The organism is Paenibacillus sp. FSL H7-0716 (assembly GCF_038002705.1).
GTDB classification, from domain to species: Bacteria; Bacillota; Bacilli; order Paenibacillales; family Paenibacillaceae; genus Paenibacillus_AQ; species Paenibacillus_AQ odorifer.
Genome location: NZ_JBBODA010000005.1, coordinates 57,672 through 115,342 on the forward strand (window position 1 = coordinate 57,672; position 57,671 = coordinate 115,342).

General features: G+C 42.7%; 59 protein-coding genes and 3 pseudogenes (2 of these 62 cut by a window edge). 41 read left to right on the plus strand and 21 right to left on the minus strand.

Annotated features, from left to right (window positions below; translation table 11 throughout):
• From MHH60_RS08465 to MHH60_RS08560, 20 genes and pseudogenes are all read left to right on the plus strand, one after another.
• A protein-coding gene (locus MHH60_RS08465) for a non-ribosomal peptide synthetase (protein ID WP_076135987.1) crosses the window boundary here: on the plus strand, window positions 1-2,897 show its 3' portion. The gene continues 445 nt to the left of window position 1, outside the view; the window shows 2,897 of its 3,342 coding nt (coding positions 446-3,342); its start codon lies beyond the left edge, outside the window; the stop codon is at window positions 2,895-2,897.
• Window positions 2,898-2,918: 21 nt separating this feature from the next.
• Complete coding sequence (locus MHH60_RS08470; protein WP_076135990.1) at window positions 2,919-3,176, plus strand: acyl carrier protein; 258 nt, start codon at window positions 2,919-2,921, stop codon at window positions 3,174-3,176.
• Entirely contained in the window at window positions 3,169-3,753 is a 585-nt protein-coding gene (locus tag MHH60_RS08475) for a hypothetical protein (RefSeq protein WP_076135992.1), read from the plus strand. The genes MHH60_RS08470 and MHH60_RS08475 overlap by 8 nt, the downstream gene beginning before the upstream one ends.
• A gap of 156 nt (window positions 3,754-3,909) precedes the next feature.
• On the plus strand, window positions 3,910-4,176 hold the full coding sequence (locus MHH60_RS08480; protein WP_076135994.1) for a hypothetical protein: 267 nt from the start codon (window positions 3,910-3,912) through the stop codon (window positions 4,174-4,176).
• On the plus strand, window positions 4,173-5,345 hold the full coding sequence (locus MHH60_RS08485; protein WP_036685941.1) for an NAD(P)/FAD-dependent oxidoreductase: 1,173 nt from the start codon (window positions 4,173-4,175) through the stop codon (window positions 5,343-5,345). Before MHH60_RS08480 ends, MHH60_RS08485 begins: the two co-directional genes overlap by 4 nt.
• Window positions 5,346-5,366: 21 nt before the next feature.
• A complete protein-coding gene (locus MHH60_RS08490) occupies window positions 5,367-6,110 on the plus strand; it encodes a hypothetical protein (RefSeq protein WP_076135996.1) in 744 nt (247 codons plus the stop codon).
• Window positions 6,111-6,128: 18 nt separating this feature from the next.
• Window positions 6,129-7,553, plus strand: a complete 1,425-nt coding sequence (locus tag MHH60_RS08495) for a B12-binding domain-containing radical SAM protein (protein WP_076135998.1) — start codon at window positions 6,129-6,131, stop codon at window positions 7,551-7,553.
• 56 nt (window positions 7,554-7,609) lie between these two features.
• Window positions 7,610-8,200, plus strand: a pseudogene (locus tag MHH60_RS08500) (4'-phosphopantetheinyl transferase family protein); the annotation flags it as partial.
• Window positions 8,201-8,577: 377 nt separating this feature from the next.
• On the plus strand, window positions 8,578-9,405 hold the full coding sequence (locus MHH60_RS08505) for a hypothetical protein (protein ID WP_076136002.1): 828 nt from the start codon (window positions 8,578-8,580) through the stop codon (window positions 9,403-9,405).
• 348 nt (window positions 9,406-9,753) lie between these two features.
• Window positions 9,754-10,176 (plus strand): Rrf2 family transcriptional regulator, encoded by a 423-nt coding sequence (locus MHH60_RS08510; protein WP_076136004.1) that lies wholly within the window; start codon window positions 9,754-9,756, stop codon window positions 10,174-10,176.
• 174 nt (window positions 10,177-10,350) lie between these two features.
• Window positions 10,351-10,875 carry a hypothetical protein gene (locus tag MHH60_RS08515; RefSeq protein WP_076136006.1) on the plus strand — a complete coding sequence of 175 codons (525 nt, stop codon included), beginning with the start codon at window positions 10,351-10,353 and terminating at the stop codon, window positions 10,873-10,875.
• Between the two features lie 370 nt (window positions 10,876-11,245).
• Entirely contained in the window at window positions 11,246-11,980 is a 735-nt protein-coding gene (locus tag MHH60_RS08520) for a metallophosphoesterase family protein (protein ID WP_076136008.1), read from the plus strand.
• A gap of 83 nt (window positions 11,981-12,063) precedes the next feature.
• Window positions 12,064-12,666 (plus strand): GNAT family N-acetyltransferase, encoded by a 603-nt coding sequence (locus tag MHH60_RS08525; RefSeq protein WP_076136010.1) that lies wholly within the window; start codon window positions 12,064-12,066, stop codon window positions 12,664-12,666.
• Between the two features lie 5 nt (window positions 12,667-12,671).
• On the plus strand, window positions 12,672-13,430 hold the full coding sequence (locus MHH60_RS08530) for a Type 1 glutamine amidotransferase-like domain-containing protein (RefSeq protein ID WP_143766721.1): 759 nt from the start codon (window positions 12,672-12,674) through the stop codon (window positions 13,428-13,430).
• Window positions 13,427-13,978, plus strand: coding sequence for a GNAT family N-acetyltransferase (locus tag MHH60_RS08535; RefSeq protein ID WP_076136012.1), 552 nt, complete (start codon window positions 13,427-13,429; stop codon window positions 13,976-13,978). Before MHH60_RS08530 ends, MHH60_RS08535 begins: the two co-directional genes overlap by 4 nt.
• 45 nt (window positions 13,979-14,023) lie before the next feature.
• Window positions 14,024-14,359, plus strand: coding sequence for a low molecular weight protein tyrosine phosphatase family protein (locus MHH60_RS08540; RefSeq protein WP_218640679.1), 336 nt, complete (start codon window positions 14,024-14,026; stop codon window positions 14,357-14,359).
• On the plus strand, window positions 14,349-14,861 hold the full coding sequence (locus MHH60_RS08545; RefSeq protein ID WP_076136016.1) for a GNAT family N-acetyltransferase: 513 nt from the start codon (window positions 14,349-14,351) through the stop codon (window positions 14,859-14,861). The genes MHH60_RS08540 and MHH60_RS08545 overlap by 11 nt, the downstream gene beginning before the upstream one ends.
• A 154-nt stretch (window positions 14,862-15,015) precedes the next feature.
• Window positions 15,016-15,882: a VOC family protein gene (locus tag MHH60_RS08550; RefSeq protein WP_076136018.1), complete on the plus strand. Its 867-nt coding sequence runs from the start codon at window positions 15,016-15,018 to the stop codon at window positions 15,880-15,882.
• Between the two features lie 67 nt (window positions 15,883-15,949).
• Complete coding sequence (locus tag MHH60_RS08555) at window positions 15,950-16,843, plus strand: beta-1,6-N-acetylglucosaminyltransferase (RefSeq protein WP_143766722.1); 894 nt, start codon at window positions 15,950-15,952, stop codon at window positions 16,841-16,843.
• An 18-nt stretch (window positions 16,844-16,861) separates the two neighbouring features.
• On the plus strand, window positions 16,862-17,497 hold the full coding sequence (locus MHH60_RS08560) for an NAD(P)-dependent oxidoreductase (protein ID WP_076136021.1): 636 nt from the start codon (window positions 16,862-16,864) through the stop codon (window positions 17,495-17,497).
• 77 nt (window positions 17,498-17,574) lie between these two features.
• Here the strand turns inward: MHH60_RS08560 and MHH60_RS08565 are convergent, their stop codons facing one another.
• Window positions 17,575-18,336, minus strand: a complete 762-nt coding sequence (locus MHH60_RS08565; RefSeq protein ID WP_076136023.1) for an MBL fold metallo-hydrolase — start codon at window positions 18,334-18,336, stop codon at window positions 17,575-17,577.
• Window positions 18,337-18,586: 250 nt separating this feature from the next.
• Between MHH60_RS08565 and MHH60_RS08570 the strand changes: the two genes are divergently transcribed.
• The 4 genes from MHH60_RS08570 (at window position 18,587) to MHH60_RS08585 (ending at window position 23,036) form a co-directional block, all read left to right on the plus strand.
• A complete protein-coding gene (locus MHH60_RS08570; protein ID WP_076136025.1) occupies window positions 18,587-20,605 on the plus strand; it encodes a Na+/H+ antiporter in 2,019 nt (672 codons plus the stop codon).
• Window positions 20,606-20,607: 2 nt separating this feature from the next.
• Window positions 20,608-21,159, plus strand: coding sequence for a GNAT family N-acetyltransferase (locus MHH60_RS08575; protein ID WP_256715143.1), 552 nt, complete (start codon window positions 20,608-20,610; stop codon window positions 21,157-21,159).
• Window positions 21,160-21,161: 2 nt separating this feature from the next.
• The gene (locus MHH60_RS08580) at window positions 21,162-21,623 is read left to right on the plus strand and encodes a DIP1984 family protein (RefSeq protein WP_076136027.1); all 462 of its coding nucleotides are present in this window, start codon (window positions 21,162-21,164) and stop codon (window positions 21,621-21,623) included.
• A 528-nt stretch (window positions 21,624-22,151) separates the two neighbouring features.
• Complete coding sequence (locus MHH60_RS08585; RefSeq protein WP_076129966.1) at window positions 22,152-23,036, plus strand: DegV family protein; 885 nt, start codon at window positions 22,152-22,154, stop codon at window positions 23,034-23,036.
• Window positions 23,037-23,143: 107 nt separating this feature from the next.
• On the opposite strand, the gene MHH60_RS08590 is transcribed toward MHH60_RS08585, so the two are convergent.
• From MHH60_RS08590 to MHH60_RS08610, 5 genes are all read right to left on the minus strand, one after another.
• Entirely contained in the window at window positions 23,144-23,572 is a 429-nt protein-coding gene (locus MHH60_RS08590) for a threonine/serine exporter family protein (RefSeq protein ID WP_036685970.1), read from the minus strand.
• A 28-nt stretch (window positions 23,573-23,600) separates the two neighbouring features.
• The gene (locus MHH60_RS08595; RefSeq protein ID WP_076136029.1) at window positions 23,601-24,365 is read right to left on the minus strand and encodes a threonine/serine exporter family protein; all 765 of its coding nucleotides are present in this window, start codon (window positions 24,363-24,365) and stop codon (window positions 23,601-23,603) included.
• Between the two features lie 157 nt (window positions 24,366-24,522).
• Window positions 24,523-25,785, minus strand: coding sequence for a DNA polymerase IV (locus MHH60_RS08600; protein WP_076136031.1), 1,263 nt, complete (start codon window positions 25,783-25,785; stop codon window positions 24,523-24,525).
• 81 nt (window positions 25,786-25,866) lie between these two features.
• Window positions 25,867-26,469, minus strand: coding sequence for a YitT family protein (locus MHH60_RS08605; RefSeq protein ID WP_076136033.1), 603 nt, complete (start codon window positions 26,467-26,469; stop codon window positions 25,867-25,869).
• A gap of 1,425 nt (window positions 26,470-27,894) precedes the next feature.
• Window positions 27,895-28,761: a helix-turn-helix transcriptional regulator gene (locus MHH60_RS08610; RefSeq protein WP_076136035.1), complete on the minus strand. Its 867-nt coding sequence runs from the start codon at window positions 28,759-28,761 to the stop codon at window positions 27,895-27,897.
• A 162-nt stretch (window positions 28,762-28,923) separates the two neighbouring features.
• On the opposite strand from MHH60_RS08610, the gene MHH60_RS08615 reads away from it, so the two are divergent.
• From MHH60_RS08615 to MHH60_RS08630, 4 genes are all read left to right on the plus strand, one after another.
• Window positions 28,924-30,891, plus strand: a complete 1,968-nt coding sequence (locus MHH60_RS08615; protein WP_256715151.1) for a glycoside hydrolase family 127 protein — start codon at window positions 28,924-28,926, stop codon at window positions 30,889-30,891.
• A 207-nt stretch (window positions 30,892-31,098) separates the two neighbouring features.
• On the plus strand, window positions 31,099-31,329 hold the full coding sequence (locus MHH60_RS08620) for an HIT family protein (protein ID WP_076136039.1): 231 nt from the start codon (window positions 31,099-31,101) through the stop codon (window positions 31,327-31,329).
• Between the two features lie 78 nt (window positions 31,330-31,407).
• On the plus strand, window positions 31,408-32,043 hold the full coding sequence (locus MHH60_RS08625) for a pyridoxamine 5'-phosphate oxidase family protein (RefSeq protein WP_076136041.1): 636 nt from the start codon (window positions 31,408-31,410) through the stop codon (window positions 32,041-32,043).
• A gap of 104 nt (window positions 32,044-32,147) precedes the next feature.
• Complete coding sequence (locus MHH60_RS08630) at window positions 32,148-32,456, plus strand: hypothetical protein (protein ID WP_076136043.1); 309 nt, start codon at window positions 32,148-32,150, stop codon at window positions 32,454-32,456.
• 93 nt (window positions 32,457-32,549) lie between these two features.
• On the opposite strand, the gene MHH60_RS08635 is transcribed toward MHH60_RS08630, so the two are convergent.
• Together MHH60_RS08635 and MHH60_RS08640 are read right to left on the minus strand one after the other, a co-directional pair.
• Window positions 32,550-34,985 (minus strand): GH36-type glycosyl hydrolase domain-containing protein, encoded by a 2,436-nt coding sequence (locus tag MHH60_RS08635; RefSeq protein WP_076136045.1) that lies wholly within the window; start codon window positions 34,983-34,985, stop codon window positions 32,550-32,552.
• A gap of 176 nt (window positions 34,986-35,161) precedes the next feature.
• On the minus strand, window positions 35,162-36,217 hold the full coding sequence (locus MHH60_RS08640) for a LacI family DNA-binding transcriptional regulator (RefSeq protein ID WP_076136047.1): 1,056 nt from the start codon (window positions 36,215-36,217) through the stop codon (window positions 35,162-35,164).
• A 287-nt stretch (window positions 36,218-36,504) separates the two neighbouring features.
• Here MHH60_RS08640 and MHH60_RS08645 point away from each other — a divergent pair, with 287 nt between their 5' ends.
• Together MHH60_RS08645 and MHH60_RS08650 are read left to right on the plus strand one after the other, a co-directional pair.
• Window positions 36,505-37,527 (plus strand): ABC transporter substrate-binding protein, encoded by a 1,023-nt coding sequence (locus MHH60_RS08645; protein WP_076136049.1) that lies wholly within the window; start codon window positions 36,505-36,507, stop codon window positions 37,525-37,527.
• A gap of 121 nt (window positions 37,528-37,648) precedes the next feature.
• Complete coding sequence (locus tag MHH60_RS08650) at window positions 37,649-39,244, plus strand: helix-turn-helix domain-containing protein (RefSeq protein ID WP_076136051.1); 1,596 nt, start codon at window positions 37,649-37,651, stop codon at window positions 39,242-39,244.
• A 1-nt stretch (window position 39,245) separates the two neighbouring features.
• Here the strand turns inward: MHH60_RS08650 and MHH60_RS08655 are convergent, their stop codons facing one another.
• The gene (locus tag MHH60_RS08655; RefSeq protein ID WP_076130567.1) at window positions 39,246-39,437 is read right to left on the minus strand and encodes a DUF6199 family natural product biosynthesis protein; all 192 of its coding nucleotides are present in this window, start codon (window positions 39,435-39,437) and stop codon (window positions 39,246-39,248) included.
• 317 nt (window positions 39,438-39,754) lie between these two features.
• On the opposite strand from MHH60_RS08655, the gene MHH60_RS08660 reads away from it, so the two are divergent.
• Window positions 39,755-40,651 (plus strand): SDR family oxidoreductase, encoded by an 897-nt coding sequence (locus MHH60_RS08660; RefSeq protein ID WP_076136053.1) that lies wholly within the window; start codon window positions 39,755-39,757, stop codon window positions 40,649-40,651.
• Window positions 40,652-40,959: 308 nt separating this feature from the next.
• Window positions 40,960-41,229 carry a hypothetical protein gene (locus MHH60_RS08665; RefSeq protein WP_143766723.1) on the plus strand — a complete coding sequence of 90 codons (270 nt, stop codon included), beginning with the start codon at window positions 40,960-40,962 and terminating at the stop codon, window positions 41,227-41,229.
• Here MHH60_RS08665 and MHH60_RS08670 read toward each other — a convergent pair.
• Together MHH60_RS08670 and MHH60_RS08675 are read right to left on the minus strand one after the other, a co-directional pair.
• Complete coding sequence (locus MHH60_RS08670; RefSeq protein ID WP_256715144.1) at window positions 41,219-41,908, minus strand: DUF1796 family putative cysteine peptidase; 690 nt, start codon at window positions 41,906-41,908, stop codon at window positions 41,219-41,221. The genes MHH60_RS08665 and MHH60_RS08670 overlap by 11 nt on opposite strands.
• 121 nt (window positions 41,909-42,029) lie before the next feature.
• Window positions 42,030-42,278, minus strand: coding sequence for a hypothetical protein (locus MHH60_RS08675; protein WP_076136059.1), 249 nt, complete (start codon window positions 42,276-42,278; stop codon window positions 42,030-42,032).
• Between the two features lie 118 nt (window positions 42,279-42,396).
• Between MHH60_RS08675 and MHH60_RS08680 the strand changes: the two genes are divergently transcribed.
• Window positions 42,397-43,038 (plus strand): uridine kinase family protein, encoded by a 642-nt coding sequence (locus tag MHH60_RS08680; RefSeq protein ID WP_076136061.1) that lies wholly within the window; start codon window positions 42,397-42,399, stop codon window positions 43,036-43,038.
• 141 nt (window positions 43,039-43,179) lie between these two features.
• On the opposite strand, the gene MHH60_RS08685 is transcribed toward MHH60_RS08680, so the two are convergent.
• The gene (locus MHH60_RS08685; RefSeq protein WP_081389030.1) at window positions 43,180-45,741 is read right to left on the minus strand and encodes an Ig-like domain-containing protein; all 2,562 of its coding nucleotides are present in this window, start codon (window positions 45,739-45,741) and stop codon (window positions 43,180-43,182) included.
• A 248-nt stretch (window positions 45,742-45,989) separates the two neighbouring features.
• Here MHH60_RS08685 and MHH60_RS08690 point away from each other — a divergent pair, with 248 nt between their 5' ends.
• From MHH60_RS08690 to MHH60_RS08710, 5 genes are all read left to right on the plus strand, one after another.
• Window positions 45,990-46,781 (plus strand): AraC family transcriptional regulator, encoded by a 792-nt coding sequence (locus MHH60_RS08690; RefSeq protein WP_076136063.1) that lies wholly within the window; start codon window positions 45,990-45,992, stop codon window positions 46,779-46,781.
• 5 nt (window positions 46,782-46,786) lie between these two features.
• Window positions 46,787-47,383, plus strand: coding sequence for a DJ-1/PfpI family protein (locus MHH60_RS08695; RefSeq protein ID WP_076136171.1), 597 nt, complete (start codon window positions 46,787-46,789; stop codon window positions 47,381-47,383).
• A gap of 193 nt (window positions 47,384-47,576) precedes the next feature.
• On the plus strand, window positions 47,577-47,774 hold the full coding sequence (locus tag MHH60_RS08700; RefSeq protein ID WP_143766724.1) for a hypothetical protein: 198 nt from the start codon (window positions 47,577-47,579) through the stop codon (window positions 47,772-47,774).
• Window positions 47,752-48,216, plus strand: a complete 465-nt coding sequence (locus MHH60_RS08705; protein WP_076136066.1) for an NUDIX domain-containing protein — start codon at window positions 47,752-47,754, stop codon at window positions 48,214-48,216. Before MHH60_RS08700 ends, MHH60_RS08705 begins: the two co-directional genes overlap by 23 nt.
• A 79-nt stretch (window positions 48,217-48,295) precedes the next feature.
• Complete coding sequence (locus tag MHH60_RS08710; protein ID WP_256715145.1) at window positions 48,296-48,730, plus strand: hypothetical protein; 435 nt, start codon at window positions 48,296-48,298, stop codon at window positions 48,728-48,730.
• Window positions 48,731-48,763: 33 nt separating this feature from the next.
• Here MHH60_RS08710 and MHH60_RS08715 read toward each other — a convergent pair whose 3' ends face one another.
• Together MHH60_RS08715 and MHH60_RS08720 are read right to left on the minus strand one after the other, a co-directional pair.
• Window positions 48,764-49,723, minus strand: coding sequence for a hypothetical protein (locus tag MHH60_RS08715; RefSeq protein ID WP_081389031.1), 960 nt, complete (start codon window positions 49,721-49,723; stop codon window positions 48,764-48,766).
• Between the two features lie 341 nt (window positions 49,724-50,064).
• Complete coding sequence (locus MHH60_RS08720; protein WP_256715146.1) at window positions 50,065-50,196, minus strand: hypothetical protein; 132 nt, start codon at window positions 50,194-50,196, stop codon at window positions 50,065-50,067.
• Window positions 50,197-50,416: 220 nt separating this feature from the next.
• On the opposite strand from MHH60_RS08720, the gene MHH60_RS08725 reads away from it, so the two are divergent.
• Genes MHH60_RS08725 through MHH60_RS08735 form a run of 3 tightly spaced genes read left to right on the plus strand, consistent with a single transcriptional unit; the run spans window position 50,417 to window position 51,253 of the window.
• A complete protein-coding gene (locus MHH60_RS08725; RefSeq protein WP_370511158.1) occupies window positions 50,417-50,614 on the plus strand; it encodes a hypothetical protein in 198 nt (65 codons plus the stop codon).
• Between the two features lie 22 nt (window positions 50,615-50,636).
• Entirely contained in the window at window positions 50,637-50,915 is a 279-nt protein-coding gene (locus MHH60_RS08730; protein WP_147614431.1) for a hypothetical protein, read from the plus strand.
• 11 nt (window positions 50,916-50,926) lie between these two features.
• Window positions 50,927-51,253 (plus strand): YolD-like family protein, encoded by a 327-nt coding sequence (locus MHH60_RS08735; RefSeq protein WP_076136072.1) that lies wholly within the window; start codon window positions 50,927-50,929, stop codon window positions 51,251-51,253.
• Window positions 51,254-51,417: 164 nt separating this feature from the next.
• On the opposite strand, the gene MHH60_RS08740 is transcribed toward MHH60_RS08735, so the two are convergent.
• The 7 genes and pseudogenes from MHH60_RS08740 to MHH60_RS33240 all read right to left on the minus strand — a co-directional run.
• Complete coding sequence (locus tag MHH60_RS08740) at window positions 51,418-52,245, minus strand: hypothetical protein (protein ID WP_076136074.1); 828 nt, start codon at window positions 52,243-52,245, stop codon at window positions 51,418-51,420.
• Window positions 52,246-53,150: 905 nt separating this feature from the next.
• Window positions 53,151-53,681, minus strand: coding sequence for a GNAT family N-acetyltransferase (locus MHH60_RS08745; protein WP_076136077.1), 531 nt, complete (start codon window positions 53,679-53,681; stop codon window positions 53,151-53,153).
• 192 nt (window positions 53,682-53,873) lie between these two features.
• Window positions 53,874-54,125: a DUF3951 domain-containing protein gene (locus MHH60_RS08750; protein WP_076136078.1), complete on the minus strand. Its 252-nt coding sequence runs from the start codon at window positions 54,123-54,125 to the stop codon at window positions 53,874-53,876.
• A 543-nt stretch (window positions 54,126-54,668) separates the two neighbouring features.
• Window positions 54,669-55,754: a hypothetical protein gene (locus tag MHH60_RS08755; RefSeq protein ID WP_081389032.1), complete on the minus strand. Its 1,086-nt coding sequence runs from the start codon at window positions 55,752-55,754 to the stop codon at window positions 54,669-54,671.
• A gap of 561 nt (window positions 55,755-56,315) precedes the next feature.
• Window positions 56,316-56,501, minus strand: a complete 186-nt coding sequence (locus tag MHH60_RS08760) for a hypothetical protein (RefSeq protein WP_076136081.1) — start codon at window positions 56,499-56,501, stop codon at window positions 56,316-56,318.
• 246 nt (window positions 56,502-56,747) lie between these two features.
• Window positions 56,748-57,488 (minus strand): annotated as a pseudogene (locus MHH60_RS33235) (dihydrodipicolinate synthase family protein); the annotation flags it as partial.
• A 133-nt stretch (window positions 57,489-57,621) separates the two neighbouring features.
• Window positions 57,622-57,671 (minus strand): annotated as a pseudogene (locus tag MHH60_RS33240) (ATP-dependent DNA ligase); it runs 750 nt beyond the window's last position.

Sequence of the window (57,671 nt, forward strand, 5' to 3'; positions counted from 1 at the left end):
TGCAGATGAGCCCCACCGAGCATTTACTGATATTTCGTTTCCATCACAGCATTTCAGATGCGTTGTCTCTGGATATTTTTACAAATGAATTCAGTGAGATCTACAACGCTTTGGAAGAAGGCAGGGTGGCACGCTTGCCTGAATTGCCGGTACAGTATTCTGCTTATGCGGTCTGGGAACAAAAATATATTGCAAATGCCGGCAATCCAACACTAATGGATTATTGGAGCAACAAGTTAGCTTCGGCAGATACACGGCTTGATTTAAACCTTGCGGCAATGACTGAAGCTGCTGGGCCAACCGATTCGGAGTGCAATTATGGGGGAGAGTTGTCGCAGGATGCCTATAATGAAATGCTGGATTTTATAAAACGTCACCCCGAATTCACGGTCTATAACGTTATGCTCGCAGCCTACCGGGTCCTGATGTTTAGATATACCGGCCAGTCTAACCTGATTATCGGCTCAACCATGGCTAACCGTAACCGCATTGAAGTAAGGAATCTTTTCGGTTTTTTTGCCAATACTTTGCCACTCACCACCAATGTGCAGACTGAAGACAGCTTCTTTGAAGTATTAATTAAAGAGAAAGAAACAATTAATGAGGGCATTGCCTATCAACAAGTCTCTTTCGACAAGCTCGTCAGTATTATGCATCCAGATCGCAGGCCAGGGGAAAATCCGCTGTTTCAAACGATGTTTACTTATGTGCAGAGCGGCAAAACGGATTTGGAGTTATCCAACCTAACTGTAGAAGCGTTAAAGGCAGATAAAAGCTCTTCGGCCTTTGACCTGACGATTGGGCTTAATGATACCGGAAGCGGAGTGCAATTATTTTACGAATACAACAATGATAAATGGTACGCGGCCTCATTGAGGCAATTCCATTACCACTACATTAACATTCTCCAGCAGCTGCTGCAGCGACCGGAGGCTACGGTTAGCAGCCACATGTTTTTGACCGCGGAAGAAATCAATAAAGTGATCTACGAATGGAATGATACTTGTATGGATTTCGGCTGTCTGGACAGCCGAAGGTTCATAAGCCAGATCAAAAAACAAGCTGCGAAGCATAGTCATCTGCGGGCTGTATTTTTGAGCGAAGAAGACAACATGAGTTATGAGGAGCTTGATCTGGCCTCAGATATGCTTGCTTCGAGGCTGATGCAATTGGGGATCGGGCGTGGCAGCCTTGTTGGGTTGGGCTTGGAGAGATCTGTTGAGCTAGTCACCTCAATTCTGGCGGTAATTAAATGCGGCGGGGCATTTATGCCGCTTGATCCACAGCTGCCCTCCAAACGTCTGGCCCATATGATTTGTGAGTCGTCGTGTGCACTGATCATCACCCAGGAACAATATGCGGCTCTGTTTAAAGCGATGCATAAGGTGGTCCTCGTCGGGATTAGCTCTTATTCAGCTGACTTAAGGTGTGAAATTGTGCACAATGAGCCGGCCGAACCCAGTGATTTAGCCTATGTTATCTATACTTCCGGTTCAACCGGAACCCCGAAGGGCGCGATGAACAGCTATGAGGGATTATACAACCGGCTTCTTTGGATGCAGCAGCAGTTTGGTTTGGATGAGACCGATAAAGTGCTGCAGAAGACACCGCTCACTTTTGATGTGGCAGTATGGGAGCTACTGTGGCCATTACTGCATGGAGCGGAATTGGTATTGGCCCGACCGGATAAACCGCATGATCCTGAATATATTGGGAATGTGATTGTCGAGAGGCATATTACGACGATTCATTTTGTTCCGGCGTTACTGCAGCAGTTTATGGACTCCTTTCCAATAGAAAGCTGTATTTCACTTAAAAATGTCATTTGCAGTGGAGAAGAGCTGAGTACCACGTTACGTAATTCTTTTTTCTCAAAATCCGCTGCGCATTTGTTCAACTTGTACGGGCCCGCTGAGGCGGCCATTGATGTAACCTGCTGGGACTGTGCGGAGAGCCGAGGCCATTCAAGTGTTCCGATCGGCAAACCGATTTCCAATCTCCGAATTTACATTCTGGATAAGTATCTTCTGCCGGTTCCCGTTGGGGTTTACGGAGAAATATGCATTGGTGGAATAGGAGTGGGCCTAGGATACATCGGAAATGAAGAGCTGACCAACCGCAGTTTTGTACCCGATCCTTACTCCAGACATCCTGCTGCTGAACGTCTGTACCGCACAGGAGACATGGGCAAATTCCTCGAAGACGGCACGATTATTTATGGGGGAAGAACAGATCAACAAATCAAGCTCAACGGTGCGCGGATAGAGCTGGGTGAAATCGAGGCCGTATTTCGCCGTTACAACCGGATCAAAGAGATTCTTGTCCATCCGCTCAAGCAGAATAACGGGGGGCAGCTTATGATTGCCTATTATGTGAGCGATAAAGAGATTGCCGCTGCGGAGCTGCGAAACTATGCGAGAGCTTATTTGCCGGCCTATATGATTCCTGGCATCTTTATGAGACTTGAGAGATTTCCGTTAAATCGAAATGGTAAGGTTGATCGCCAGGCGCTTCCGCTGCCTGATGTGAGATTTAAAGAAGCGAGCAGCGCTCTACTTCCTAAAAATGAGTTTCAGGAAGAGATAGAATCTATCTGGCAAGAGTTGTTGAGTTTGGAGGGCCGTGCGATCGACATTGCCGAGAATTTTTTTGATCTGGGCGGCCATTCGTTATTAGCTCTAAAGCTAATTAGTATTGTCAACAAAAGATTCAATACAAACATAACCATTATGGAGTTGTACCTAGGCGAATTTACGATTGCAAGAATGGCGGACATGCTTGCTGAACCGTCCTCTGCTGCAGCCCAGGGACAGCTGACGAAATCAGTGTTATCTCAATTAGGAATGTCGTTGGAAGAAATTTTGCAAGTAGGCGAAGGAACATTAGGCCAGAGATAAATGATGGACGGGGAGGATATGATGGACCAAATACAACAGCGGGTGGAGGTATTGCTGCGCCTATTTGTAAAGTGTGATATTTCCTTGGAGCCCGAAAGTGTGTTCACAGATCTGGAAATGGATTCGCTTACTTACATCAAATTTATTGTTGAAGTTGAGCGGGCGTTGCAATTGGACTTTGATCCTTACCTTTTGGTAGCAGGACATTTTCCTACGGTTGGAGATTTAACGGCATATCTCTGGAATAAAAATGGTGAAGGATGTGCCACAGATGCCTAACCTGCCGATCAAGTACCCTATGGTGAACAGCAGCATGAACAGCTCTCATCTGCTCAGTGTAGTGGAAGTCTGCTCTAGAAAGATGGATTGGCTGCATAACCACTATATTCATTTATATCTTGGAGCGAATATGGATGTGATGGATCTTGAATTTCTGTCACCCGAGCAATCTTTGGGGCATTTCCCCTATCTGAATTTGAAAGAGATCAGGCTTGGTCCTGAACGTGTTGCTGTAAAACAGATCTTGGATTGTCTGGCCGAGAAGGAGTATGTCGAAGTAAGCTTGGATGAATTTTATATAGAAGGTAAGCACTATTTTAATAAGGTTCATTTCGAAAGGAATTTTATGATTTACGGCTATGATGATCTTAGTCATACATTTAGTATTGCTGGCTCGGATTACGATAAAATCTTCGAGTTTCATGAGCTTCCCGCCGATCAGATCATATCATCGCTGCGCGCTCATGCATTCGAACGGCGTTCGATTCGCTCTGTCCGGCTAAATGAAGCTGATAAGATGCATTTTGAGCCAACTACACTGATCGCAAGCCTAGCGGATTATTACTATTCACGCTAGCCAGAAACCATGGTAACCTGCCCGGGAACAGATGGAGGTTCGTGTTGGGGAATTAAGGTGTATGGAGCGCTGCTAGACTATTTAGATAGGTTGGCGCGTAACGAAATTTTCTATTGTGTTCGTCCGTTTCATTTACTCTGGGAGCACAAAAAATGCATGGTTAACAGGCTTGGATATTTATCTCAATGTGGATATAACCTTTCTGATTTCATTATGAAAGGCTATGAGGATATATACGAAACCACTCTTATTCTCAGAAACATTTTGGTGAAATATCATCTTGAGCCTGACCTTAACCTGTTGCGGATCGCTGCACGCACAGTGGAGAGTATCGATGTGCAAGAGCGCGCGCTTCTGTCAGCGCTTTTGAAAGAGTTTAGTACTGTAATCAGCAAAATAGAAGAAAAGGAGAATTCTCGGTGATACCCGATAAATGTGAAGTTGTTATTATTGGATCTGGGGCAGTCGGGGCGTGTACAGCCTACTATTTAGCCAAAAAAGGAATAACCGATGTGGTAGTGCTTGAGAAAAGCGAAAGTTTAGGCGGAGCAACCACATCTATCTGCGCAGGCGGGATGCGAAGTCAGTTTACAACGGAGATAAATATTGAATTGTCCAAATTAAGTTTTCGATTGCTGGAGCAGCTTGATTCGTATAACCTTGTTCAGGATGAAATGGACCAGTGCGGATATATGTTTATTTTCACGGCACAAGATAATCTTTCTGAGTTTTATGATGCGATGCTTTTGCAGCAAAGGTTGGGTGTGCAAACGGAATGGATGGAGCCTAAGCAGATTCAAAAGAAGCTGCCGATGCTGGTTCTAGAGGATGTAACTGGTGCAACTTACAATAAGCAGGATGGATTGATCGATCCCAATAAGATTACAAGCACGTATATTCGGCTCTCCAGAGAGCTGGGTGTCAAATATTATCCTGGAGTCGCTGTAACGGACTTTATTACTGACGGTTCCGCGATACAGCAAGTGGTAACGTCAGAAGGAGCGATAACTTCGCGAGTTGTTGTAAATGCTACTGGCCCCTGGTCCAAATTTGTGGCTGCTAAAGCCGGAATTGAGTTGCCGGTAATCCCCTGCCATCAGCAGTTGTTGGTTACAGATGTGCTCCCATGGCTGCCCGCCGATTTTCCCGTTATTGTGTTCCCCGGGGAAGGTCTGGGCTTACATAAGGAGACAGGCGGTCTGTTAACGGGCTTAAATAAGCCCTTTGTTGCAGGGGGATGCGAAGATCCGGATTATAGCTACTCAGACCCGGAATGGGAATATAAACATCTGGAAGCTGCTCTTCGTCGGCTGCCTCGTCTCCAGGAAGCTACCATCAAATCCTGCTGGGGAGGGTATTATGATGACACGCCGGACTCCCATCCGGTGCTGGGCGCTGATAACAAAATCCAAGGGTTTTACCATGCGTCAGGATTCAGCGGACATGGTTTTATGCACAGCCCGGCCGCCGGACTCCTAATCAGTGAAGAAATAGCCGGGAATTCGGCACAAACATTAGACATATCATCATTGCGGTCCAATCGCTGGCTAACTGCAGCAGGCAGAAAAATTAATGAATACTACAAGATTTAGAAGTATAGGAGGTTTATTGAAATGGAGAACTCTAAGAACCAAATGTTAAAGCTTATAGATAATATGCTAAACGCAAATGTGCTTCAGCGGACGGATCTCAAACGGTTTACCGCAAACCTTGAGCATTCACCGGATGATCCCGAAATGCTGCGTCTGGAGCTTGAATCCTGGTATCGTGGGATGGGGGTAGATCAGATCATTGGCAGAAAATTCCAACTATCGCCTTGTCCTTTTACAAGCGAAGAGATTCGTTCATCGAGAGAAAATGGAGAAATTATTTTGTGCTTTCCCAAGGGAATTACACGGGAACAGATTGGTGAGCTTACAAGAATTTCAAGCTGGGCCTTAAAAGATCCACTTGTGACAGCCGCAACGGAGCAGGAAGATTGCTGGATTCGCACATCGGCTGCGCTGTCGCCTTCATTAATGAAACACACAGGGCTAGAGGTTGCACACTTAGTGGAAGACAGCGGGGATCTTAACTTTAGTTTGGAAAGGTATCTTCTTTTCGTGGCTAGAGTGAGATTCTTGACAGGTAATACCCCGGATTCGGAATACTGGATTTGGCTTCCAAGAGGGAGATACGACCGTTCGGGAATGTTAATTGCCGGTTTTGACCGAAATGGCTGCTTTAATGTGCATGGCTGGATGCCCCAATTCTCTGCCAGTTTTTTGGGTGCCAGATTTGGAACACTTCCCGGTTCCGCTGCCAAAGTCGGTTCTTCCATCGTCTCAGATTCAGACCTCAGTTTCACTAAAATTTAACAATGGAGGCCGAAATCAATGGCAGATCGTCAGAGTAAAAGAGTAGCCTGTGTTATTCCCCCGTTTTACCGGCTTATTGAGTCGAAAAACAATAGGATCAGTCCTGCTATGCATTACGTAGCGGAGATATTGCATCGTAGGGGTCATGCAGTCACGTTAATTAATGGCGATAATGCTCCAGATGATCATGATTATACAGAGCGGTACAGTATGACTATGAACAGCTGGCTTATGCAGGAACGTTGTACTCGGGGGCATGAAAGCTTTGATATGGTAATAAATGAGCTAGAGCGCTTTCAGCCTGATTATGTGTTTATTGGTGTTGGCGATGTTCTGATGCCTACTGTCGAGCTTGGAAGTACTCAGTCCTGTGCATACCTTGCAAAAGAGATAAAGAAGAGATGGGGAGATAAGGTTACCTGTATTGGTTATGGACATTTGCTTAAACATGCTAAGCTGAAGGATATGGCTGATTTGGATACGATCATTGTTGGAGAAGGTGAGGATCTTGCGGTTTCTGTAGTAGAGGAGAATGCAAGGGGAATGCTGCCTGTTAAATGGGCCCACCAATTAAACGATCTTCCGATACTGACAGATTCATATTTAGCGCAGAAAAATAAGCCGGAAGACTGGGACTACATTATGTCTATGCGCGGGTGCCCCAAACGCTGTACATTCTGTTATCAGCCCTCGCTGCGCGGCTGCAATGTCTCCTTTATGTCTCCCGAACGTTTTGTTAGCGAAATCCGCTACCGCATTGAACATATGCATGTATTTGGATTTTATTTCTCAGATATGATCTTTCTGCCGGGCTTAGGCAAACGCACTTCAGAAATGCTTAGATTGCTGATTGAACTAAAAGAGGAGTACCCTGAGTTTCACTGGTGGGCAGAGGCGCGCGTGGACATTTGTGTGAGACAGAATATCCTTGATAAGATGAAGCAGTCGGGGTGCGTGCATTTGAAATTTGGTGTGGAAATGGCCAACCAAAGGATGCTGCAAGTGGTGAATAAAGGAATTAGATTGACGGAAGTCGAGGAAGCTTTCCGCATGGCAGCGGAGGCGGGAATCAAACGTACAGCCTATATTTTGCTGGGATGCCCTGGATTCAATGACCAAGATTATATAGAGATGTTACCTTTTTTTAAAGCCTTAAAGGCTGATAATTATGTGATAAATATCAATGTTCCTTATGTTGGCACACAGCTATATGAACAGGTGAAGGAACAGCTTTTTGATTTTGGAATTTATAAAGATGGTGAAGAAAGCTACATGCATACTTCCTTGGTGATGCAAAAATTCTGGGGAATTTCTGATGATACACGGGATAGTTTTTTTGCACTTCAAGGAGAGAAAGATGATGCAAAAGTAAGGAATTATAAGCGGAAAATTGTAGAGAAAGCTGCTTTTATAGAGAATGACGTGTTGTCCTTTCATGAATAGGATTCGCAAGTACTTATGAGCTGAAGGAGTAGCGATGAGCGATGGAGATTTTCGGGGTGAAGGTGGCTGAGCTAATATCTGAACCTGCGTTAGAAACATTAATGTGGCGCATCCCCCAACAAAAGAGAGAGCGGCTTAAACGCTTTAAAAGAGTGGAAGCGTTGCAGCATTCTCTTATTGCTGAATTGCTGGTTCGTGTAAGCTTAAATAAACGGTTAAAAGTGAACAACCGCGATATCGAGTTTGTTACAAATGTCTACGGAAAACCCTCCCTAAAAAAAAGGGGGGGTACTGTAGAGTTTAATATTTCGCATTCAGGAGAATGGGTGGTTTGCGCATTAGATGAATTGCCGATCGGTATTGACATTGAGCAGATTCAGCAAGCCGATCTTAATATTGCTAAGCGTTTTTTTTCGCAAGATGAATATGTCCAATTGACGGAATGTGAAGAGATGGGCCGGATGAGTCTGTTCTTTGACCTTTGGACACTTAAAGAAAGCTATATCAAAGCGATAGGGAAGGGATTATCTCTTCCATTGAACTCGTTTTCGTTTCGTTTAAACAACGGAATTCAATTGGAGAACCATGACGCAATCGGATTGTATCACTTTAAGCAGTATCATATTGATGAGAAATATAAATTAGCCGTATGTGCGCAAAACCCCTTATTTCCCGGGGAGGTTTCAGTGGTAGACCAATGCCAATTTCACCAGGATTGCATGCAACTATTGGATGCTTTTTAACGATCTAAGCCTAGGTGATATTGAACTTGTTACAGAGAAGCGGCTTATCTACAGATAAGTTGCTTTTTGTCTTGCACGTTTTCGCTTTATCTAGATTTGAAGTTTTCTGCCAAGGTGTTAATATTCCCTCATCGGTTATATGCATAAGCCATTGATGTGATGTAAAATGTCCATGAGTGATTAATGCTGGAGATTTGATCAAATATTGATGGAACAGGAAACTCGCATACGCGATGCAAGGAATCGTTCGAATCTGAAGATAACTATCGGAGGGACCAGAGATGGCTGAGCAAAAGATGATTGAAGTGCCGTTTCAGCAATGGGTAAACGATAAGGAGCTGTGGGTACAGCTTAATGATTTGATGATGCAGGAGAGTAAACTCCCAGGACCACGAGTGAATTTGGAGATCTCAGACCATTTCGCCAAACAATTCGCGCATCCTAATCTAACAGATACAGGCTGGGAGCTGCTCGTCTCGTGGACTAATATTACTGAAGCTGAAGCTGGGGTGAATGATCCCCGTGAGTTTCTGCCGTTTTGTGCGGTTAGGGCGTTCGGTGTTTATTACAGTTACGCTGGAGAAGAACAGCAAGTAGTGATTCAAAACAGCATTAAGACAGCTATGAATGATTCGAGATGGAGGGTGCGTGAAGCGTCTGCTATGGCGCTGCAAAGTATAGGGGAGGATGATTTCACCCTGCTCAGGAAGCTGATTGACATGTGGGAGAAAGGTGCGAACAGGCTTGAACAACGGGCTTTTGTAGCGGCATTAGCGCATCCTCCTCTTTTAAAAAAGAAAGAAAATACGCTATATTGTCTTCAGTTGGCTGCCCGAATCATGGAGAGTATAGATGGTAGGGGAGTGCAACATGAGGATACTGAGCATTTTCGTGTATTATCTAAGGGACTTGAATACAGCTTGAGTGTATTTGTGGCGAATGAGCCTGAAGAAGGCTTTGTTATGCTGGAGAGATTTGCAAAGAGCCGAGATGCCCGAATCCTTAAGATTGTGAAGAGTAATCTTGGCAAATCGCGTCTGAGTAAAAAATATGCTGCCCAGGTGGCTGAGATTCTAAAGGAATTCGATAACATAGGAAAAGATACTTAGGATACGAGTGCCATTTGGCAGTTGTATTTAATCATTTTTTTGTTTTTACTTATATTAGAATTAACAATTAAAGAAACAAAGAGAATTAATATAATCAAAGAAAACCATTCTATGGATTGTTCGAATATTAAACTGTAAGTTATATTAATAAATTCAAAGACAACTGTTATTATTAAAAATATTGCCCAGCGACCTTTTTTTATGAAAATATACCATCCTAATCTATATGGAGAATATTGATAGATTTTAAGTTGTTCATATTCTCAAAAGTTTGACAAATGCTTGAAATGTAACTATTATAGTTGCATCTGAATGATGTTTTGTAGCAAGGCAGAAGGAGAGATTTCTATGAATATTAGCACCCGATTTGCGGTAGCCATTCATATATTAACGTTGATTGACAGCAATAAAGAAGGCAAAAGCACTTCGGAGTGGATAGCTGGTAGCGTAAACACAAACCCTGTAGTTATCCGTCGGCTTACGAGTATGCTGCAAAAAGCAGGACTAGTAAATGCCCGCCCCGGAGTCGCAGGCGCCTCGCTTACGCGTAGCGCATCCGAGATTACGCTGCTGCAGATTTATAAGGCAGTTAATGCGGTGGAAGAGGACTCGTTGTTTTCTGTCCATGAGCATCCTAATCCCGATTGTCCTGTTGGCAAGAATATAGCCAGTGCAATTGTACCTGTGTTCTCGCTCGCCCAAAAAGCAATGGAGAATGTTCTCCAGGAGGTTACATTGGAACAGATTGTGAATGAAATGCCAGGACTATAATTCCTCCATATCCTAGCTTAGGAGAAAGACCAGATCATGTGAAAACGTGATTCTGGTCTTTTTTTGCTTAATTAGGTTTATGGTCAAAGAAGGGAAGTAAGAGGGAATATAGAATCTGTATTTATAAGCTGGATAAAGATAATATACATACTTACATTGAGGGAGAGCTAAAGAATGTTAAAAAAATTACTGCCTATACTACTAATTATGGTAATGATTACCGGATGTAATGAATCAAGGGATACCACTAAATACGAGGATACTAATTTTGGAATCACCTTTAACTATCCGGATCATTGGGTTGTAACTGAGAAGTATGGAGCGCCATTATGGTTGATAGTCTCTACGACTGATTATAAACCTGCTGAGGGACTTAATGGTCCGGGAGTAATGCTCTTTGGATTTAAGCCTAAGGACATGGAGCTTGTCAACAAATGGCTCGAGGATGCCCAAACGAATTACAACAACGGGGCGGAGCTGACAAAAAGTAAAGCTAGTTTAGGCGGATTAGAGTCCATAAAGTATGAAACTGAAGTATTCGAAGAGGAAGGGAGTAAAGGGAAAGCTATCTATTACGTTATTGAGGAACCGGAAATGTCATTTATGGTGCAGTTCCCTTATAGTGTGGATGAAGTACATAAAGAAGATATGAAGAGGATAGAGGATATTTTACAATCCATAAAGTTTACAAAAGATTAAGTGTGACTAGAACGAGGTAGCTGGAATGGTGAAATGTACGGTATAAATGCCGTTGAAATGTGCTGAAGTGACTGGACTCGTGAAATGTACGGTATAAATGCCGATGAAATGTGCTGAAGTGGCTGGAATGGTAGAATGTACGGTATAAATGCCGTTGAAATGTGCTGAAGTGGCTGGAATGGTGGAATGTACGGTATAAATGCCTCAGATTTGGCTGAAATCATCAAAAGTAGCGAAAAGAAAGGCAAAAATGCCCTATAAATGAGCAGCGGCCGCTAAATGAGCAGCAACAGCCAACATTGAGAATGCAGTACAATTAGAATTAGGATAAGTAACTTTTTTAAAGATCAATATATACGGAGGTCCTACAGTGGAGCAAATTGCAATAATCTCAGACATTCATGGAAATATACCGGCCCTTACGGCCGTTTTAGATGACATCCAGCAGCGGGGAATCAGCAGAGTCTTTTGTTTAGGCGATATTGTTGGAAAAGGACCGAACTCAGATCTAGCCGTTGATATCATAAAAAAGAATTGTGAAATCAGTGTTATGGGGAACTGGGATGATTTAATGAATCAGGATGTTGATTTTGAGATGGCCCGGTGGTGCCGCGGGTTGTTAGGTCAAGAGCGCCTAGCTTATTTAAGCACGTTGCCGTTTTCGATTGAGTTTATGATGAGTGGTAAATTTGTACGGTTATTTCATGCTTCGCCACGAAGCCTGTATGAACGCGTTCAACCTTGGGATGATTATGAAAAGCGATTATCTTTGTTTGATTATTCTGATCTCTGCCAGGAGAAGCGACAAGCGGATCTCGTAGGTTACGGGGATATTCATAATGCTTTTATTCAACATCTAGAAGGCAAGACTTTATTTAATGTAGGCAGTGTGGGGAATCCGCTTGATTTAACCCAGGCATCTTATGTGATTATGGAGGGAGAATACATGGGAGTGTCAGCAGCTCCTTTGAATATGCAATTTGTAAGAGTGCCTTATGACATTGAGTTAGCCGTTCAACAGGCCGTTGAGGCAGATATGCCAGCTGCAGAGCCCTATATTCGTGAGCTTAGAACCGCGCAGTACAGGGGAAGTGTCCGGGGATAATAAAGGAAAGGAATAATAAAGGAAACAAAAAAAACAAACTGCAACCCTAATCCAAGCCATCAAAAAGTAATGGAGGGAACAAATTGAAGCTTAGTCACGTATTTGAGCAATTCCCTACTTTGAAATCCGAGCAATTATTACTGAAAAAGATTGAAGTCAGCAACCTTGATGAGGTATTTGGGATTTATAGCAATGATCAAGTGTTTGAGTACTGCGGGATTATTCCAAAACATAATAAAGATACAGTTAAGAATATGATCGGTCATTTCGAACGTGATTTTACCAAAGGGGTAAGAGTGAAATGGGGGATTTTCCTCAAAAATAACCCTTACATATTGCTAGGTATCATTGAAGTTATGGATTTTAATCAAAAGGTGGATATGGTGACAATCGGTTACTTTTTGGCGGAACCTTATTGGGGAAAAGGGATTGCAGCTCAGGCCATTCAGTTAGTGGTGAAATATTTATTTGAGACTGCAGAAGTCAATCGAATTCAAGCTGAGGTTATGCCCTTTAATGAACGATCGAAGCGGGTACTTTTGAAAAATGGTTTTACGAAAGAAGGCACGTTAAGGCAGGCGCATGTATGGTCAGGTAAAGGGCTGGTGGATCTGGAAATCTACAGCATATTGGCACAGGAATATTTTGCAAGCATCGGTAAGCCAAGAGTGAGCAATAGGATGTAATCCTAGTGAAAGAAGGGGAAATCATGGGCACTATTGTAGTTATTGGCGGGGGAGAGTTAATCGAGCTTGAAACGCTGGAAATTGATCGTGAAGTTGTGCAGCTGACTCAAAAGGCTAAGCCGAAGGCGTTATTTATTCCAACAGCCAGTAGTGATGCGCCGGGGTATTGTGATACTTTTAGCAAAGTATATGGCGATATTCTCGGATGTGAAACAAGTCACTTATTGCTCGTGAGCCAAACCTACACTCAGGATGAGATTACAGATTTAATTACAGCTGCTGATTTGATTTATGTTGGTGGAGGCAATACCCGAAAGATGCTGGAGATTTGGAAAAATACAGGGGTAGATACGCTTTTGAAAGAAGCTTATTCCTCTGGAACCGTATTGGCCGGGCTTAGCGCAGGTTCTATCTGTTGGTTCGAATATGGGCATAGTGACTCTGAGGCGTTCGACGACCAGGGGGAATGGCAGTATATCAAGCTTGAAGCCATGGGGATTCTGCCGGGCATTCATTGTCCGCATTATAATGAGGATATTCGGGTTGAAGATTTTACACGCATGGTTAAAGGTGGAGGTCTGCCTGGAATCGCGGTGGATAACAATTGTGCGATCATCTATAAAGATAAGGAATATAAAGTGATGTCGACCAGAGAAGATGCTAAAGCCTACCGTGTGATTGACTCCGAGCAAGGTGTTGTCGTAACGGAAATAGAAGAACATCCAAGCTACAGACCTCTTTATGAACTGTATGGCGCGTTATGATTATTTTTGAAAAGCAAGAGATCAGACTAAGAACACTTGAGCTAAACGATGCCACATTACTTGTAAAATGGCTCTCAGATCCTGTTGTCCTGGAGTTCTATGAAGGTCGTGATCGCCCTCATGATTTGGAGCTGGTGAGGGAGCATTTTTACGACGAGCAAGCCGAAGTCACGCGGTGTATAGTGCAATACAAGGAGCGGGATATAGGTTATCTCCAGTTCTATCTTATAGATGATGAAGAATTAGAAGTGTACGGCTACGTGGGATTCAAAGGTCAAATCTTTGGGATGGACCAGTTTATTGGCGAGCCTGATTTATGGAATCAAGGAATTGGTTCACGGCTCATTAAAGAAACGGTTAAGTATCTTATCGAAATAAAACAAGCGGACAGAATTGTCATGGACCCGCAAGCCTGGAATAAGAGAGCCCTTAGAGTATATGAGAAGATTGGCTTTGTGAAGAAAAGATACCTTGAACAGCACGAGCAACATGAAGGAGAGCTAAGAGATTGTTGGTTGATTGAATACACGAAGCAGGCGAGACAATAAATATCTTTTTAACAATCGGATAAGGAAGGTGCACTTATTAAACTAATGTTTGTCTGCAGCCAGAATCGCTGGCGGAGTCTAACTGCGGAGAAGATCTTTCAAGGAATTGATGGCCATGAAGTGAGATCTGCAGGGACTGAAGATCATGCCAGAATTAAAATTTCTGAAGGGCATTTGGGTTGGGCGGATGTGATTTTTGTGATGGAGAAGAAACATGTTCGAAGAATTCAAGATAAATTTAGAGACTGTGTAATGAGCAAAAAAATAATTTGCCTGAACATAGGTGATGACTATAAGTATATGGATGAAGATTTGATCGGCCTTCTGGAATCCAGTGTATCCGAATATTTTCTGGAATGGAGCAACAAAAATGAGGATTAGAACAGAAACTGTGGCAGACTATAATGGAGTATTTCAAGTGAATGTTAAGGCTTTTGGTGATCGGGAAGATGAAGCGCAGTTGGTCGAAAACATTAGAAGTTCGCAGGGGTTTATCCCAGAGCTCTCGATTGTCGCGGAAAAAGATAATGAGATTGTAGGACATCTACTGTTAAGTAAGGCTGTAGTTCAAGATGGGGGGAAGTTATCTGATGTGATTGCGTTAGCCCCATTAGCTGTTCTGCCGAACGTTCAGAAGCAAGGAATCGGCAAGGCGCTGATCCAAGAAGGGTTAGAAAGATGTAGAACGCTCGGATATGAGCTTGTCTTTTTAATCGGGCATCCCGAATATTACCCGAGATTCGGATTTCAACCCGCAGGGCTGCATGGGCTGGAGTTGAAGCAATTTGAGGTACCGGAGAATGTCTTTATGGTCTGTGAGCTGAAGGAAGGCGTACTGCAGAGGATTAAGGGAGAGTTAAAATACCCGGAAACCTTTTTTTGAATTACTTATAATATTATTTTGTGAATCATGTTTGGCTGTGAACCAGTCGACATGATTTTTTTATTGGTAATTGACAAACATATAGAATGTAACTATACTAAAGATAGTTAATTTGTAACTATAGCAGTTACAGCGCGATTAGGAGGAATTTATAATGACGACTAAAACAATACTTCAACCAGACACTCAGATCGGTCTGGTGCAGATTAGAGTAAGCAATTTGGAGCGTTCGCTCACCTTTTATCAGAATGTTGTGGGGTTAAGCGTTTTGCGGCAGACTGGCCGTGAAGTGGAAATGACCGCTGACGGTCAGAATGTGTTATTGATTTTGCGGGAGATTGAAAATGCGCGGGTGATCCGTCCTAATTCTGTGTCGGGGTTGTATCATTTTGCTATTCTTGTTCCAGACCGTCCTAGCCTTGGATTGGTTGTTCGTAATTTGATCTCTTCGGGGATTGAAGTGGGGCAGGGGGATCATCTGGTCAGTGAAGCGTTGTATATTCAGGATCCTGATAATAATGGGATTGAAATCTATCGAGATCGACCTAAGAGTGAATGGAAATATGATGCGGAAGGGCATGTAATGATGTCTACTGATCCAGTGGATGTAGATGGACTATTGGCAGCTTCTGAAGGTTTATCATGGAACGGGCTGCCAGCGGGAACAGTGATTGGGCATGTTCACTTTCATGTGGGGAACTTAAATAAGGCGAAAGCCTTCTATGTCGATTTGCTTGGTTTTGAACTAACAGCTAATTATGGAAGTGCTGCTATGTTTATCTCTGCTGGTGGCTATCATCACCATATCGGGCTGAATGTTTGGGCCGGACAGGGCGCACCTGCGGCTCCAGCTGATACTGTGGGGATTGATTATTTTACCTTAATTCTTACGAATGAAGAGGAACGCAACGCTGTGGTGGAGCGAGTTCGGCAGGCTGGTTACGCAGTTACAGAAGTGAATGGAAATCCTACATTCCAAGATCCATGGAACATTGGAATCAGACTTGTTTTAGAGAGATAATTATATATCCATTTTCGTCCATTTATTTTATAATATTGGAAATAGATGGGCGGAAGGGTGAAGTTTGTTGGAAGCATTCAAAATGGCGTATATCATTCTTTGTCATAAGAATCCGGAGCAGATCAATATGCTAATCGATAGTTTAACTAACGAGTCCGTAGAGTTTTTCCTGCATGTCGATCAGAAAAGTAATATTGAAGCTGATATTATTCACCGTAACGATATTCATTTTGTGGAAAAGCCTATTGATGTGCAGTGGGGGCATTACAGCCAGATTGAATGCATTTTGAAGTGCTTTTTGCTGATCAAAGAACATGGGGATTTCAATTATATTCACATCCTAAGCGGTCAGGATCTGCCTCTTGCTTCAAATGAAGTGATTCTAGATTTCTTTAAGGTGAATGAAGGTAAGGAATTTGTGAAGTATTTGCAGCTACCTAATGCTGCGGAAACTTGGGGATGTTACGAGCGGGTCTCAGTTTATTATCCTAGATTCCTCATCTCAAGGACCCGGCGTATGACAGCGATCCGAATGAGGTACATTAAACTAATTATGAGCGTTCCGTTTCTGCAAAGAAGATTAAGCGCTCTGCCGAACGGTTTATATAAAGGCTCAAACTGGATGTCTATTACAGGTGGATGTATGGAGTACATCTTGGATTTTACAAAAAGCTCTCCGGAATACGTCAGATTTTTTAGGAACACTTTATGTGGAGACGAAATTTTTTTCCATACGATAATTTTGAATAGTATTTATAAGATGCATGTGCTGAATGAAATCAAGCGGTATACAGATTGGGAAACAGGACCGGATTATCCTAGAACGCTAACGATAGAAGACTATGATCGGATCACTCAACGGGGCACGGAATGCTTTTGGGGGAGAAAATTTGATCTCGATATCGATAGAACCATCGTTCAGGAGCTCCTTGATATAAATATTAAAGCCAAAACATCGTAAACTCAGGAGGACAATTATATGAAAATCGCAGTTGTTGGAGCAAGTGGAAAAGCTGGAAGCCGAATTACGCAGGAAGCGTTGGATAGAGGTCATGAAGTTACAGCGATTGTGCGGGATGCCTCTAAAGTAACAAATAGTAAAGCGAATGTCATTGAAAAGGATGTATTTGCACTTACCGCTGAAGATTTGCAGGGGTTCGACGTGGTTGTGAATGCTTTTGGTGCGCCGTTTGGACAAGAACATCTGCATGTGGATGCCGGGAATGTGCTTATTGAAGCGTTGAAGGCTTCGCCCAATACAAGATTGATTGTAGTTGGGGGTGCAGGAAGTCTTTATGTAGATGAAGCCAAAACGCTTAAAGTAGTGGATACGAATGACTTTCCTGACTTTATTAAGCCAACAGCGACGAATCAAGCCAAGAATCTGGAGATTCTGCAAGGAACAGATGAACTCTCTTGGACCTTTGTTAGTCCATCTGCTAATTTTGCCATCGGTACAAGAACAGGTTCTTATGTAAAAGGTAAGGATAATCTTCTGATGAACTCCAAAGGCGAAAGTTATGTCAGCTACGAAGATTATGCTGTTGCTATTGTCGATGAAATCGAACAGCCGCAGCATATTCGTGAACGGTTTACGGTGGGTTCAGAGTCTTAAGTGATAATGAAGAATAACGATCCTATATGACAAGAGAAGGCAGAGCCGGATTTTAGGCTCTGTCTTCTTTTGTATTATTACAGCTTTCCTTTTCCTTCTGCTAGTTCAGCAATACGTCTGTTTGCATCTCCGCGGTAGCGTCCGCCGTGATAACAAATGACCGTATCGATCTCATACTCAGAGAACTTGTTCAGAGAGGCCAAAGCCAGCTCCATGTCAGGTGTGGCGGAAGGAGCGGGACCCTGTAGCTCGCCATCCTGAACGGTCAAGGCATCGGCGGCAATAAGTGTACGGCTATCATGATGGTAAAGACTGAGATGCCCTGGGCTATGGCCTGGGGTATGGATCACCGTAATTCCACCGGCAAAAGGTAACTTTTCTCCATCCACAAGCGTTTGATCCACTTTTCCTTTAGGAGGGTGGGCTAATACAGAGAGGAAGGCACGCCGCCATTCCTCAGGTACATGAGCTGGGATCATAGCCGCTGCCGCCGCTAAAGCTTCAGGAGTGTGCTTAAGGAGCATTCGCTCTCCTTGAATATAAGGCTGCTCAATTTCATGAGCCAGAACAGTAAGCTCTAGATCATCATCAGCCAATAGGGCAGGGAGGCAACCAATATGGTCTAAATCCTGATGCGTGATAATAAGGGTACGGAGCTTCTCCCAAGGCACATCCGCTTCTTTTAGAGCCTCTTTGAAAGTAGAGAGTAGACCCGGGAATCCGGTATCGACGAGTACGGCGGCATGTTCATCCCAGAGTAGCGTGGGGTAAATCGTGTCTTTTCCACCCATAACCTGCGCTGTAATCTCGAGCATTTCTATTCCTTGAGCAATGTACATTATTATCCCTCCGTGATTGATAATAAGAGCGACGCCGTGAGGCTAATGCATATATTACTCAAAACTGAAAATAAAAACAATAGGTAAATATTTTATTATAACACAAATAAATATTTATGTCAATATATATCTGATGGAATTTTTGTGGAATTTGTAGGCGATTTTATTATTGAGAATCTTTTGCTAGATTTTGCCCTTGCCTAAAGCTTTGCGATATAATAATCAAATAAAAAAAGGGAGTTGATGTGGTTTGGAGACATTTCTAGTTGTACTCGTCCTACTTGGGCTTATCGCAATATCCAACATCATAAACCGATTCATTCCCTTCGTGCCGATACCCTTAATACAAATTGGGTTGGGTGTAGTGGTCGTACTATTGCCTTTGGGAATACATATGTCACTGGAGCCAGAGTTGTTTTTCGTGTTATTTATTGCTCCGCTTTTGTTCAATGACGGAAAGCGAACCCCAAGAAATGAGTTATGGAACCTGCGGGCTCCAATCTTAATGCTGGCACTAGGCTTGGTATTTGCTACAGTGCTTATCGCTGGTTATTCCATTAACTGGATGATTCCAACCATTCCACTCGCAGCTGCTTTTGCGCTGGCAGCGATTTTATCGCCGACAGATGCTGTGGCGGTAAGTGCAATCGCTGGGAGAGTACATCTTCCCAAGAGTATTCATCGTATTCTAGAGGGCGAATCATTGATGAATGATGCCTCTGGCCTTGTTGCGTTTAACTTCGCTATTGCAGCAGCTGTTACAGGCATATTTTCTTTGCCGAAAGCCTCCATTAGCTTTGTGATTATCGCTTTAGGCGGGCTAATTGTCGGAGCAATACTCGCGTTTCTTCTGATTCGGTTCAGCGTATTTATCCGCAGACTGGGGATGGAGGACATCACAGTGCATGTGCTGCTGCAAATCCTGACTCCTTTTATTGTGTATCTGATTAGTGAAGAAATAGGGGTATCCGGCATTTTAGCTGTGGTTGCAGCAGGGATAATTCATGCGGTCGAGAAGGACCGTGCGGTCTCACCACAGTATAAGCTACAGCTGGTATCCGCCAGCACATGGTCTGTGCTGCTCTACATCTTGAATGGCTTGGTCTTCCTTATTCTCGGATTGTCGATTCCAGATGTTATTGAAGTGATCTACCGGGATACAGCGGTGGACAATCTTATGGTGATTGGTTATGTATTAGCGATAACGTTGCTGCTTTTTGTGCTGCGTTTTATATGGGTATATGTATTTTCCCTGGCTGGCGCCGGCCTGCAAAAAATGGAAAAATCGTCTATTAAGTCCATGCTAATCCTGACCATTTCAGGGGTGCGAGGCGCGGTTACTTTAGCCGGTGCCTTTTCGATTCCTTTTGTGTTAGGGGATGGCTCGCCTTTTCCTGAACGTGATTTAATCATCTTTATCGCTGCGGGTGTGATTCTAATGTCGCTGCTGATCGCTAGTATCTTTTTACCAATTCTCGCAGGTAAAGAAGAGCCGGTTGCCGAACCAGGGGATACTGAGGTTGAGCAGGCGGCCAAATCTAAGGTTGTTGCTGCCGGGATAACGCTGCTTCAAAGTATGATGACGGAGGAGAGCAAGGATTCCGCACAGCCAGCTTTGAGTGAATTTAGAGAAAAGGTTTATAGTCTGAACCGCGAGGATCAAGCGAACGATCCGGCATTTGAGGAACTCCGTCGGCTTGGGGTTGAAGCAAGGATAGTGGGCTTGCATGCTGAACGCAAAGAGCTGACCCGATTGCTTACTAACAATGAGATTCCTGCCTCAGTGGCTCAGAAAATGGAAGAATTCTTGGATCATAGTGAAGTTTTCTTAGCCAGAAGTCTCAACTCTCAAATTAGATTATCCCTTACAGAGATTAGAAGGCTATTTGCGGGGATGTTCTCAGGACAAAACGAACGGGAAGCTAGCCAACAAATGCTGCAACAGGCTGAATGTGCAAGAAAAGCTAAGGTTTCTATGTCCCGCGCAGCAATAGCTGCTGTTAATGCAAGTATCAATGAGAACAACCGAAAAGCAGTAGAGAAGGTTGCATGCAGTTATGAGCAACTAATCTCACGCTTCGAGCAGGGTCAAGGCTGGACAAAGGATGGTCTCGTTGATGATCAAAAGCTTGAATTGAAACTGAAAGCTATTCAGGAGCAACGGGATAAGGTGCAGCAAATGTACCAGGATGGAACTATTAACCGCAAGCTAGCCGGTAAATTACGCAAGTTCGTCGATCATTTGGAAACATCCATTTGGGAGGATTAGCTGTGTTGAACAAATTGGGAGGATTAGCTGTGTTGAACAAAGTAATGGGAGAAAGCTTGTTATTCACTGAAATTCGCGAAGAGCATCTGTCGGATGTACTCGATATTTATAACTATTACGTGCTGAACACTACGGTTTCTTTTCATACCGAGCCTTTAAGTTTGGACGAAATGCGGCAATCAGTGATGAATGATGATCCGCGGTTCAAATCATACGTTATATTATCCTGGGACAATGTTATTCAGGGCTATGTTCTGATTGCTAGACATAAGAGTAAGCCGGCTTATGATAGCTCTGGGGAGATCAGTGTGTATTTGAAACCGGCTTGTGTGGGTAAAAGAATAGGACAGCATGCCTTACGCTTTATTGAAAAGAGAGCTGCCGAACTGGATTTCCATGTGTTAGTAGCTACCGTTTGCGCAGAGAATGAACGCAGTCGCCAGCTTTTCTCAAAGAATGGATATGAACAATGTGCCTACTTCAAGGAGATTGGCTGTAAATTTGGTCGAAGACTGGATATCGCCACCTATCAGAAAATCTTAGGGGGAATTTAAAGATGAAACTTGCGGAAGCATTAGTGAACCGAAGTGATCTTACCCGTAAAATCGCGCAGCTAAAGCAGCGGCTCGATCGGGTCGTTAAGGTGCAGGAGGGGGAAGATCCGGCAGAGCAGCCGGAGGCTCTTTTGCATGAGCTGGAAATAGCTGTTAACGAGCAGGCGATTTTGATTCGAGCGATTAATCGAACGAATTCATCTGTTGCCTTCAATGAGAATTGGAGTATTGCCGATGCCCTAGCCGAACGGGATAAAATGCTGCAGCTGCGGAAGCTGTTTAGCGATTTGCTTGAGCAAGCTTCGATCACTCAGGATCGGTATAGCCGCTCTGAGGTTCGTTTCCAGAGAACGGTGGATGTCGCTCAGATTCAGAAGCGGATCGATGAACTGTCTAAGTCTTATCGCGAGTTGGATTTTAAAATTCAGGAGAAAAACTGGACGGTAGCCTTAATCACACCGTAATAAGCTTTATCACAGCAGAAGGTAACTGATCTTCATAAAGGCGAGCGCAACCCGCCAACAGGGAAAGTTGGACAAATTGACAGATGCCGGGCCATATCTGACCAATCATAACTTAGCCCCGTACTGTAACAACTGTAAAGAGTACCTATTAATGTAACTACCAAGCGCTGATTTATGTAAGGAAGGTGAGGGTGGGGACGGGGATATTTTTGCTGTGGTTAGGCTTTTACATAACATGAACTGGTTCTATTAGGATAGGTATATTCGTCATACATAATGTGAAATAATGTCGAATAAAGTTGAAAAAAGATGAATGAAATTTGCATTATCGTCCTGTTTTGCCTATCTTATCGCTCGTTATCTTGTATAATTTACGAATACGCACGAGGACTTCCTAAACCGCTGGTCTATTCGTATGTTGATTGTACAGGATGAGAGAGTGATTCATTGGCCGAGAAGGTTTAGTGGCCCTTGTCTCTTCAAACATTCTACTATTCCTTTCATGAAAGAGAGAAGTGACAAGTGACCATGAAATCAATTGCCTGGGTAACCGACAGTACATGTACAATCGATCCTGAGTTCGCCAAGAACAACCATGTGTATATTGTTCCTTTACGTCTGATTATTAACAACGAGTGTTATAAAGAAAATATAGATATTACGATCGATGAGTTCTATGAGAAAATGCGTCAGCATGATCAAGTAGGGAGCTCACAGCCGCCAATCGGTGAGTTTATCGAGTTATACGAACGGTTGAAGGAAGAATATGATGAGATTATCGCGGTGCATCTTTCGACAGGGCTTAGCGGAACATACAATGCTTCCATGCAAGGTGCTGAAATAGCGGAAGCTAATGTTATTGGAATTGATTCCAAGGTTGGCGCTTATCCGATTCGGGAAATGATCACGCGAGGTATTCATTGGCACAAGATGGGCTTTACTGGTCTAGAGATTAAAGAAAAGATAGAGAATATCATTCAAAATATGTCCTTCTACTTAATTCCTGCAAGCTTGTCCCAGCTTCACCGTAGTGGGCGTGTTTCTGGTACACAGGTAATTCTTAGTCAATTACTGCGGATAAATTTGCTGCTGCGTTTTGACGAGGGCAAGGTCATTGTTGTGGAAAAAATCCGCACGATGAAGAAGACAAAGCAGGCGCTGTTAGATATCTTTAAACAGGATGCTGGACTTGTTAGCGATGTGTGCATCATGCATTCCAATAATTTAGAAATGGCGCTGAAGCTAGAAGAAGACATCAAAGAGATGGCGCCTGATTTACGTACGGAGATTATGACTTACATTCCTGCCGTGGCTGTTCATGCGGGTGAAGGTACCGTAGGACTTTCTTGGATTAAAAATAACCGGATCAATAGTATTTATTCGGAGGTCGAACCTGTAGCAGTACTTGTGTAGATAGGACAGTACAAAGAAATCGCTTCTTGGAAGAGGGATGTATGATCCTCATTATACCAAGAGACGATTTCTTTTTTTTGAATCTATGAAATGACGTTCTAAGAAGGTTATGCTTTGCTGGCACGACGGCGGAACATTTGTCCGATAACTTCACTCAGTACCAGTCCAGCCGCAATTGCACCAGAGAGCATTAATGCCCGAACAGCGATTTCTACAGCCAGATTATAGTTTTCTTCCACAAATCTACGCATAGCATCGTAAGCAAGGCCACCCGGAACAAGTGGGATAATGCCGCCTACACTAAAAATAATAACCGGCATTTTGAAGGATCGGGCAAACAACTGGCTGACGATGCCCACCACTACAGTAGCCGCAAACGTAGCAACAACAGGCCCACACTCTACATCAAGGATTACATACACCATCCAGCCTACCATTCCAGCAAAACCACACTGTAGTAGAGCGCGCTTAGGCGCATTAAATAAAATACAGAAGGTTGCCGCGGCGATAAAACTGGTTATAAGTTGCAAAATCATGAAGGGCTAACCTCTTTCACATGGAAAATTAAAATAGTGATAGTACAAGCCCAATGCCTGTACCGATCGCAAAAGCAGTTAGAAAGGCATCTGCTCCTTTGGATATGCCTGAGACCAGATGACCAGCCATCAGATCACGAACGGCATTAGTAATGAGTAGACCGGGTACTAGAGGCATCACGGAGCCGATGATGATTTTGTCCATTTCTTGACCTATGCCTAGCTTTACAGAATAGAAGGCTAGAAGTCCAATCAGGAAGGAAGCAGAGAACTCTGCAAAAAATCTAGTCTGCACAAGACGATGCAGGTAGATAACCGCAGCAAAACCTAACCCGGAAATCGGCAATGCGGGGAGAGCATCCCACAAGCTGCCTTTAAACATAACGGTGAAGCAAGCGCCGGTAAGCGCCGCTGCTATGATTTGCAGCCATACCGGATATGCATGCGCGGCATCATCGACCTCACCTAATCGTGTCCGAGCTTCCTCGGCTGTAATCTGACGATCATTCAGACGCCGCGAGATATCATTAACCTCCGAGACTTTCTGCAGATCTGTTGTCCGCTCGGCAATCCGATATAACTTAACAGGCTCCGTTCTATTGGTGGTGAACATAATAACGGTTGGCGTCACATAACTGTGTGCCCCTGGAAAACCGAGAGAAGCAGCCATACGTGTCATTGTATCTTCTACTCTGTAGGTTTCTGCACCGTTTTGCAGCATGATCTTGCCAGCAAGAAGACAGAGATCAACGATTTCATAATAGGTAGTGTTAGTGTTGCTCGTGCTTTCCAACTTCTCCGGTCCTCCCCTGGAATGTTACATATCTATGTGTATATACTTATGATTGTCGCTTCATTGTGTGAAAATAACAACCTCAATATAGCATTATAAACGATATGGGATATATTTTAATATAGTTTCAGAAATAAAATGTATAAAGATGCACTGTTTATTTATAGTGCCCGCCAATCTTTCCGGATCTGTCCTTAAGTTGTCCGGCATCTGTGAACGATGCGGCGCGTCCAATGATCGATTCCCCGTATTTATTCTTCAGCGCATCAGTGGCCCGTTCGAGCTCACGGTAGCGGGGGCGCGACTCAAATAAGGTTAGCTGATATTGGCTTTCGTCAGACAGATTGGACAGGCTTAAATGAATTCGGCGCACAGGCTGACCCTCCCAATGCTGTTTAAAAAGAGCGAGGGCGGCCTCGTATACCAGCTGGGTTGCATTCGTAGGATCGTTCATCGTAGTCTGTCTCGAGAAGCCGCTGGGGTCATCAAAGCTGGCGCCTTGGCAGCCCACAGACACGACTGCACCATGCACCTTCAGCTTGCGGCTGCGCCTGCACACCAGCTCTGAGAGCTCCAGAATGATGGTCTTGATCTCTTGCAGTGTATAGTAATCCCGTGGCAGTGTCATTTGGTGCCCGATGCTCTTGGGGGCAACTTCATAGGTAGCCGGACTTACAGGGCTATCGTCGATGCCGTTGGCAATTCGCCAATATAGCTCGGCATCGATATCGCATTTTTTATGGAATTTCTCCCGCATGCGCCATTTCAGCTCGCTTAGCGGCATCTGTGCCAAATGGCCAATCGTTGTGAGGCCCATGCTTTGGAAGTGCGCAGACATGCGGCGGCCTACCATAAACAACTCACTAATAGGCAGCGGCCAAAGTACATCGGGTAGCTCTTCCTGAGTGAGGGTAAATAGACCCTCCGGGTTCTTCTTGGCCCACAGGTCGCAAGCCATTTTGGCGGTAACCTTCGAATAACCTATACCGATACGTGCGCGCACACCTGTATTTCTGCGGATCAGGTCCTGAATGGTCGTAGCGATCTGTCTTGGGCTTCCGAATAAGCTGAGGCTGCCGGTGATATCAATAAACTGCTCATCGATGGAATAAGGTTCTACGAGGTCACTGAATTTGCGTAGAATGTCCGTGATTTGGGAGGAAACATCGATATATTGCTGCATATGTGGTCTGACGACGATTACTTCGGGGCATTTCGCGAGTGCTTCCTTCAAGGTCTCGGCGGTAGTAATGCCAAAAGATTTGGCTAACGGACAAGCGGCAAGCACAATCCCGCTTCGTCTAGCCGGATCTCCGGCGACAATAAGCGGTTTGTTGCTATATTGCGGATTAGAGGCCTTCTCCACGGAGGCGTAAAAGCTCTGACAATCGGATAACAAAATAACACGCTCTTTATTCATAGATTCACACTCTCCAGGTGAGGTAGAGATACGGTAGATGATTTTCTTATTATTATAATACGAACATATGATCGTGTATATTCATATTTTTTTCCATTTCTCTTCAGTCTCCAAGGTGCAGAGACCTGTGGCCACACCCCCAGCGATAATCGTGAGGATGGAGTGGAAGAAGGTTTCTTTGGAAATCAGGAGTCCTCCCGCGCCGATAATTATGAAATCTGTCAAAAAAATGATGAGTCCAAGATTAAGCGGGAGATACCTTTTGATATATTGAGCCAGCAGATCCGTTCCGCCTGTACTGGCTTTGAACCGCAGCATAAGGCCAAGACCCGTTCCCATTAAAAAACCGCCAATAATGGCGCTGGAAATGGAGCCGAACTCAAAATAATACAGAAAGTGGTACTGAAAGGGACCGAGAAGCTCAATCAGAAACGATGAGGTCAATAAACCTAATACACTATTGAAAAAGATATCGCGTTCCTTCAGCCAGGCTAACAGGAAAATCGGAAAGCTGCAGAGAAGGACAGCTATACCGATTTTGGCATCGGATAAATAATTGATGATGAGGGCTATTCCTATTATTCCCCCATCTAGGATTTTATATGGGACTAGAAAAAAATTAGTTGCTGCTGCAATAAGCAAGCTTCCGATCAGGATGATCGCGTATCTTAATAATGACTGCATATTTAACATCTCCACATTAAAGGCATGTCTTATAAATATGCTTGTCACTTCCAAAAAATTGCAGTGAAGCAAAAAAACTGATTTCGGGCCTAATCATGCGGACCCAGGAGACCCTATTAGGTAGGTTCAAGGCATTTTTTCGAGCTAACGGACCCAGTTGCAGCTATTCCCACAAATGTAGTCCGATTCCGAGCAAATTATGAGCAATAAGAGCTATACAGTCCGAAACTGCCGCAAAATGGACGGAAAATCACAAATAGGTGCAATAGGGTCCGCAACGTTCAATAGATTTAAGTAACTCCTACCCATACATCACACGCGAGATCCCACCCCAAAATAGGTGCAATCCGGTTCGTTGCGCTCAACAGACGTTAAGTTACTCTCACCAATACATTATGCGAGATCTCGCCCACAAATAGGTGCAGTGCGGTCCGTTAGCTCAACAGACATTAGAGCAACTCACCGCCCAGCCTCCATGCGGACCCAGGAGCCCCTATTAGGCAGATACAAGGTATTTTTTCGAGCTAACGGACCCAGTTGCAGCTATTCCCACAAATGTGGTCCGATTGCGAGCAAATTATGAGCAATAAGAGCTATACAGTCCGAAATTTCCGCAAAATAGGCCGAAAATCACAAATAGGTGCAATCCGGTCCGATACGATCAAGTTCTAGCAAAAGGTAGCAGGTTTCGAGACGTAGACAGCTAGGTTAAGCTATAGGTAACTAATTCCGCACGGTGTAGATAGGTAGATAGGTTAAGCCATAGGTAGCTATTTCCGCACGGTGTAGCTAGGTTGAGCCCCAGAAAGCTAGTTTAAACAATAGCTAGCACGTTTAGGAGCAAATTTGGCAGGCGGCGTTCTTTCGGCAACTGTTCGGACTCAGTTGCTCTTATTTCCATGATTCCGCTCGTTTTGTCACACTAACGGACTCAGTTGCAGCTATTGGCTCAAATGCGCTCCTTTTCTGCGCAAATCAAGGACAATAAGAGCTATACAGTCCGAAACTGCCGCAAAATGGGCCAAAAATCACAAATAGGTGCAATCCGGTCCGATACGATCAAGTTCTAGCAAAAGGTAGCAGGTTTCGAGACGTAGGCTGCTAGTTTGAGCAACAGGTAACTAATTTCTCGCACGGAGTAGCTTGGTTAAGCCATAGGTAGTTAATTTCGCACAGTGTAGCTAGGTTGAGCCCCAGAAAGCTAGTTTAAACAATGGCTAGCACGTTTAGGAGCAAATTTGGCAGGCGGCGTTCTTTTCAGCAACTGTTCGGACTCAGTTGTTCTTATTTCCATGATTCCGCTCGTTTTGTCACACTATCGGACTCAGTTGCAGCTATTCCCACAAATGTAGTCCGATTGCGGGCAAATTATGAGCAACAACGAAAACAGCACGCCTCCAATTATGAGACGTGCTGTTTTTGCCGTTATCGGGAATACCGCTTGCGGAAGCGAAGCGGAGAGATGCCGATCTGCTGAGTAAAGCGACGCGAGAAGTAGGCGGTGCTCTCGAAGCCGATACGTTCTGCGATCGCAGCTATAGGCATCTCTGTCTTAAGCAGAAGCAGCTTGGCCTGTTCCAAACGGTAATCCGTTAAATACTCCATCGGAGTCAGTCCATATACGCGTTTCATGCAGCGGGCAAGGTAGTTATAATGAAAATGCAGCGCATCCGCCAGAGAGGCATTGGAGAGAGGCTCCGCGTAATGATTGCGGATATAAGTCTCTGTCCTCTCGGCGATCTCTACCGCATGACTTTCTGAAGTATCATGCTGCGCTAGATCCATCATCCGCAGCATTTCTTCAAAAATCCTTTGCTGCTCCCAAACTGCACTGGAACGTCTTCCAGTGGACAGCTGTAAAAGCTTCTCAGCTTGTCCACTCCTTTTAAAGGGATCAGGAAGGGGACCAAACTGCGGGATGCGAATGGTATATGGATGAGTAAGAAACTGGCGGAAATGTGTCTCTCGGTTGATATACACAGGCTCGCCTTCAGAGCTTGACCAATCTGCGAGGGTATGAAAATGAATCCATATAAACGAAGTCAGCTCCTCGCAAGACTTAACGGAATAATGATAGCGGTCAGGCAGCAGAAGCAGCGTATGCCCAGCCGCAACCTCCCATTGATTATGCTCTTCACCGATAAATAGGCAACCTTGCTCTACAATAATCAGATCAAATAAGCCGATATGGCTTCTATTTGGATGCTGCTCTCCGGGTTGATAGACAGTGTGATTGCATTCCAGAAAATATGGAAAAGGCGGCGCTGCGAAATGTACATAGGAAGGACTCACTGTGTTCTACCTCTCTTTTTATCGTAGTCCGAGCTCAAATTGTCCTTGGAAATAGGAGTGTGAAATAGTACAAAAAAGGGGTTGCTTCTGATTATATTTTTTATCTATTGTACGCTCTATAATTGTAATTAGCGAGTATAAAATAAGGCTAAGGGGAAGATGATGATGAATAAAACGATCCAGGATCAGCAAGTTGTAAAAGATCAATCCGTTAGCATTAAAGATGATTTCTGGGGAAGTTATATAAAGCTGGTACAAGATGTTGTAATCCCATATCAATATGAGGCATTGCACGACAAAGCAGCGGGAGCTGAGCCCAGTCATGCCATTGCTAACTTTGAAATTGCTGCGGGCCGGAAGACCGGTGAATTTTACGGCTGGGTATTTCAAGACAGTGATGTAGCCAAGTGGCTGGAGGCCGTAGGTTATTCCTTAAGCATCAAACGTGATCCTGAGCTGGAGCGCCAAGCGGATGAAGTGATTGACCTCGTTGGAGAAGCGCAGCAGGAAGACGGGTACTTAAATACTTATTTTACGATAAAAGAACCCGGCAAACGCTGGACCAATCTGAACGATTGCCACGAGCTGTACTGTGCTGGGCATTTCATTGAGGCCGCCGTTTCTTATTACGAGGCTACAGGCAAAAGAAAACTGCTCGACATCATGTGCCGAATGGTTGATCATATCGATTCTGTGTTTGGTCCGGAAGAAGGCAAAATGCGGGGATATGATGGCCATCAGGAGATTGAGCTTGCGCTCGTTAAGCTGTATCGGCTCACAGGTGAGGAGCGGTATTTGAAGCTCAGCAGCTTTTTTATTAATGAGCGAGGTCAACAGCCGAATTTCTTAAAGCAACAATGGGATAGTCTGGGGAGTATCAATTTTTTCACAGGTCAGAAGGAGAATTTAGATTTAAAATATTACCAAAGTCATCTTCCGGTAAGAGAACAGGAAGTGGCTGTAGGACACGCTGTGCGTGCGGTTTATATGTATACTGCCATGGCTGATCTAGCCGCACTTACGGGAGATGATACCCTTCGCGAAGCATGCGAGAGACTGTGGAATAACATCACTACTAAGCAAATGTACATTACTGGCGGGATCGGATCTACGCATCGGGGTGAGGCTTTCACCTTCGATTATGATCTGCCTAACGATTCGGTGTACGCAGAGACTTGTGCATCTATTGGGTTGATCTTTTTTGCACAGCGGATGCTGAGAATATCGCCGGATGCACGTTATGCCGACGTCATGGAGCGGGCGCTTTATAACAATGTGTTGGGTTCAATGGCACAGGATGGTAAGCACTATTTTTATGTGAATCCACTGGAAGTATGGCCTAAGGCATGCAGCTGCAACCCAGATAAACATCATGTGAAGTCCGAGCGCCAAGGTTGGTTTGGCTGCGCTTGCTGTCCTCCGAATGTGGCGCGTCTGCTGACTTCGCTTAATCAATATATCTATACGATCCATGGCGATACGCTCTATACGAATTTGTATATTGGGAGTGAGCTGACAACAAAGCTGGGCGGAACAGATGTTGCGATTCAGCAAGAGAGTAACTATCCATGGGAAGGTACAGTCTCGTTGAAGATTAATCCTGCAGCGGAAGCCCAGTTTGGGATTGCCTTGCGGATTCCATCTTGGAGCCAAGGAATGGAGATCAGAGTCAACGGTGAAGCAATGGATACTGCTGAGAACATCGAGCAGGGATACCTCGTTATCCGGAGACTGTGGAGAGCAGGAGATGTAATCGAAGTGCATGACCCTATGGAGGCACATCGTATCTACGCACATCCAAGTTTGCGTGCAGATGCTCAAAAAATAACGATTCAGCGTGGACCTCTTGTGTATTGTCTTGAAAGTATCGATAATGGTGAGCCGTTAAGCTCGATTTCTTTAAAAGAAGGCAGTGAACTTACTGCGGCTTTTGAAGAGACATTACTCGGCGGCGCTGTTGTTGTCGAGGCAGAGGGGCTGCGTGTAGATAAAAAGGGCTGGAGTGGTGAGCTTTACAGCAGAGTCAAAGCACCAGTTCAAACTGTTAAGGTTAAGGCAGTTCCGTATTACTTATGGGGAAATCGTGGCAGTGGTGAAATGAAGGTATGGATTCCGGAAGCCAGCGTTTAAGTTATAGGTAGACATAGATCTCGGGAATGGCTGTAGTTTATCAACATTTACCGATGGGGACAGCTGTAATTTACAGTCTGTCCTTTTCTTTTTGCAAAAAGGAGAACACATGCGAAATGGCGAAATTAGAAGAAACATAGAAATATTCTTAAATCCTATAACAGTGGAGGCGGGCTATATTTATAATCATGCTCCAGAGGGTTATACTTGTCCCTTTTGTTTGTTGGTTTCGGGCAAGTTCTAATCATCCCTAATCAGCATATCGAGAACATTTACACATTGGAAGTTGAGATCTCAAACCGGATACATGAGCTGGAAATTGAAGTTGCTAGAGGACTTAAAGAAGTTTATAAATGTGATGGCGTTTCTTCTAGACAACATAATGAGCCGGATGGCAGCCAAGATGTATGGCATTATCATTTACATGTGTTTCCATGATATCATGGGGAATTATTAAGAGGATATTTGAGCAACAATAAGAATATTGGGGCTTATTAAGTTGAGAGAGGGAGAAGTATGAAGCCAAACTTTTTCGAAAAAGTTATAGAGTCAGAAGACGAGCTAAGGTCTTTATTTGGGTACCCAAGCGAATTAGTTAACAACAAAACCATAACTTTTATAGATCATCATTGCCGTGATTATATCTCAAAATCCCCAATGCTTTTTATGGCTACAAGCGGTTCGTCCGGTGCTTGTGATGTCTCTCCGCGCGGGGACGCAGAAGGTTTTGTTCACGTGTTGGATGATAAACATTTAGTGATCCCTGAACGCCCTGGGAATAGACGGTTTGATTCTTTGCGGAATATACTTGAGAACCCAAAAGTCGGATTGATATTCATCATCCCCGGACTTGAAGAAACATTAAGAATAAATGGGCACGCGAGTATAGTTAAGGATGAAGAAATATTGAAACCTATGGAGGCGCATGGTAAAGTCCCGGTCATTGGAATTGGCGTGGAAGTTGAAGAATGTTATATGCATTGTGCAAAAGCCTTTAAGCGGTCACATTTGTGGGATGACGATCATTGGCTTGCGAAAGAAGTATTGCCTAATCCATCAAAAATACTGGCGCAGCATGCCCGCAAACTTGGAGTTACTCCAGAGGATATCTCGAAATCACTAAAAGAAAGCTATGAAAAACGGCTATATTAACATTTTTGACTTAGAAATGGAATGGGATTTGCCCTTCATTGTATGCTATATTTGATCTGGATAAGGCAACTGATTATTTTACAGATAATATTGGAGGCATCACAATGAGTAAACGTTATCGAATGACAAGAGCAATGCAGAATGATGGAGATTCAGCAACAACCCTATCTTTAGAAGAGTGTAAGCAATATTTCGCATCCAAATCTGATTTCACTTATACATCAGTTTTTACAGTAACAGGTGCCACTACCATGTCCATTGAGGGAGATTTCTTTATGTGGAGCTATGGTGAAACAACAATCCCATTTAGACATTATCAGGGCGATATTTATGTTTCTGGGGCTAATGAAGCCGTGATTCCTAGAATGCTTGAGGTTGCGAGTGATTTAAGAGCAGATATTGTGGAAGGGTAAAAAAAGATGCCCCCTGAATCCTTCAGGGGGCATCTAATGTTAATTTTAGATCCGCTCAACCGTTCGTTTGAACGATTGAGCGGATTTTTTATATTAACCCAGTTCTACAACTACTTGGTGTACAGCGCCGTCTCCAACAGGAGTGATGATGTTACCTTCTACAGCTGCGCCATCCAAGGTAAGACTAGCTACACCTTTGGATACATGGTTCGGGTTCTTGATTTGAATCACATAAGTATCTCCACGGAAGACACGGGTGATTTCAAAGCTGTCCCACTCTGTAGGAATACAAGGGTCGATCTTCAGACCATTGAAGTCCGCTTGAATACCAAGGATAGATTGTGTAATCGCTACATAGTTCCAAGCAGCAGTACCAGTCAACCAGGAGTTTTTAGCTTCCCCGTGGCGAACGGCATCTTTACCTGCGATCATTTGCGAGTATACATAAGGTTCAGTACGGTGAATTTCGCTGATGTCCTCCAAGTAAGCAGGAGCAATTTTAGCGTAAATTTCAAACGCTCTGTCACCATGTCCAAGTACAGTTTCAGCGATCATGATCCAAGGGTTATTGTGGCAGAAAATACCAGCATTTTCTTTGTAGCCCGGAGGGTACGTAGAAATTTCACCCAGGTTCAGATAGTACTTGGAATATGGTGGCTGTTGCAATACGATACCATATTTAGTATCCAAATGCTCTTGCACGGAAGTCAGAGCTTTTTCAGCTTGACCATCTTCCAGACCGATACCGGCCATAACACAGATACCTTGTGGTTCGATGAAGATTTTACCTTCTTCGTTTTCTTTGGAACCGATCTTGTCGCCATAGTGGTCATAAGCGCGCAGGAACCAGTCACCATCGAAACCGTGAGTCAGTGTGATTTCACGCATGTTGTCAATCTTAGCTTCTGCATCCGTAGCTACATCATTAAGTCCGCGCATCCGGCAGATTTCTGCATAGTCCGGTCCAACGAAGACGAACAGACCCGCGATAAATACGGATTCCGCTACGCGGCCTTCGATGTTGGCAGTAGTTTGGAAAGATTCGCCCGGCTCTGTAGAGAAGCAGTTCAGGTTCAAGCAGTCATTCCAGTCTGCACGGCCGATCAGCGGCAAGCCGTGAGGTCCGAGATTGTTAGTTACATGCTCGAAGGAGCGTTTCAAGTGTTCAAACAGCGTAGCCGTGTTATCCGGATTGCTGTCAAAAGGAACCTGCTCATCAAGAATCGATGTGTCGCCAGTTTCTTTGATGTAAGCAGCTGTGCCAAGGATCAACCAAAGCGGGTCATCATTAAAGCCGGTACCGACTTCATTGTTACCTTTTTTGGTGAGCGGCTGGTATTGGTGATAGGCACTGCCGTCTTCAAATTGTGTAGCGGCGATATCGAGAATACGTTCTTTAGCACGTTCAGGAATTTGGTGTACAAATCCGAGCAAGTCTTGGTTAGAATCGCGGAAGCCCATACCACGGCCAATACCGGATTCAAAGTAAGAAGCGGAACGGGACATGTTGAAGGTAACCATACATTGATATGGATTCCAGATGTTAACCATACGGTTCAACTTATCGTCGCCACTTTGGATTTGATATTTGGACAACAGGTTATCCCAGTGTGCAGCCAGTGCAGCCAAAGCAGCATCCACTTGAGCGTCTGTAGCAAATTGCTCGATCATAGCCTCTGCTGGTTTTTTGTTGATTACATTCAAGGATTCCCATTTATCTTCTTCTGGGTTTTCAATGTAACCAAGGACAAAGATGAAGCTTTGCTCTTCGCCTGGCTCCAGAGTAATGTTCAGGGCGTGCGATCCGATAGGGGACCAGCCGCTGGCAACGGAGTTAGTTGGTTCACCTGCAGCAACAGCTTGCGGGCTTTCCAGACCATTGTACATCCCTACGAAAGCTTCGCGGTCAGTATCAAAGCCGGCGATTTCTTTGTTAACAGAGTAGAAAGCGTAGTGGTTTCTGCGCTCACGGTATTCTGTTTTGTGATAGATAACAGAACCCTTCACTTCAACCTCACCAGTGCTGAGATTGCGTTGGAAGTTAGTCATATCATCTTGTGCATTCCAAAGACAGAACTCTGCAAAAGAGAACAGTTTAACGGATTTCTTTGCAGAACCCGTGTTTTTCACTACAAGACGATGTACTTCAGCGTTATGACCCATAGGTACAAAAGCAAGCTGGTTTACAGAGATCCCGTTGCGTTCACCAGTAATGGAAGTGTAGCCAAGACCGTGACGGCATTCGTAGAAGTCCAGATCACGTTTTACTGGCATCCAGCCTGGAGTCCAGAAATCACCATCATCATAAAGATAGTAGTAACGGCCGCCAGCATCCATAGGGATATTGTTGTAACGGTAACGGGTCAATCTTCTGAGACGAGCGTCTCTATAGAAGGTATAGCCACCAGCAGTATTAGAAATAAGTCCGAAAAATTGTTCATTACCAAGGTAGTTAATCCAAGGGTAAGGTGTTTTTGGTGTGTTAATTACATACTCTTTACGAGTGTCGTCAAAGGTACCGAATTTCATGTGAGAAAGTCTCCTTTCGATTGTGAACGCGCGTTTATAAGTTTCAGGAAAAATTCCCTCGAGGGAAGGGATTCTTTCCGTTGTTTCTAAAAGATAGTATTAGGCAGTGATTTCGAGAACCGATGATAGCAGCTCCACAGAAAAATATGTATTCTTCAGTGAATGATGAATCTGTGCTACTTCTTCGGCGGTTGACAGGAATCTCTCTCCACTAAACGAGCTGGAAAGCTGATCGTGCTGAAAGTCGGCTGCTGTGAATCACACAGCTCGATTACTTTTTCCACTGCAGCCTTTGACATTTCGTAAATCGGCAAGCGCACAGAGGTGAGCTTAGGCTGAATACGGGATGCCAGCTGAATGTCATCGAAACCCGCAATGGAGATATCCTCAGGGACAATGATTCCATGTTCGGAGAACGCTTCCATCGCTGAAATAGCCATGTCATCGTTGGAAGAGAAAAAGGCAGTCGGCAAAGATTCACCAGAAGAAAGCAGCTTCTTGACCTCTTCATAAGCCGTCTCTTTCAGAAAATCACCCTTTAGAATAAACTTCTCATTCATAGGCAGACCATGTTTTTTCAGCGTGTCCTCATAGGCCGTGTAGCGTTCTCGACCAGAGTACGTATTCATTTGCCCACAGATGATACCGATCTCTTGATGGCCTAAGGAGATCAAATGTTCAATCACTTCTGTGGTGCCCTCGTAGTCTTTGGAATTCACAATGGCCAAATGATTGCGGTCAAGATGCTCCGACATAATCTCTGAGATATCATAATCAATCAGTACTAGCGGAGAATCGAGTCCCACCATTTCGCGGACGATATTAATATCCTTCTGAGTGCCGACAATTATACCACCGTCAATTCGTTTTTGCAGAAAAGCTTGTTTTACCTTCAGAAAGTCGTCCGGAGAGTATACCGTATGAATCAGAACGTAACATCCGCGGGCATTCGACGTGTCGACTACGGCATCGACGAAGGGTGCAAAGTAATTGTTCTGATAAATTCGGGTAGTGTTCTCTTTCTCGTTCATACTGATGGCGAACAATCCGATGGTATCGGTTTTCTTACCGGCCAGAGCCCGTGCAAAGCTGTTCGGTTCGTACTGATGTTGCTCAATCACCCGCAGCACTTTGGCCCGGGTTTCTTCAGGAACATTGGAATAGTTGTTGATCACGCGGGATACCGTACTTCGGGAAACCCCGGCCAACTTAGCAATATCTTCGCTGCGCATGTTTCCCCTCTTTTCATAAACGCGCGTTTATGAGTTTATTGTAAGCGAAAGTATCGTATAAATCAATTGTAAAAAAGAAATTTTGCGATCAAGTTAATAAAGGATGACATATTTTTAATAGAAGAAGAATCCTACCGAATCATGATAGAGCAGAATAACTAGAAATAGTTTGTATAAGTTTTTTGCGGAGAAAGTGCATTGAAAGCTATGAAAGTCATGCTACTATTGTGATAAAGGTTATTGAGAATGATAATCAATGACAATAAAGCATAGGAGTGAAGGGATCAATGGCAAGATGGGGTCAGAAGTTTTTATGGGCAGCGGTACTTATAATGGCAATAACCGCGCTGGCAGCATGCGGAACGAATAACAATACTGCCAAAGAAAACGTTGCTAAGACAGAGAATGCAGAGGAATCTACCTCCGCGAGCACTAGCGCACCAACTGAAGGAAATGGAAATGCCGCAGAAGAGGGTGCAACTCGGACGATTGCCGGGGAATTCGGGGATGTTGAAATTCCAGTTAAACCGCAACGGGTAGCCGGAATCTATGTTGAAGATTATTTGAAGGCATTGGGCATTACTCCGGTCGTGCAGTGGTATCATCCAAGCTGGGGCAAACAGGATTATTTAAATCTGGATGTGCCAGAATTCGATATCACGGGTAGCATGGAGGCATTATTGGAAAAAGATCCGGATTTGATTATTGTGGATGGAGGTGCGGATGCGGCGAAATATGAACAATATTCCAAGATAGCACCAACCTATCGTCTACCTGAGGCGGTGTTGCAAGACTCAAGACAAGTGCTTACGGCTATTGCTGATGCGCTCGGTATTCCGGAGAAGGCGGAATCTGTCCTTGCAGCGTATGATCAGAAAGTGGCAGAGGGGAAAGCTAAGCTGCAACAGGCCCTGGGTCAGGAAAAAGTAGCAGTGATCCGGCTCAACGTAGCGGATAAAACCTTTGCTCTATTCGGTGTTAAAAACCGTTTCACCGGTGTGATTTATTCTCAATTTGGCCTGACACCTGTGCCTATGGCGGCAGAAATGACTGAATATCAATCTATTATCTCCGAAGAGCTTATCCCTCAGCTCGAAGCGGATCATATCATTGTGTTCCCTGACAACGGGGGCTGGGATACTGAAGGGAATCAGGAAGCGACTCAAATCCTTGATGGCCCGTTGTGGAAGAGCCTGCCGGCGGTGAAGAACGGGAATGTTTATAGAATGGAACGTTCCCACTGGCAGACTGGTGCCATCACAGCCAATTCGATGAAGCTTGATGACTTGCTGAAAGCTATGGTGAAATAAAACGGCAGTCGTCGTAAGGAATAGCATAAAGAAGGTCTATCAGCATAGTTGATAGACCTTCTTTTTTATTCTAAACTATAGTAAAGTGAATGAAAATGGTTCTCAATTGGAGGGCGTTAGAATGGCAGAAGATTTACAAGACAGCAATAAAAAGAGGCTATTCTATAGCTTGATTAACATAGAAGCCCAATCCTTATCGGTGAACGGACAGACCTTAGTGTTTCAAAATCATACCCTGATCATTGTATCGGAAGGACAGGGATGGTTAGAAGCCGAGGAGAAGCGTTTTCCACTGGAAAAAGGTGTCGGGTTCTTGTTCGAACCGGGGTTAATAAGCAAAATCAATGCCGAGGAGCGAGGACTTAGCTTTTATAGGCTTACTTTTGAAGTCATAGAAACGGGGGGAAGCAGGCAGAGTGGAATGGAAAAGGGGACTAAAGAAGGAATTCTCCGGTCCGGTCCGCTAAGCTGCAGACCTTTTTCACAATGTGCATTACTGCTGGAGGCTATCTATCATAGTCGCAGAAGTACGGAAGAGATTGAATGGTTCGCAGGCCATACCCGCTTTCAAGAGTTACTGCTGCTGATCATGCGGGCAAATTCCTCTGTCATCCAGATGAAAGGAGCCCATGAGGCGGTACAGCGTTCCATCCGCTATATGCAAGAACACTACAATCACGCCATAACCGTCGATCAATTAGCTGAAGTGGCAGGCATTACACGTACACGCTACACACAGATTTTTAAAGAAGTGACAGGGCGGATTCCCTTAGAGCATTTGAACGGACTTCGTATTGAAAGGGCGCAGCAGCAGTTGCTGCTTACGAATGACCGTATGCATGATATCGCGTTATCCGTAGGGTATAGCAATGAGTATTATTTTAACCGGCGTTTCAAAAGATCGGTGGGCGTTACGCCCGGCCAATACAGAAGCTTCCATCAGGAAGGGCTTCGGGTGTTCGCTCCTTTTCTGGAAGACTATCTGCTGGCTCTGGATATTACACCGGTGGCGCAATATTCTCACGCTCAGTGGGGGAAGCAGGAGTATCTGTCCCTCCTCGATGTGCCTGCGGTTGATATTTCGACTGGCGATTGGCAGGAGCTCTCCCAGTACATGCCCGAACTGATCCTGCTGGATGATGGCTTTCAGCGTTGGCACCTGGATGAGTGCAGCCAAATTGCTCCGTTGTTCAAGCTGCCTTGTCATCAAGAGGATTGGCGGGCCACGTTATTTTCCGCAGCAGCCGTCTTTGGCAGAACAGATCGTGTCCAGGAAGTGATCGGAAATTATGAGCATCGGGCGCAGCAAGCCAGACGAGTGCTAAACCGTTCTGTCCAAGGGCAGACTGTAGCATGCCTTAGAATATCTTCCTACGGAATCAATCTCTATGGATGCGGGCAATTGGGTTATACAGGTAGCGTACTCCATCATGATTTAGGTTTGCAGCCCCATGAATTGGTTCCGAAGTTGACTCGTGGACAGAAGCGGGTGAGCCTAACAAGAGAAGAGCTTGCAAGCCTCACTGCAGATCATTTGTTCATTACCTTTGATCGACAGGAAGGAGAAGGACGGGAGCTGCTGGATACACCGCTTTGGCGCAATCTGCCCGCTGTTCGTAATCGCTGTGTGTATGAGGTGGATTTTATGGCCTGGATGAATTATGGGGTATTGTCGCATCAGCGCAAGATTGAAGATGTGCTAAGAGCGTTAGGGTAAGTCAGAAACTAGTCCAGATAAAAAAGAGGATAATAAGTGCCACTATACTGCTGATGCGAGTCATTAATAAATAGGCATCACTGGGCTCTACATCCCCTTTCATCATCCAGCCATAGCGCATGTACCATCCCAAATGAGGAAAGAAGATATTAAGCAATGCTAACAGTACAAAGAGGAATATAAAAAAGCCCATGATTTATCACTCCTTTATCTAATGTATACGCCAGACTATACGGAGCGTTCCCCAAATAACAAGTGAGCTACCATATATTTATTTAAGCATACGCACGCGGTATGAGTCAGTGCAAGGCAGGTCAGAGGAGATTTAAGTTTGAGAAATAGAGAAGGAATACCCTAGCCACCTTGACAGGTGGCTAGGGTATTTTTGCGGCACTATTCAAGGCTGTGTTATCGAACGTGAATGTTTAGAGGCGTGCTTGTTGTGTTTACATAACAAAGAGTTCGGAAAATATAAAAATGTATTTCTAAAAATAAAGGAGGAATTGATCGATGTCTAACCAATATACGATGCAAGATCCTACCACTCAGTACACTAAGGCTGGACCGGAATTTCAGCAGCAACAAGAGGAGCCGGGCCTGCAAAAGAAAATGAATCCAGTACCTGATACAGGAGAAGATACTTATAAAGGAACTGGGCGCCTGACCGGACGTAAAGCTTTAGTTACGGGAGCGGATAGCGGTATAGGCCGTGCTGTTGCTATTGCTTTTGCTCGCGAGGGGGCAGATATTGTTCTATCATATATGCCCGAGGAAGAGGAAGATGCAAAGCAGGTGGTCAAGCTAGTGCAGGAAGCAGGTCGTACTGCAATCGCCATTCCAGGCGATCTGAAGGAGGAGGCCTACTGCGAACAACTCGTTGATACTGCGGTTAAGGAGCTAGGTGGAATTGATATTTTAGCCAATATCGCGGGCAAACAGCAATTCGTTCCAGACATCGCTGATCTCACTACGAAGCATTTTGACGACACATTTAAGACGAACGTGTATGCCATGTTCTGGCTGTGCAAAGCTGCGGTGAAGCATATGCAACCGGGCAGCACCATTATTAACACTTCTTCTATTCAAGCTTATAATCCCTCGCCGATCCTTTTGGACTACGCGACCACCAAGGCTGCTATTAATACATTCAGTAAGTCTCTCGCTCAGCAAGTAGCTGATAAGGGAATTCGTGTCAATGTAGTAGCACCTGGTCCCGTATGGACACCTCTTCAAGTTGTGGGTGGGCAACCGGAGGAAGTCCTGAAAGAGTTCGGGTCGAGCACACCACTAGGTCGTCCGGGACAGCCTGCGGAGATGGCTCCGGCATATGTATTCCTGGCTAGCCAAGAATCTAGCTATATCAGTGGCGAAACACTGAATGCGAACGGCGGAACACCAACTCCATAAACTGCTCAGCGGAATGTTGATATTGTAAATACGGCGAAGCATCCAAAAGTACCCTGCTAATTTTAGTGTGGGGTGCTTTTGTTTTTATATATAGAAAGGAGTATTATAGAATTCGATACTTTTTCTCCCATTATTTTCATGAAATATGATCTATACTGATCAAGATTGTCGAATACATAGTTTTCCTGCGATTACCCAAGAAATAATTTGAACGGCTCCAAGTTTTAGGGGAGACCACAGAAACAATTAGGAGATGTATGATGCGAAAAAAGAAACTAGCAATCCTCACCATTTGCTGTGTCTTATTCATGGCGTGTTTTCAATCGGGATCTGTCCTTGCGGATAAAGGTAACGGAACAGTAGTAGATAGTGGAACCAAGGAAAGGCTGATGGAGAAGTATGATCTTGTAGAGCCTGAACCCGCAAATCCAGCAGCGCATGGGAATCAATACGATTTTGGAATTAGTAACCCTATTTCTTTATTGGTCAGCATCAGTAGGCTGTATTTGTATCCATATGTTTTTGCAGCAGAGGAAATAATTAATCATTTGATCGGGCAAAGCGAAATTAGTTATTAGTTACTTGTATGTCTTTCAAAATATAATCCCAGCTATCATAATCGTTCATATCTTCAGGAACTTCTAACACACAAATATCACTTATGTTCCAATTTAATTCTTGTACCGAGGTTGATTCACGAACGGGAATAAGAATAAGAATAATAAATTCGTTCGGTTTTAATAAAGCAGACAAAATTGACTGTAGCTCTACAGCCTGTTCATATGAGGCAAACCATCTAATGAATAAAGTTTTTTTACTGTGGATTAACTTGTCCCAAAATCTATTAATTCGCAATTCCAGCTTCGCTTTATACGAAGGAAAGGTTGTAGACCAGTGTTTACCTTGATGGATTGGAAAATCATGAACTGAGATAATGTTATATAAAGTATCCTGAATAAAATAGGATTTCACTAATGCATTTTTGTTCCCATTAGGATAAACTGGTAATCCATCCTCCAGAAAAAAATGTGTTTCATCAAGGATTTGCAGATTTATTAATTCCATGAAATTTTGAAATCTATTCTTATAAAGTCTATTTACATCAGCTAATGAATAAGAAACCATCCAGTCGAGCGGCATGGAGAATTTCCTCAAGCTATTTCTTTGCAGATTTATAGCAGGAGCACAAGACATCCCTAAGCTTACTATTAAATCATAGCTTTTTTTCACAGCTTGTAATTTCATGGACTCACCCATTTTCAATCAGATTCAGTTTCTAATAAATTATATACACCATTTTCTAGGATTGATTGGACTTTAAGTGCAATGAGATGCACAGGAAAAAGAGAGCAGCAATTTTCACTGCCCCCTAAACCTATTAGTTACGTTGTAACAAAATATATCCGCTAATGCTTGAAGTTTTTTTACGAAATACTACTTTAAAACCAACATCGTTGTCTAATAAGCAAGCCAAAGCGGTGTTAAGCAATCCATTGGGTCTCAAGCTAGGTCTGCAAGGCACAGCATTTCCAATAACACGGGCGGCAATAATCCTACGTGCTGATCCAGCAACCAAAGGATTTCTGCTCCAACTGATCAATACTAAATCAGGCTGACGAGTAGCCATGGAAGATCTACCCCTTTCTATTAAGTTTCTTTATATAAAATGCACCATAGATTTTAATGTGCTAAACCATAGCGGAGTAAGGAATACATAGGATCGAGTAGGGAGAGGGGCGAATAATATGGACAAGGTGTTACATAAAATAGCTAATTTGATTAGCGGTGAGGCTAATAGATTCATCATTGGGATTTCGGGTCATGGTGCATCTGGAAAAACAACGTTTGCTCATAATCTTTTAAAGCTTTTGCAGCGGGATGATGTGAATTATATTAATACAGACCCCTATATTGTTGAATCTAGTCTTAGAAAATACACTTCTATCGACTATGAATATAAGAATGCACATTACCACGATAAAGTGACAGCTTGTCATCCTGCTGCTCATCATATATCTGCTTTAGAGAGAGATATTCATATGTTGAGGGATGGGTTGGATTTTTACACCATTGGCACGGACTATACAAAAAGTATGTTCATATCTTCACAAAACAAGATAAATATTGTAGAAGGCATGAGCGTTGCTTTTACTGACCCAAATTTGTATGATCTGAAAATCTACTTATATACGGATGGAGAAACCGAGTTGGTGAGAAGGAGTATACGTGATGTTTCTGAAAGAGGAACGGATATAAATTATTTAAGAAAATCCCATGAACAGCGTAGGATGCAATATGAGTTGTTTATGCATTCTTATCATCATAAATTTGATATCGTTTTAAAAAATTCCAATGAAGAGTATGTTCTTGAAAAGGGAACGTTGTAAAGTCAGCTTCATTCTCGTGAAGTAAAAACAGTGAGCAGCGAATCATCCAATATATTGTGCTGGTCCAATCGGATAGCAATAAAAAGACGGAAGCCGCTTTACTGGCTTCCGTCTTTTTGGAACTGTGGAGATGAACAGACACTATTTATTTATCGCTGAGTCACCTATTGGAGTGAATGTATTCTCCACAGTAATGTTAGAGAACTTAGCGTAGTTCAGTTGCTCAATCTTATTGGCAACATCGTTGCTGTCAACGGCAAATCCGACATATACCGAACCATCCATAACTATAGTTCGCTCGCCAATTAGATTCCAGTCTTTTCCATCCGTTGATCCGTAAGCATAGAAAACATCTCCCTTACGGCCAAGCTTGAGCCAATATCCTTGCTCCACACCATTAATTTTAAATGGAATATCTGAAACAAGTTGAATGCCAGCTTTTTCAGCAGCAGATACGCTGTCTAAAGTTTCAGTTAATTCATCAAATCCTCCGCCCTTAATGCTTCTGCCCGTCAGATAAGATGACCAGCTGGTCTCTTTGGACAACTTCACATAGGAGATACCAAGGGCCGCGGCGGCGCTGTCTTTATTCAAGTTATCGCGGATCATTAGCCCGGTGAAGGCATGGTTGTCAACGGTCCCGATTTCTTCGAGCTTCGCGGTAAATTCCATATCTCCGTTCAGTTCTTTATACACGAAGTGGAAGTTATCTTTGGTTGCATTGTTTGCTTCTGATTGTTCTGTGCCACCTTCACTTTTACCAAGCTTTCCGTTGCCTTTAACGGTAAGTACATCATTTGTCATACTTCCGGAACCCTTAATGCTCGGATCACCGATATCTGCTGTAGTCCAACCCTTTTCAGCCAGGGAAGAGGTAGCAGCATTGATATGGATGTTAGTGGCTGTGGTCTGCGTCTCATTTCCTTGGGTATCGGTCACTCTTGCAGAAATATAGTAGGAAGCATCCGTTAAATTCTTGAGGGTATATGTGTATGTGTTGCCTTTTTTGACTGCTTCCCCAAGATATTTAGATCCATTATATACAGCAACTTTTTTTATTTTGTTTCCGGATTTAGGGGAAGCATTAATTTTAACTTCGACCTCTTTCCCGGTAAGAAATTGTGCATTGTTTTCTGGCGCTAAAAGCTTAGCATCAGGGTTTTCGGCGACGTGTTTCATATCAACTAGACCGTTAATATAAAGCTCAAGCCAGGTGTAACCATTTTTAGTAACCGTTTTGTATGCATCCTTGATGCCCCAGATTTTATTTTTCTTTTCCCACTTGTCGTCTATTCCGTTTTTATTAGTGTCAAATTGCTTATCATATTGTGCCTCGATGACGCCAAAGTCTGAAATGTAACCCCCGACTTCATGTTCAGTGTTGATATATCTTCCCGAGTTCTGCTCGACTTCTGCCACAATTCTTGCATCGATAGCATCGCGACGCGGATAGGTAGCTCCCGCTTGTTGCAGAATGCTTTTTAATAGTGATTCATTCGCTTGCTTTACGCCGGACTTAACATAATTATCAAATGCTTTATTGGTAATACCATGGTTAACTCCAGTACTGTCCGCGGAAAGATATGGTGTGGCTGCAAGGGTCGTCTTTTGTTCACCACTCTGTACACCGGAGAATTTCACATAATCTGAAGAATCATTCAGTAAGCCTGTGAGCTTGCCGTTAATTCTGTTTCCAGCGATGTAGAAACCGCCCAGCTTGGTAGCTTCACCGGCATCAATGACTCTGTTAGTTACATTATCTCTTGTACCTGGACCGGCAATTTCGATATTGTTCATAAAGTTAGTAAAAGTAAAACCTCCGCCATAAGTGCCGTTAAAGCCCCAATTGTAAATTACATTGTTCGAGAACTGAACAACCGCCACATGATCAGCATCTGCAGCACCTGCGTAACCGCCGCCTAGTCTTGGGTTTCGCGAGGTATGGTTCGCATACAGATTGTGATGGAATGTTGTTTTGTCTCCGCCTGAAATACCACCGTAGCCATGTCTTCCTTTGGAATGCCCGGATAGAGTCAGACTTTCGGAAATAATGGACCACTGGATCGTGCCATTTTCGCCTCTATATAAAGATAGAGTTTCATCTGTGTTCCAACTGAAGGAACAATGGTCAATGAGGAAGTAGTTGTTGTCTCTCCCCCAAAGCGCATCCATTGAATCGCTGCCATTATACACATTAGTGGCACCCGGACGGAAAGAGGTGTACCGAATAATGATATTCTCTGAATTGCTGATATTGGTATCCCAACCTGCAATGGTAATTCCGTTGCCTGGAGCGGTTTGCCCAGCGATGGTTAGGTTTTTAATATTATTGAGACTTAACGTGCTCTTCAGTTCAATCGTTCCGGAAACATGAAAAACAATGGTACGACCCTCTTTAGGCGTAGATAAAATCCCATAGCGAAGGGACCCTGCAATCGGGTTGTCTTTTACAGCGTAATCTTCAAGGGTAGTTACGATGTATACATCGCCCCCTCGACCACCGCTTGTATAGGCGCCGCCACCTTCCGCGCCAGGAAAAGCAAGAATAGAGGCACCCGCAAAACTTTTGTCTCCGTCTGCCTGCCCTGAAGCTGCGAGTGTGTGACCTCCTAAAAATGAAAACGCTACCGAAAAACTCAATAAGACACCTATAACCTTACCTGATTTTTTACTCTTCCATTTCATCTTTTTGACGTATAACATGGATACAGTTTTATCGCTGAATGCTGTTCCTGTTATACTTCCTCCTCTCAGTGAAATGATACTGGTCTGCGACAAGCAGCTTACTGGTAATACTTTAAAACTTTTAGGGCGTATTTACCTGCCAAAAAAATCTTTTTTTGTGCCAACTATTGCTCTTTGGTTCTTGCGCAAACGAACAAATTCATATTATGTTCTTAGTATTACAGCAGCTATAGTGCTTGGCATTCCATGACGATAGGGAGAAAAACATGAATATTAAATATCAGCATCGTGACCAGGCGTTTCACTCCTTTATTTCTACCAATAACACTTATCCTCTTCATCTACACAAAAATGTAGAGATAACAATGGTTTTGTCCGGCAAAATCAATATCAACATCAATGGAAAAGAGTATGATTTGTCTGAAGGAGACATAGCGATTATTTTTTCCAATCAACCTCACAGCTACAAAACCCTAGAGAAAAGCCAGATCCTGCTGTTCTTTTTTGACGCCACTTTTCCAGGGGATTTTGCGGGGGATTTGCTTAATCATGTTCCGGATAACCCTATAGTTTCGAAACAAAAGGTGCTTCAAGATCTGCTGGCAACCTTGTATAAACTATATAAAGAACAATGTGATGTTCGTCTGCTCAAGGCTTATACCTCTGTAGTATTAGGGCACGCGCTGCCGTTACTGCTAATGAAAAAAGTAGACTACAAAAAAGAAATGGATCTCGTCCCCAAAATCCTAGCTTACATCGACATGCATTTTTTAGATCACATAAATTTGGAGACGCTTTCAAGAGAGCTTGGCATTAGTAAATTTATCATTTCCCGAATCTTTTCGGAGCAGTTTCATATTTCATTTCGTGATTACATCAATGGCCAACGGGTAGCCTTTGCTCATATGCTGCTGTTATCCACTACCCATCCGGTCACGGATATCGCGTTTGATTCCGGATTTAACAGTTTGCGTTCTTTCTATCGTGTTTTTAAAAATGAATACGGGATCACCCCCAATGAATTTCGCCGAAAAGTATCGAAGGAGTGTGTAGAATGAAAATGATGAAGATGGCTTATATTCTATTTGATGGGATGACCACGTTAGATTTTGTTGGTTTTTACGATGCGGTTACCCGGATGGGAGTTCTAAAGGCTATAGAAAATGTATCGTGGGATTTTTGTTCCAACAAGGAAGAAGTCACGGATGATCGAGGATTGACGTTGAAAATAAACCAGGTTTCCCCTGATCTGTCAGCCTATGATTTGATATTTATCCCTGGAGGGTTATCCACTCGACAACTTAGATTCGATACTGATTTTATAACATGGATTCAGACTGCTCGAGAGGTTGAATACAAGGTGTCAGTGTGTACAGGGGCTTTGATTTTGGGAGCTGCCGGTTTCTTAAATCAGAAGAAGGCGACCACCAATCCTTCTGCATATGAACTATTGGCAACTTATTGTTCCGAAGTAGTTAAGGAACGGCTCGTAAGGGATGGAAATGTTTTTACTGGGGGAGGAGTAGCAGCTTCGATTGATCTGGGTTTATATTTCATAGAATCGCTTACTAATGAAAATGTAGTTCGAGAAGTTCAAGAGAAGATGGATTACCCATATTACAAGACAATTAACCCTTCCAAAGGGGGACCATACCTATAAAAGATGGGAATTAATGATATAATATCCAAAGTGAAATAATTAAGGTGATGAATAGAGGCGTAAGTATGTTGGACACAAACTGCCAGTTTTTCCTTTTCTATTTATTTCGATAAAAAGTCAAAAAAAAAAGCATAAACTTGAAGTACTAGATGATAGTGTAGTAATCGGTGAAACAAATATTATGTGTGATTCCTTGAAAAAAATTGTGATTCATAATCCTATTTCAATATTTTTTCATATGATTCCGGCTCATAAAAAGAAAAAAATAATTACGATACAGGTAAATAAGGATGAAGCAAAAGATCAAAAAACAATATTAGAAAAGCCACTTAGTCCCAGAAGAGATGTTGAAGATATGAGGTGTCACGATGAAGGTAGGAAAATCGATTAGAAAAAAGGTATACGGATTTATTTTGCAAGACAATGAAGTTGGAGAAAAGACCTTATTAGTTTATCTTAATGTACCTGAAGTACCCTTTAGATTAGTAGGTGGAAATGTCGATGCCGGGGAAACAGAAGAAAAAGCGTTATTCAGGGAAATTCAAGAAGAAAGTGGACTTAAACAATTTAAATTAGTAAAGAAAATAGGCACACAATATTATTATAAGGATTTTATAGATGCGAATGTCGAAAGACATGACTACCTTCTAATTCCAGAAACGAGATTACCTGAAAAGTGGAGCTTCACTGGAGAAGGAGAAGGTGAAGACTGTGGGACTATTTTTAACTACCAATGGATAAATCAAGATGAAATATACTTATTAGATAAAGAGTTTAGAGAATACATGACGGAAGATTACATGCAAGAATTATTCAGCAAGGTAAAAAGGTAATCCATCTAAACCAAGTGCGAAATGATAATTTTAAAAAATCGGCTGTAAGTATAAAAAGCATAAAAATGGTGGGATTATTTTGCGTGCAGTTAAGCCTATAATGTTATGGTTTGTTTCGACGGTTTTATTCACCCTGGCAGCCTTTGGATTGGAGCTTTGGGAAGGAAATAAAATAAGTACAACAGAATATTACGGTTTTCAAAACATTGGGTTTGCTTTTATTTTTCTGATGTTCCTTTTTTCAGTTCTTCTTTACCCGGTTATACTGCTTCCTTTATCATGGGTTATTCGAAAGATAGCTAATCCTTTAATAAGCCGCATAATGATATTCTTATTGAGTGGTATTGCGGGATATGGTTTCTTTTACGAGTTGTACGATGAACGCTTTATACGGGAATACCATTTGAATAGTAGTACAGCTGTTGTTTTTTTCGGTATTGCTGGTTTCATTTATGTTCTGGTGGATTACTATTTTGAGCGGCAAGCCATTAAAGCCGAACAAAATCCCTGCTAACCGAGGCGGCCAGCAGGGACTTTATTTTTCAATCTAAGTATTAGGTAATTTGTCAACCTCCTCAGTAAAGGCTTCCAAGTACTGGGTGAATATTCCTGTATCTATTTTGGTGGTTGCATCATTTGCAATAGGAGGCGTATCTTGGATTTGTTTGTACATACGATCCATCTCACCCGTGAGCTTAGTCCAGATGCTTTTAACTGAATCATATTTTGCATCAAGGTTGCTGATATAACTATCGTATTCCATTTTTTGAATCATAGCTTTTCCTAATTGCTCGATTGTAAAATCTATATCTATTGTTTCACCCGTAGAGCCAGTTCCTGAACCTGCATACCAGCTGATATCAACAAATCCATCATTCCAAATATCTGAAACGACAAAATTACTGATTTCTTTAAGTGTCTCTTCAGGAGACTGTTCAGTTGTACCTGCATTACCTGAATCTGAAGCATTAATTACAGGTTCCTTAAAGAGTTTCCTCACTTCGCTAAATGCATCCTTATCCTTGTCATTAGACGAATACCCCCAACCAACTTTGTCATCCTTAATAAAAATGATAAGTTCGCTATTGGAGGAAGACTTCTCACCTTGGATAAGCACGAGTTTATCTTTTCCGCCATCTTTGTCCGTATAATCAGCTGTTTCAATTACTGTAGGGTTCTTAAGTTTATTATTCTCGGGTGTCTCAGTAGATTCAGCCATTTGGAAAATGGGTTGTACATCTGGAAGTATATTTTCGGATACGAATTTCTTTTTCGCTTCGATATCTGAACCATTGAGGAAAATCTCCACATAGTTGAGAGCCAGTTTCTCGGAAGCTGTAAGTTTCTTATTTGGCTCAGGAGTGGGCTCTGAAGGGCTGGCAGTTGCTTCGGACGATGTAACTCCTGTAGACGCTGTATTCTTTTCCTCTGAATTTGTTGTGGAACTGCCACATCCTGAAAGGATTACAATAGTTGCCACGATACATAAAAAAGCTTTTTTGTTCAATTTTATATCCCCCTAAATCTGCTAATAATTGCTATTTAATTCTACCAGATATAGGAATAGTAATCTATGAATTATAATTTATGGCAGAACCAATATATTAGATTAGCGTGCGGCCAGGATCAAGTGATAGTGTCTTGGACTATGCTGGGGATGTGCGGAGCTTTAATATTTAATGGAGCGGCATTGTATTTGAAAACGAAAGATAAAATGGCTGTGCTATCCTCGATTGTTGGGATTGTATTGTTAATAGTCTCGCTTACTCAGTTTCCTTTTTGAAAATTAAAACAACCTCGTCAACCTTAATGGGTCGGCGGGGTGTTTTTACGTTTTCTACTTTATACTTATTTCTTTTTCTTCTTTGTGGGTCCGATCTGGCGTCTTACCTTATCGTTCTCATCTACCTCAATAATATAAATCTCCTTCACTGTACCGGAGAGTGTAAACCATTCACGCATAGCTTCAGCCTCAGTCATCGGTCCTAATATTCGTTTCCCCCTATAACATATAAAAAACACTCATACTCCTTAGTTTGTTTGCGGAAATGCAATAAATGCTTATAGAACAAATTATAAACTTGGGCGATGACTTTGTATGTAATAATTCATGCCTGGCGGGATATTTTTACATTGATTAACGAACGTACGTTTGGTTATAATACAAACAAACGTTCTTATCCTTGGAAGGTGAGTAATTATGCAAATAAGTATGGGTCAAACCATTGAAATAGTGTACCAAGATAAATCAGGTAAGATATCTCAACGTAAAATTGAAGTGAAAGGGATTCGTGGAGGATATATTCGCGCAACTTGCTTATCAACCGGAGCTCCACGCGTATTTCTGGAGGCTAATATTCTTGCTTGGCAGCCTGTGCAAAAAAAGCGTTATGCTTAGTGACACCGCCCGAAAGCTACTAATGATCATGCGACACTCTGCTGTGCATCATGCTCATATGCCAACTTTACAGGAGTTAGAGATCAAGAGTGGACGGACACCAGATAAGATCATTAGTGGGCTTAGGGAATTAGTTAACGAAAAATATATAGAATGGACCCCACACACTCCACCAGAGAGCGCCCGAATTATTGAAGGCTGGGAAAGGATTGACCCTAGGTTTAAAAAGAGAAAGCCAGAGCCACAAGAGCTCCAGTGGGGGATAGATGGTAGTAAAACGAACTACTGGACGGATTATTAGGAGGCAGCTTCATGATGAAAAAATTAGAGAACGTATGGGAGTGTAGCAGAATGATATTGCCCGAACATAAAAACCGGATTTTAGATGACAATAATGAGCAGGAACGTCGTGAAAAACCCACTTTAGATCTACAGGAGATAGAGCGTTTTGAAATATTGTTATATCGTTCGATGGAAGAGCACAGCCCGATTACACTCACTCTGTTTGATCCCATGGAGAATATATTAAAACGAGGTATCGTGATGAAACTGGATAAACAACAGGGAATTAAACTCCGCTGGTCTGAGGAGGAGTGGGATTGGTTCAAGATGGGGGATGTTATTGCAATAACTACATAATTCACTTCATAAAAAACAGGTTAGGAGCAATCTCCTAACCTGCGCTGTACTTCTCTGATATTAATGTTCTGCTCCGTGGAATAAGACCACTGGTGAGGTACTTGGCAGTGCTGGCGCAATGCTGACGATAGTGAGGACCAACAATAAAGAGACGGCAAATTTTTTCATAGAGACTCAACCCTTTCTTTGAAATTTATTATTTTCTCTTCAAAATCTTTAATCTGAGTAGCATTAGCACATGAACGTAATGATTCGAAGTATACTACTGCTTGTTTAAAGATTTTATCAGAGTTTGTGACCTCTGCAGAATCTAATAATTTCATGCTATATTTGATAGCTGTATTATAATCTTGAATTTTCGTTTTATATCTGATCATATTAATAAAAAAAGTTTCTTGGTAGGAATTTATTATAATTTCATCCGCAGGGGTATCCTCAAATTTTGAAATACTATTAGAGAAAAGTTCTAAATGAGATTCAATGTTTAAATTGAAATTAGTAGCTGTCTTTAACAAAGTTATCAGTCCCGGTAGAACTTCTTTAGAGTTGGATAAAAGGAAAGAAACATAACGATCTATGAATTGAATATTTCCAGAAAGCACTTCTACTTCTAAAAGATTTGGTTCTGATATGTACTTATAATAGGCTACCTCATTTAATCCTTCAGCATCTAATCCCTTGAACCAACTCAAATCGCTATAAGCTTTAATGTAAGTTCGAGCTTTATCATAATTTTCGATTTCTTTGTGGGCTAGTCCCAGCATAAGCAAGCTGTATCCATAATAATAAATTAAAGGTCGTTGGTGTTTTAGTTCCAGTTCATTATTGTGTGTGTAATTATTATAAATTTGAGTTATTCGGTTGTAAAAAGTATCTGCTAGTTTTAGAAGATTGGGCCAGCTTTCAAAAGAATATATCATTTTAAGAACTTTTACGGCTGGATCAAGATCTAGAAGATTTATATCTAAATCTAAATCGATATTTCCATCCAACGGCCTCACCTGCCTTTATTTTACATAATATACCTGTATTATACAATGCAATCAATAGATGGTCAATTAAGTGCTCCATATAAAAAATAGATGATTAATAGGGACCAATAGAGTAAATCTATCCATTATTGCGTCATGATGTGTGCTTGGGAAAGCATTGGCCTGATGGCACTGACTCATACTGCGTATGGCTAGGTTTATTAAGGGAAGTGAGGCGATCGGGGTAAATCTACTGTCTAGCGAATATTTTGCCAGTAAGGGAGAGCACGTGACCCAAGCGTTCGCGCTTCCGTTTTCCGGGTTATTTTCGTCGAGGCTTTGAAGTAACGGAAAGGGAACGCTGGGCTGGTGAGGTATGGTAGTAGTGGAATTACCGCTCTAGATGACCACATAAAAAGTCATATAGATTATGTAATGCCTCAAGAATAGCAGCAGCTACGACATAAATTAAAAGGTTGCTATTGATTAAATCATTTACCGTATTATGTTTTGTGAGTACAAACTGGAAGAATGTGTACATCGCAATTGTTGCATATGCCGCAACCTTGGAAATATTAAATAACTTATCAAAGATCATTAACAGTGCGTCCACCTCCTTAAGGAATAGATATTATCAATAAATACCTAATTTGAAAATCTGTATACAAAAGCCCAGAGCTGCCGGCAGAAGGCGGTTAGGCTCGATCCGGAATCGGCTGTGCCAAGAGTTTATCTGGCTATCTTTTCGGTAAAGAGGTGTTAATTTACTGGTTTCAAAAAAAGAGGCTAGAAAAGTCTGTCTAGCCCTCTACGTTTGGAAGATGTGACAACAGTTGCTCTACTTAATACACAATACGCATTTAGTTGAGCAACGTGAACTAAATAAAAAGCCTACACCATAAAAATGTAGGCCCATCCATTAAAAGTTACTCTGTTACTAATTTTGAGAAAATGCATAAATCAATAAACTTTCCTTTGGACTTTTCGCACTTTCTCATTGTTCCTTCGAATGTATAGTTTAACTTTTGCAAAACTCTTATGGAATTATTGTTTTCGGGTTCGACTTTTGCTTCTATCCTGTTGAAATTTAAAGTGTTGAACGCATAATTCATCAGAGATTGAATGGCCTCAGGAGCATATCCCTTGCCCCAATAATCTTTACTAATATCGTATCCAATCTCTGCTTTAGCGTTTGAAGAATCTATAGAATTATAACCGCAGGAACCAATTATGCGATTTGATTCTAACTCGATTATGGAATAACGAATAGCTTTGCTTTCCAAAGACAGGTTATTAAGAATTTTAATCATTTCTACTGCTTGGCTTTCATCAGTGAAACTATTGATATTCATAAACTTTGTAACCTCAGGATCAGACCAAATGTTAAACAAACTAGCAGAGTCAGATAATTTCATTTTTCTTAATTTTAGTCTTTTGGTTTGTATTTCTGTAATCAATATATTACCTCCATTATCTATTTGTTTTGGGGTTAAGATATCGATATCTGCGCATAGTTCAGTCCCTTCAATATTTAATTCAACACTATTATAACGTAAGAGTTTTTTTATGTCACAGTACGAAGATACAGATCATTAAAGGAGTAGGAGTATCTCTCCAAAGGTTATGAAGAAGTAGCAGCCTATTGCGCATCAGGGAAGAGAAGGTCGTCGTTTTGATAACGAAATGATGTTTTTATCCTTATCATCACCATGGTCCGCATTTTCTTCTATCTCTTTTTTCTCATCGTGAAACTCAACAGGAGATTGGGCCGTGATGTAGTCAAATGGAGTGTAATTATTATTTGGTAATTTTCTTGTAAGGAGTACCTTTACAATGATGATTCCTAATGAGAGATAGAAAATCGCGCCTACTCCAGCCAACATGAATAGTATTAATCTCATTGTTAACACCGCCTTTGTTTGATTTTATAATCAAATGTTAATATTTACAAGAATCAGGCTGCTGAGTACTATTCATTCGACTGAGATTAGCACAATAGTCATACCTACATATGAAATGATTTGACAGTTATAAATATTAATTACTTTAAAGCATCACAGAAAGGTTGTTTTACAGACACCATACTCATATGGATATCCGATCTCATCTTTAAATGTAACCTCTGCACCATATCGACAGATACTGCTCTTAGAGACAGAACCTTTAATGTTGTATATTTCATCTACTGTGCTTCTTGGTAATAAGATAGGTTTTTAGATATATCAGTTTCTAACGGTAAGACCAATTTTTATGTAGTTACTACATTGAATAATAATGGAAAGTTAAGTTTCAAACGAAGCATCAGCTACCCCTCAGAAGGCAGATCAACCTGAACCAGAACCATCTGATGTTCGCGCAATACTCACAATTACATTAATAACTGGTCTTGAAAAAGTCAGTGTGGCGGCGGTGCCCCGACTGCTGTATTTCTGTAACGTTTCCGCTTAATTGGCTTTGTCAGAAGCTTCATAGATTAGGCAACGAAGGGTCTGATCGGGATAGCGGAACTCCGCGATATAGCTACTTCCATCTTCCAACAACAGTTTAACATCCACCATTCCGCGTTTGTTGTTAAACTCGGTGTCGGTTAGATAAGCTTTGACAATGGTTCTTGTTTCTCCCTGCTTGTCCGTGATGACCTGCACGGCTTTATTAATCCAACTGGCATCCTTCTGGATGGTGCCGGCTGCGTCGTCGTCGATGGGAGTTCTCTTCAGTGCCAAATTAATGGCTGTCGTATCCTCTACGGCACCGGTTGTTGCATTAATCAACACATCATATTCCCAGAATACCTCGCCTGATCCGAGCAGGGTAAGATTCTTGTAAGGAGCAAAATGAACTGTCCAGGTTGGACGTTTGTTTAGTCCCAGCTCAATCAGCATTCCCGATGTTTTTAGCTTGGACACGTCGGCATCGAACAGCTTGCGCACACTGTCAGAGGCCAGTGCCTCAGCTTCAACCTGGCTGATTTTCTGAGGCTGAAGCTGAGGCACAGTCGGATTTCGTTTGGACACGAAGTAATTCACCCGGTAGTACCAGTCAATCAGCTGTAACAGTTCCTCATCAGTCATACTCCTCTCCGGGTAGGTGTACGTATTGGTTTCTAAATCTAGATACATATCTGCTTGTCCAGCCTTTAACGGCAGCTGCTGCTTGGGGCGGAGGCCGTCATACACATACTTATCGTCCAACACTTGTCTGCGGTTGATTTCGGATTCGGTTTGTTCCCGACCTGAAATATGGGGATCTTCTGCCTTGTCTATAAAGTTATAGATTTGCTGGATTTGCGCCGCTGTCATCTGTTGATACAGGTCTTGTTGTATGGTGGATACCGGCGCCGGCGCCTCCACCTTTAGCACGGGTATCGTGCTTTCGCTCAAAGCCAGCCGGTTACTGCCCTGAATTGACGAACTGTTCTTGGCGAAAACTACGGAATTCATCAGGCTAGGGACGATCAGAGCACTGGCTGCAAGCACACCAGCTGAAAACAGGATAACAACTAATGTAGCGAACCGCTTTTTCTTGTTCAATCGGATTACCTCCATTGGGATCTAAGATGATGAATCTTTATACATCTTAACACCAAGTTATTATAGAATTAGGAGGATAGTTGTTATGGAGTTGTAAAAAGATCGGATACTTCCCCTTCACCAAGGACAGTCAGGAGTTAATCTCAATTTTGTCCACGTTCTTCTTCAAGAGCCACAGCAACAATGCAAGAAGTGTCTTACAATAAAGATGTGCCAGAAGCGGGAAGTGTTTACTTAGTGTCGTATTTACAATTAAGAAGGACTTTAAAGCAGAAAAACGATTGGTTGCGAAGAAATAGATAGTTCGGAGAACAAGGAGTTTTTGTACTGATGAACAATAAAGATTTTCAATACAGAGAGACATACTTTATTGTGGGGAATCCAGCAACTCTATGGATACTCATACTTGGATTGGTTTCGTTTGGAACAAGATCCAATAGGTCATCTTATGGATTATGGTGGGATTGTAGAGGGGGATACACCGGATCTATTAAACTAGCTGGATCTCATTTTGTTTGGGAGTGATTTGAATTTAGAGCATGCATTAAATAACCTACGATATCACACTTCTTTAATCCGTTTGATCGCCCAAGAAGGAAAAGAAAATAAACCACTCTTAGTTCTTATTGTGAAGTAACCTGAAGAGTCGCTCTCCTGACAAAAACCAACATATGTCTCTCCACTGACTAAATGTATTTGTAGTTGTAATTCTGTTTCAATTGCGTGAAAAATCAGTGCGAGATTCATATTAAAGCCCCCTTGCATAAGATGATTATATTCATAAAATACCCACTTCATTGTTGATGAACGCAAAATAGTTGACAATTGACAATGTTGTAATGTTTTAAGCGTGATTTTGGCATAAGCATGTCTATAACAAATCTCCCGTCAATCACTTAAGGTTGACGGGGGATTTGTTATATTGATGAAAACTAAAGATCCTTACCAGGGTTATAGAGCAGGATATATACTTTCAAATGAATTATATTAAGTTTATACAGTAAACTTTAATTCCTTTAGAATGATACTCAGGTGATTCCTAACGGATTTGTTTAATGGTTGTAAAGGCAAGGGAAGACTAGGACTTTTAATTAAGCCAATGATTTCAGCAGCTGCTGAAATCACTCGAAGGCTACCGTAGCTCTTGAATAACTTCCAGATCGGTTCTAGTAATGTTGAAAGGTGTTGTGCTTCTGCTAAATGGCCACTTTGAGTCATTCTTGTGATATCTAGACATAACCTCGGAAATAAACCACCTAGCACTGAGTACCATAAGTCACAACCTGCCTCAAGCCTAGATATGCGGATGGATTCCCGCTTATTCCAAACGTAACATGGAGTGGAATAACAGCTCTGAGTTTTTCTACACGTAACTTGGCTTTATCAGATTCTGACGGTATGCCGGGAATCTTAATGGAACAAACATTAGGTGACCTAGCAATTTTGCTGGGCAGCTCATCACTGAAATGGAAATGTGAAGTGCCGGGATTATCATAAACACAAAGTGGAATGGAGAGTGAACTTGTCACCTGTTCCTTTTTGTGCATCTTCCGCTAATCGAAGTCCTTCTGAAGTTCGAATCGCACTTATGCTTGTCATCACGGGAATCCCTTCAGCAGAACTAGCAGCAAGCTCAAGGACACGCAAACGCTCCCCTCTACTAAGATACGCATAGTTTCCAGTTGATCCCAGTACACCAATTGAGTCTACTCCTGCCTTTACCATTTCTTTAATAAAAAAAGGGACCAATTTTAGAGGCTAGGTGTTGTTAAAAATTATGAATTGCCACGTTTGTCCCGTAGTGATTTAGATTCAGAACAAACATAAAATAACCTGTCAAGCTTATGCCTGAAGGGTCTATTAGTGCTTATACGATAAACTCCGTAAACACTGGACTCCGGAGCATGCCGGATTTAG

What these genes read in the sequence shown, in the direction of transcription:
- MHH60_RS08470 (WP_076135990.1), top strand. Translation starts at nt 2,919, where the DNA reads ATGGACCAAATACAACAGCGGGTGGAGGTATTGCTGCGCCTATTTGTA.
- MHH60_RS08475 (WP_076135992.1), top strand. Translation starts at nt 3,169, where the DNA reads ATGCCTAACCTGCCGATCAAGTACCCTATGGTGAACAGCAGCATGAAC.
- MHH60_RS08480 (WP_076135994.1), top strand. Translation starts at nt 3,910, where the DNA reads ATGGTTAACAGGCTTGGATATTTATCTCAATGTGGATATAACCTTTCT.
- MHH60_RS08490 (WP_076135996.1), top strand. Translation starts at nt 5,367, where the DNA reads ATGGAGAACTCTAAGAACCAAATGTTAAAGCTTATAGATAATATGCTA.
- MHH60_RS08495 (WP_076135998.1), top strand. Translation starts at nt 6,129, where the DNA reads ATGGCAGATCGTCAGAGTAAAAGAGTAGCCTGTGTTATTCCCCCGTTT.
- MHH60_RS08505 (WP_076136002.1), top strand. Translation starts at nt 8,578, where the DNA reads ATGGCTGAGCAAAAGATGATTGAAGTGCCGTTTCAGCAATGGGTAAAC.
- MHH60_RS08510 (WP_076136004.1), top strand. Translation starts at nt 9,754, where the DNA reads ATGAATATTAGCACCCGATTTGCGGTAGCCATTCATATATTAACGTTG.
- MHH60_RS08515 (WP_076136006.1), top strand. Translation starts at nt 10,351, where the DNA reads ATGTTAAAAAAATTACTGCCTATACTACTAATTATGGTAATGATTACC.
- MHH60_RS08535 (WP_076136012.1), top strand. Translation starts at nt 13,427, where the DNA reads ATGATTATTTTTGAAAAGCAAGAGATCAGACTAAGAACACTTGAGCTA.
- MHH60_RS08540 (WP_218640679.1), top strand. Translation starts at nt 14,024, where the DNA reads ATGTTTGTCTGCAGCCAGAATCGCTGGCGGAGTCTAACTGCGGAGAAG.
- MHH60_RS08545 (WP_076136016.1), top strand. Translation starts at nt 14,349, where the DNA reads ATGAGGATTAGAACAGAAACTGTGGCAGACTATAATGGAGTATTTCAA.
- MHH60_RS08550 (WP_076136018.1), top strand. Translation starts at nt 15,016, where the DNA reads ATGACGACTAAAACAATACTTCAACCAGACACTCAGATCGGTCTGGTG.
- MHH60_RS08560 (WP_076136021.1), top strand. Translation starts at nt 16,862, where the DNA reads ATGAAAATCGCAGTTGTTGGAGCAAGTGGAAAAGCTGGAAGCCGAATT.
- MHH60_RS08565 (WP_076136023.1), bottom strand. Translation starts at nt 18,336, where the DNA reads ATGTACATTGCTCAAGGAATAGAAATGCTCGAGATTACAGCGCAGGTT.
- MHH60_RS08580 (WP_076136027.1), top strand. Translation starts at nt 21,162, where the DNA reads ATGAAACTTGCGGAAGCATTAGTGAACCGAAGTGATCTTACCCGTAAA.
- MHH60_RS08585 (WP_076129966.1), top strand. Translation starts at nt 22,152, where the DNA reads ATGAAATCAATTGCCTGGGTAACCGACAGTACATGTACAATCGATCCT.
- MHH60_RS08590 (WP_036685970.1), bottom strand. Translation starts at nt 23,572, where the DNA reads ATGATTTTGCAACTTATAACCAGTTTTATCGCCGCGGCAACCTTCTGT.
- MHH60_RS08600 (WP_076136031.1), bottom strand. Translation starts at nt 25,785, where the DNA reads ATGAATAAAGAGCGTGTTATTTTGTTATCCGATTGTCAGAGCTTTTAC.
- MHH60_RS08605 (WP_076136033.1), bottom strand. Translation starts at nt 26,469, where the DNA reads ATGCAGTCATTATTAAGATACGCGATCATCCTGATCGGAAGCTTGCTT.
- MHH60_RS08615 (WP_256715151.1), top strand. Translation starts at nt 28,924, where the DNA reads ATGATGAATAAAACGATCCAGGATCAGCAAGTTGTAAAAGATCAATCC.
- MHH60_RS08625 (WP_076136041.1), top strand. Translation starts at nt 31,408, where the DNA reads ATGAAGCCAAACTTTTTCGAAAAAGTTATAGAGTCAGAAGACGAGCTA.
- MHH60_RS08630 (WP_076136043.1), top strand. Translation starts at nt 32,148, where the DNA reads ATGAGTAAACGTTATCGAATGACAAGAGCAATGCAGAATGATGGAGAT.
- MHH60_RS08635 (WP_076136045.1), bottom strand. Translation starts at nt 34,985, where the DNA reads ATGAAATTCGGTACCTTTGACGACACTCGTAAAGAGTATGTAATTAAC.
- MHH60_RS08640 (WP_076136047.1), bottom strand. Translation starts at nt 36,217, where the DNA reads ATGCGCAGCGAAGATATTGCTAAGTTGGCCGGGGTTTCCCGAAGTACG.
- MHH60_RS08645 (WP_076136049.1), top strand. Translation starts at nt 36,505, where the DNA reads ATGGCAAGATGGGGTCAGAAGTTTTTATGGGCAGCGGTACTTATAATG.
- MHH60_RS08650 (WP_076136051.1), top strand. Translation starts at nt 37,649, where the DNA reads ATGGCAGAAGATTTACAAGACAGCAATAAAAAGAGGCTATTCTATAGC.
- MHH60_RS08655 (WP_076130567.1), bottom strand. Translation starts at nt 39,437, where the DNA reads ATGGGCTTTTTTATATTCCTCTTTGTACTGTTAGCATTGCTTAATATC.
- MHH60_RS08660 (WP_076136053.1), top strand. Translation starts at nt 39,755, where the DNA reads ATGTCTAACCAATATACGATGCAAGATCCTACCACTCAGTACACTAAG.
- MHH60_RS08665 (WP_143766723.1), top strand. Translation starts at nt 40,960, where the DNA reads ATGGCGTGTTTTCAATCGGGATCTGTCCTTGCGGATAAAGGTAACGGA.
- MHH60_RS08670 (WP_256715144.1), bottom strand. Translation starts at nt 41,908, where the DNA reads ATGGGTGAGTCCATGAAATTACAAGCTGTGAAAAAAAGCTATGATTTA.
- MHH60_RS08675 (WP_076136059.1), bottom strand. Translation starts at nt 42,278, where the DNA reads ATGGCTACTCGTCAGCCTGATTTAGTATTGATCAGTTGGAGCAGAAAT.
- MHH60_RS08680 (WP_076136061.1), top strand. Translation starts at nt 42,397, where the DNA reads ATGGACAAGGTGTTACATAAAATAGCTAATTTGATTAGCGGTGAGGCT.
- MHH60_RS08685 (WP_081389030.1), bottom strand. Translation starts at nt 45,741, where the DNA reads ATGTTATACGTCAAAAAGATGAAATGGAAGAGTAAAAAATCAGGTAAG.
- MHH60_RS08690 (WP_076136063.1), top strand. Translation starts at nt 45,990, where the DNA reads ATGAATATTAAATATCAGCATCGTGACCAGGCGTTTCACTCCTTTATT.
- MHH60_RS08695 (WP_076136171.1), top strand. Translation starts at nt 46,787, where the DNA reads ATGAAGATGGCTTATATTCTATTTGATGGGATGACCACGTTAGATTTT.
- MHH60_RS08705 (WP_076136066.1), top strand. Translation starts at nt 47,752, where the DNA reads ATGAAGGTAGGAAAATCGATTAGAAAAAAGGTATACGGATTTATTTTG.
- MHH60_RS08720 (WP_256715146.1), bottom strand. Translation starts at nt 50,196, where the DNA reads ATGACTGAGGCTGAAGCTATGCGTGAATGGTTTACACTCTCCGGTACA.
- MHH60_RS08725 (WP_370511158.1), top strand. Translation starts at nt 50,417, where the DNA reads ATGCAAATAAGTATGGGTCAAACCATTGAAATAGTGTACCAAGATAAA.
- MHH60_RS08730 (WP_147614431.1), top strand. Translation starts at nt 50,637, where the DNA reads ATGATCATGCGACACTCTGCTGTGCATCATGCTCATATGCCAACTTTA.
- MHH60_RS08735 (WP_076136072.1), top strand. Translation starts at nt 50,927, where the DNA reads ATGATGAAAAAATTAGAGAACGTATGGGAGTGTAGCAGAATGATATTG.
- MHH60_RS08750 (WP_076136078.1), bottom strand. Translation starts at nt 54,125, where the DNA reads ATGAGATTAATACTATTCATGTTGGCTGGAGTAGGCGCGATTTTCTAT.
- MHH60_RS08760 (WP_076136081.1), bottom strand. Translation starts at nt 56,501, where the DNA reads ATGAATCTCGCACTGATTTTTCACGCAATTGAAACAGAATTACAACTA.